The sequence below is a fragment of the Endozoicomonas sp. 4G genome, assembly GCF_023822025.1.
In the GTDB taxonomy this organism is placed as follows: Bacteria; Pseudomonadota; Gammaproteobacteria; order Pseudomonadales; family Endozoicomonadaceae; genus Endozoicomonas_A.
This window is the reverse complement of record NZ_CP082909.1, coordinates 3303321-3360991: the sequence shown is the minus strand read 5'-3', so window position 1 is coordinate 3360991 and position 57671 is coordinate 3303321. Positions and strand designations below refer to the sequence as shown.

Here is a 57671-nt window from a genome sequence, read left to right as displayed (position 1 = left end):
AGTGAGGTGAATCGATAAAATCACCCACTCAAACAGGGGATGCTCCACTTTCATACTCTGTGATAGAGTCCTCTCGTTGGCCCCAGGGCCAGTAAAACAAAAACAACAGGAGAGTCGTGAGGTAACCCTTTCATGAGTCAAGGCAAACGATTTGATCCGAACCGCACCATCCGTGCATCCCGTGGTACAGAACTGTCTACCTGCAACTGGCAGGTAGAGGCGCCGCTGCGAATGTTAATGAATAATCTGGATCCCGAGGTGGCAGAGCATCCCCAGAGTCTGGTGGTTTATGGCGGTATAGGCCGGGCTGCACGAAACTGGGACTGTTATGACCGCATAGTCGACACACTCAAGAGCCTGAAACCCGATGAAACCCTGCTGGTTCAGTCAGGAAAACCGGTGGGTGTTTTCAAAACCCACGAAGGCGCACCCAGAGTTCTGATTGCCAACTCTAACCTGGTACCTCACTGGGGCAACTGGGAACATTTCAATGAGCTCGACCGTCAGGGTCTGATGATGTATGGCCAGATGACCGCAGGCTCATGGATTTACATTGGTTCCCAGGGCATTGTCCAGGGGACTTATGAAACCTTTGCCGCCATGGCCCGCAAACATTTTGCTGGCGAGGCTTCAGGCAAATGGATTCTGACCGGCGGTCTGGGTGGGATGGGCGGTGCTCAGCCACTGGCCGCAACCATGTCGGGTTTCTCAATGCTGGCCTGTGAAGTGGATGAGTCCAGAATTGATTTCCGCCTGAAAACCCGTTATCTCGATGAAAAAGCCCGCACTTTGGATGAAGCCCTGAACATTATTCAGCAGGCCCATTCTGAAGGACGTTCGGTCTCAGTCGGATTGTTGGCCAATGCTGCCGATGTTTTCCCCGAGCTGGTATCCCGTGGTGTAACGCCTGATGTGGTGACGGATCAGACTTCTGCCCATGACCCCCTCAATGGTTATCTGCCCACAGGCTGGACGATGGCGCAGGCGGCTCAAAAGCGTAAGGAAAATCAGTCAGATGTTGTCAAAGCGGCAAAGCAGTCCATGGCCGTTCAGGTTCAGGCCATGCTGACCCTTCAGGAGCGTGGCGCAGCCACCGTAGACTATGGCAACAACATACGACAGATGGCCAAGGATGAAGGGGTGGAGAATGCTTTCGATTTCCCGGGGTTTGTGCCTGCCTACATTCGCCCGCTGTTTTGCCAGGGAATCGGTCCGTTCCGCTGGGCGGCATTATCCGGTGACCCGGAAGATATCTATAAGACCGATCAAAAAGTGAAGGAGTTGATTCCTGATAATCCTTCGCTGCATAACTGGCTGGATATGGCCCGGGAACGTATTGAGTTTCAAGGGTTGCCCGCCCGTATCTGCTGGGTCGGCCTGAAAGACAGGGCCCGTCTGGGCATGGCGTTCAATGATATGGTGGCCAGTGGTGAACTGAAGGCACCTGTCGTTATTGGTCGGGACCATCTGGATTCCGGTTCAGTAGCCAGCCCTAACCGTGAAACCGAAAGTATGAAAGACGGCAGTGACGCAGTATCCGACTGGCCATTGCTGAACGCATTATTGAATACGGCTTCCGGTGCGACATGGGTCAGCCTGCATCACGGAGGTGGTGTCGGTATGGGGTACAGCCAGCATGCAGGTGTCGTGATTGTCGCTGATGGTACCGATCAGGCCAGGGAAAAGTTGTCTCGTGTGCTCTGGAATGATCCGGCAACAGGCGTAATGAGGCATGCCGATGCCGGCTATGACATCGCCAGAGACTGCGCCCGGGAGAATGATCTCCATTTGCCGATGGAGGAAGTCTGATGCAGCTTGTACCGGGTAAAATAACGCTAAGGCAGTTGCGGGAACTAAGCCGGTCGCAGATCCCGATAAAACTGGATCACAGCTGCTACCCAAAGATTCAGAAAAGCCTTGACTGTGTGCAAAAGGTAATCCGCGAAAACCGGGTGGTGTATGGCATTAATACCGGTTTTGGTATGTTGGCCAGCACCCGTATCGCTGAGGAAGATCTTGAGCAACTCCAGAGCAGTATTGTGCTTTCTCATTCCACCGGTGTCGGGGAGTGGATGAAAGACGACACTGTACGTCTGATGATGGTATTAAAGATCAATAGCCTTGCCAGGGGCTATTCCGGTGTCAGACCTGAATTGATTGATGCTTTGGTCACTCTGGTCAATCACAACGTTTTACCCTGCGTGCCTGAAAAAGGCTCTGTGGGTGCCAGTGGTGACCTGGCCCCCCTGGCGCATATGAGTTGCCTGTTATTAGGTGAAGGTCTGGCCAGGGTGAAGGGTGAAACCGTATCGGCTGAAGCCGCTCTGGCAGCAGCGGGACTGGAACCCCTGAGTCTTGCCCCGAAAGAAGGATTGGCACTTTTGAATGGTACTCAGGCGTCTACCGCTTTTGCATTGGAAGGACTCTTTGCTGCGGAAGATCTGCTGGCTTCTGCCGTGGTCACCGGCAGTCTTTCTGTGGAAGCAGCGATGGGCAGCAGGAAACCTTTTGATGAGCGGATTCACATAGCCAGAGGGCTGCCTGGGCAAATAGACGTCGCTGCCGCTTATCGGGCTCTGCTGGATCACAGTGCAATAGGGCATTCCCATGAGCACTGCGACAAAGTTCAGGATCCTTATTCACTGCGTTGTCAGCCTCAGGTGATGGGAGCTTGTCTGGAACAGTTACGTCATGCCGCAAGGTTGCTGGAAATTGAAGCCAATGCGGTTTCTGATAATCCGCTGGTGTTTGCTGAAGAGGATGAAGTCCTGTCGGGCGGTAACTTCCATGCTGAGCCTGTGGGCATGGCAGCAGAAGCGATCGCCCTGGCCAGCTGTGAAATCGGGGCGATCAGTGAAAGAAGAGTCGCCTTGCTGGTGGATCATCACCTGAGTGGATTGCCACCTTTCCTGGTTGAGAACAGTGGCGTTAACTCTGGCTTTATGATTGCCCATAACACTACGGCGGCATTGGCCAGTGAGAATCGTTGCCTGTCTCACCCTTCGGTCACGGATAGTCTGCCAACGTCTGCTAATCAGGAAGATCATGTGTCCATGGCCACTTATGGGGCTCGCAGGCTGAGGGAAATCAATGGCAATACCGGGGCCATTCTGGGCATCGAATTACTGGCAGCAGGGCAGGGTGTCGACCTGCGAAAACCCTATGCCACTTCTGAGCCTTTGCAAAAAGTGATGGCCTTACTGAGGAGCGAAGTGCCTTTTTATGATCAGGACCGTTACTTCTCACCGGATATTGAAAAGGCGGGGCAATTGATTACCAGTGGTTGTCTGAATGCTTTTGTTGGCAATGGCTTATTGCCCAGTGTCTGAAAAACTGCCGTAACACTTTGGTTCCCATGTTTTCAGGTTCGGTGGATCCTGGCATGGGAGCCTGTGGGTTATTGTTCTTCTTTTAACACCGTAATGGCCTGCCCTTCATTACCGGCATAAACGACAACGATTTCTGCGGGCTCATCGGATTTGTTGATTCCGTAGTGCCACTCATCCACCATCTCAACCAGGGCGTCACCGGCTTTCAGTTCCAGCTCCTTGCCATCAGACAAACGGACAACCGTTAATTCCCCCTTAATCAGATAGCCGGCATTGATAACAGGGTGCTTATGAATAGGCAGTCTTGAATGGGGGGCGATGCCAATACGCAGCACCCGAACTTCAGGGTTTTCAAGGTTGACAGCTTTCAGAGGAGTACCGTCCCAACTGGTTGTGCTGTGTGCCAGTACTTTAGTAGAAGAGTCAGTAGAAGAGTCCGCAGAAAAGGCGGAAGGGCTGACAAGAACCAGAAACAGGGCGGCACGTCTTAGAACGGTTTTCATGATAATTTTCTCTCGGCAAATTTAAGCCTGACACTGTGTTTCATAACAGAATCGGATCGTGAGGTTGCGACAAGTACTCTTTGGACTGCATTTCTTGCAGTCGACTGATGGTGCGCTGGAATTCAAAGTTCAGCTTGCCGTGGGTGTAAAGATCCGGCAAGGGGGTTTCTGCGGTGAGAATGAGTTTAACGTTGCGGTCATAGAACTCGTCCACCAGACTGATGAAGCGTCTGGCCTGATCGTCTTTCTTCTCACCCATCTGCGGTACATTTTCCAGAATGACGGTCTGGTAAAGGCGGGCCAGTTCTATGTAGTCGTTCTGGCTTCTTGGACCATCACAGAGTGCTTCAAAGCTGAACCAGCCTATGTCTTCACAGGTGCGTTCGCTATTGATGGGTCGGCCTGCTATCTCAATGGTGTCGGCTTCCCGACATTGATTGATATCCGGTGCCAGGTCATTGAATGTTTTCAGCAGATGTCGATCGGCTCCAATCCCAAGGGGACTGAAGTAGGTTTCTGCTTTTTCCAGAAGGCGCAGGCGATAGTCGGTGCCGCCATCAACGTTGACCACCAGGGTATGCTTTTTCAGCTGAGCAATAGCTGGCAGGAAACGGGCTCTTTGCAGGCCGTCTTTGTAGAGTTCATCGGGAATCACGTTGGATGTGGCCACCAATGTGATGCCTCTTTGAAAGAGCTGTTCAAAGAGTCCACCCAAGAGCATGGCATCGGTGATGTCAGAGACGAAAAATTCATCAAAGCAGATCACCCGGGTTTGGGCGGCGAGTGCCTCTGCCACCTTATCCAGAGGGTTTTTTTCTCCCGACAGTTTTTTCAGTTCAACATGAACCCAGCGCATAAAGTGGTGAAAATGCATGCGCTTTTTCTCGGGGAACGGCAGGCAGTCGTAAAAGGTGTCCATCAGATAGGTTTTGCCCCGGCCCACGCCGCCCCAGAAGTAGAGCCCGCGAATACTGCTGGTTTCTTTTCTGGTAAAAGGGTTGATGCGCTTGAGCAGAGAAGGGCGGGGAGCTTCAGCTATCAGCAGATCAAAAAGACGCTGGAGGTGTTGAACCGCTGCTTCCTGATGGGGGTCGTAGCTGAAATGGTCTTTGTTTAAGTCCTGCTGGTAACGAGATTTCGGGGTCATCGTTTTTCCTCAACTGGATACCCCGTACTTCTAGTGCGGGGAGGAATGTTGACTTGCCCGATTAGGGCCAAGCTATACCCGTACCCATCCACAAACTGAATTTTCTGACAGTTTCTCCATGAAATTCCTTGGATGGTGTCGCTTTCAGTCTTGATGTTGAATGAGCCTGTCGTTCTCACTGCAACTCGACCTGTATACGTTCCTTGCCGTTTACCAGCTGGAACGATAGCTTTGACGATATCTCCAGTCTGAAACCCCTGAACCTGCTTGGAGCTTTTAGCTTTTGTACGGGGAAACCCGTACTTGTCAACTCTACACATTTGTCGTGAGCCTCTACCCATAGCCTTAATAATTAAGGGAACTGGCGATCAAAATCATACCGGAGTATGGTAGGCAGCAAGCTTAAACTCCTATGTCATTGATTGCTATGTCTACCTCTGTTGCTATTCCTCAAGAAGCCAAAGACGTCATTAAGTTTGCAGCCAAACAACTCACTGGCATGAAAAAAAGAATCTTCATGGCTGAGGTGTCGAAAAAGCTCTGCTACGAGAGTCCCCGCTTAACGGAGTCAGAGTTTGGTTGGAGCAGAAAGTCCGTAGAACTCGGTATCAATGAGCTACGGACAGGGTTCGAGTGCTTTGGCCATTATGAAGTATGTGGCAAGCGCCGTTCAGAAATTAACCTACCACAATTAGAACAAGACATCCGTAGTCTGGTTGAACCGGAAAGCCAGGCAGACCCACAGATGAAGAACACATTAGCCTATACTCGCATTACAGCTAAAGCGGTTCATCGAAAGCTCATTGAAGAAAAAGGCTGGGCGGAAGATCAGGTTCCCAAAGTGCGAACCATTAATGATATTCTCAATCGCCTGGGCTATAAACTGCGTCGGGTACAAAAAACCAAACCCCAAAAAAAGTCCCGGAAACCGATGCCATTTTTGAAAACGTCCACCGAATAAACGAAGAAGCTAAAAACAACAAAAAAGCGTTGCGAGTCAGCATAGACTGCAAAGCAACAGTTAATCTTGGCGACTTTTCCAGAGGGGGTAAATCTCGTGGGAAGGCTCCTGTTAAAGCACTTGATCATGACATGGCTACGAAGAGTAAACTGATTCCTTTTGGCATTCTCAATCTTGAAAACGACCAACTCCATATTTTCTACGGCAATTCGAACAAAACCAGTGATTTTGTCTGCGATGCGTTCGAGTGGTGGTGGGATCTGGTGAAAGAAGAAAATCCGGAGGTAGAGGAGATTGTTATTTTTGCCGATAATGGTCCGGAAAATAATAGTCACCGCACTCAGTACCTCTCAAGGCTGGTGCGTTTCAGTCAAAGCAAAGGCCTGAAAATTCATGGGGTGTACTATCCTCCCTATCACAGCAAATACAACCCCATCGAACGTAGGTGGTCTTCGCTGGAAAATCATTGGAGTGGGACGTTATTGAATACAGTGAGCACTGTATTGAAATGGACGGAAACTATGACATGGAAAGCGATGAGTCCTGTGGTTAATCTGCTGGACAAGTTTTATCCCAAGGGAGTGAGACTTGGAAAATCAGAAATGACTGATATAAATCCATACATTATCAGGAATCCGAAACTACCAAAGTGGGATATGACTGTCGTTCCTGAATCGGTAGTTTCTTAACCGCCACTTCCCTAAGGGTTTTGTGCTCTCTGCTATGTATACACTGGCTCCAGACTCTCCTACACAAGCCGCATCTATCCAGTGCTCTTTCTTGTATCCTTGCTGAGTGCGGTTGAACTTCGTTCTACCGCCAGTAGCAAAGGTGGTAGGAAGACCTATGGCCTGAACACGTCTAGCGGTTTCGTTTCTTGTGGCATTGACGGCAGCAGCATCTTTCAGACAATTGACCTTCTTTCCTTTCAGGATGTTGGTTACATTTCTGACTCTTGCTGTATCCAGCTTGTTCTTGTTCTTTTTCTTTGAAATAGATTCAAGCCACTGCTTAGGGTGGATAGCTCCTTTTTCTTCATTGCATGTACGACATGCAATGTACAAGTTACCGATCCGGTTTGAGCCTCCCAGAGCTCTGGATATGAAATGTTCGATGTTGAGGATTGGGTCGTTACTCACTCCCTTACAGTATGAACATTTGTGTCCATCCCTATAGAGTAAGTACTGTCTCAACTCTGTACCAAACAACGTACCTCGTTGGTACTCAACCCCCGAGATATCAGGGTTCTCCATCAACTGCATATCGAACTTAACACGCTCAACAGCTAAATCACTGATGGGTGCTTTGAGACAGAATCTCTTTGCCCAAGTCTCGGTATTGAAGACTCGACTCATAAGGCTGGGCGGTAGCCAGCCTTCAGGTCTTGTTCGATTCATGAAGCGGGCTTTTCTATAGCGGGTTTTCCGGTTTCTTCTGGCTCGACGTGTTGTACGCCGAGACTCAAGAGAATCCTTAACCCTCTGACCTCTATGTTGGAGTTCAGCAGCAAAGACAACTTTCTTTCCACGATCACAGTCAGCCACAGCGGCTATGCCTGTTGTTTTGCTTCCAACGTCGAATTTGAGTTCCAGTGGCTGAACATCTCCACCTTCTCTTTCCTTCAGGATGATCGTGAAAGGATAGTGTCTGAAGACAGCAGCTTTACCCTTGTCTAACAGCTTTCTTGCTCTTGCCGGATGGCAAGGCATAAGAGGCTTTTTGTTTTTGTCTAACACGAACACTCGGTTCATACATCGTTGTCCTTAGATTTGGTGCTTACGCACCGTTCTAGCCTTGCGGCAGTAAAGTTCACCTCGACAATGTTAATAGGCGGTTTCTTGATAGCAGCACTGTGATTAACCCTCAATACACTGTTTAACCACTATCCTTAGAGCGTGGGACTGGTGAAGCATCCCACGGTAACTATGCATTCGCCTTTAACGTAGCCACTCGAAGTGGCTTAGTCTGGTCACTTACATCCGTGAATTAGAGGCTTTTACAGGCCCCGTCCTTCAGGGCGGGGTTCAGTGACGTCAGTCGTTCAATGGTTGTTTCACTATGGCTGATTAACGATCGGCTCATCCTGATGTTACACAACCTCTCTATACTTTGCGCACAAAAGATTATAACTTTGGCACAAGTGTAGGGCTGTTTGAGGCGATGCTGTGGAAAATGTAAATGTACTTTGGTTTGTAGGCAGTTTGGCGTTTCTGGTGGGTATGACGGGTGGTGCACTCTTGTACCATCTGCTGGCAGGTCCCCGTTCAGATCGAGGCAAGATGGAAACTCAGCTGAAAGATCTGGAAGCGGATTTCAAACAGTATCAGGACAATGTAGCCGATCATTTCAACACAACGGCTCACCTGGTTAACAAACTGACAGACAGCTATAAAGATGTTTACGAGCACATGGCTAACGGAGCCAACTCATTGTGCAATGACGACAGTGTCAAGAATAAGCTCAGTGATTCTCTGATCAGCAGCAGTGCCCTGTTGTCGGGCCAGATTCCCAAGCGTCGTACCGAGCGTACCAAACCACTGGAACAGCCGTTGGATTATGCACCCAAGGCAGACCAGAATGAGAAGGGGACGTTATCTGAAGACTTCAGGGTAACCTCTGAAACACCAGAGGCAGCAAATAGCCAGCAAGCTTCCTGACCTTGATGACTTTGGAAAACCTGCAAGCCCCGCATCAGCGGGGCTGCCTGATCAGGACAGCGAGTCCAGGTACTTTTCGGCATCCAGGGCCGCCATGCAGCCAGTGCCAGCAGAGGTAATCGCCTGACGGTAAATGTGATCCATCACATCACCCGCAGCAAATACGCCTTCTTTGGAAGTCAGGGTAGCGTTGCCTTCGGAGCCACCGCTGACTTTTATGTAGCCGTCTTTCATGTCCAGCTGGCCTTCAAAGATGCCCGTGTTTGGTGTGTGGCCAATGGCAATAAAGCAGCCCTCGGCGTTAATTTCACGGGTCTCGCCAGTATTCACATCCTTGATGCGAACGCCAGTCACACCCATGTTATCACCCAGTACTTCATCAAGGGTGGCGTCAAGAGCCAGTTTCATGTTGCCGTTTTCGACACGGTCGATCATCTTGTCCTGCAGGATTTTTTCTGCACGGAAACCCTGGCGACGGTGAATCAAGGTGACGGTTTTGGCAATGTTGGAAAGATAGAGAGCCTCCTCAACCGCGGTGTTGCCGCCTCCCACGACCACGACATCCTTGTTTTTGTAGAAAAAACCATCACAGGTGGCACAGGCAGAAACGCCCTTGCCCTTGAAGGCTTCTTCACTGTCCAGACCCAGGTAGCGAGCGCTGGCACCGGTGCTGATAATCAGGGAGTCGCAGGTGTAGGTATCGTTGCCTTTGAGGGTGTAAGGCTTTTTGCTCAGATCGACTGCTTCGATATGGTCAAAGATAATGTCGGTACCAAAGCGTTCTGCATGAACGCGCATGTCTTCCATCAGGCCCGGGCCTTGAAGACCTTCGGGGCCGCCAGGCCAGTTGTCCACGTCGGTTGTGGTCGTCAACTGCCCACCCTGTTGCATGCCAGTGATCATCACTGGCTTCAGGTTTGCCCGGGCAGCGTATACCGCAGCTGTGTATCCGGCAGGGCCGGAACCCAGGATCAGCAGCTGGACGTGCTTGGCTTCACTCACATTTTACTCCTTGCTCAGGAATGTCTGTCAGAGGCAGAGAAAGTCTCTGACGATAAGGGATTCATAATTCGTTAAACTGTGTGAATAATAACGGCTTGTGTTGATGAGAACCAGAATCTCTTCAGCGATCGGCTTATATTTGCAACCCACCTGAAACAATCTGTAAAAGGAACTCTGTTATGCCAACGCCTGCACCGGCAAGTGGACCCGGTTATTTTCTCAAGGGACTATCCTATCTTCCGGATCCGGCTATCCGCTGGTATGTGATGATCCCTCTGACCGTTAATATTCTGGTGTTCGGTTTTCTGATCTACCTTGGTCTTCAGCAAATGAGTGGGTTGATGGCCTCGTTGGTTCAATGGCTGCCCAGCTGGCTATCTTTTCTTGAATTCCTGCTCTGGCCGCTGTTGTTCCTGGCCATGCTGGGGGTTGTGTTTTTTACCTTTACGATCGTCGGGAATTTTATTGCGGCCCCTTTCAACGGCCTTCTTGCCGAAAAAGTTCAGAACCTTCATGGTAAGTCAGATTTACCCGAATACGAGCTGAAAGACTGGCTGACCCTGTTGCCCAAAACCATAGGCCGGGAGGGCCGAAAACTGGTCTATTACCTGCCTAAGGCGGTGGTTTTGTTGGTGTTGTCTTTTATCCCCGTGGTGAATCTGATTACCCCTGTGCTCTGGTTTCTGTTCAACAGCTGGATGATGTCGATCCAGTACTGTGACTATGCCGCAGACAACAGAGGGGTGTCGTTTAATGACATGCTGGATCGTCTGAAGCAGGATCGAAATTACGTCTGGGGATTTGGTGCAACCGTGACACTGGTGATGCTGATTCCCTTTATCAATTTACTGATCATGCCAGCGGCTGTGGTCGGGTCGACGCTGCTGTGGGAAGACAGGATTGAGGATTAGAAGCCTTTCGGGCTAAAGAATCAGCTGTTAGGCTTAGCTTGGTTTTTCGAATCAGAGGATTGGAGGTCAATCAATGAACTGTCTTTTCTGCAAGATGGTGGCGGGGGAGATCCCCGTCGATAAGGTTTATGAAGACGACGATGTGCTTGCATTCAGGGATATCAACCCTCAGGCCCCTGTCCACGTCCAGATCATTCCCAGGAAGCATATCGCAACACTGAACGATGCAACTCCGGAAGATCAGGCAGTACTGGGAAAAATGATGCTGGTGGCCAGTCAGATCGCCAAAGATGAGGGCTTTTCCGAAGACGGTTACCGCACGGTAATGAACTGCAACAGCCACGGCGGCCAGTCAGTTTATCACATCCATCTCCACCTGATCGGTAAACGCCAGATGAGCTGGCCGCCAGGCTGACAAGCCCCGCAGGACAATAAAAAAAACTGCTCTTTGAAGCCCGGAACCCCCCCCGCCAAAGCGGGAATCCAGGCTTCCAGCTTCAAGCTTCAACTATTTCATAACTATGAGTGATTTCCACCCCCCCCTTACCCAGCATCATGGCGACCGAGCAGTATTTATCAGCAGACAGTTGCACCGCACGCTTAACATGGGATTCTTTTACAGCGATGCCTTTAACGACAAAGTTCAGATGAATTTTGGTGAAGACAGCGGGCACGGCGTCGGCACGTTCAGCCTGAATATCAACCTGGCAGTCAACAACCTTCTGGCGAGCCTTTTCCAGAATGCCGATCATATCAATGGATGAACAACCGCCCAGACCCATCAGAATCATTTCCATTGGGCTGGGTGCGGACTTAACGTCTTTATCTGCGTCCATAACAACAGAGTTATTGCTGTTAGTCAGTCCCAGAAAACGTTTCTGATCGACCCATGTGACTTGAGCTTTCATTACAGCTTGTTTCCTTTCTTAAAGAGGGCTTTCTGTGCCCTCCAGATTCGATGGATATTGGGGTCGCTATCTTACCTCAGCAGCACAAGGTCAAGCTAACCGGAATTCCCCTATGAATGGATCGGAAACATTATAACGCTCGCGAATGTTAATCAGGCTTTTTGGAATAAAACCGAAAAAGCCTGCTTTTTCAGGCCGTGTATCGAGTAAACCCCACTAAGGGTAGCTATATTCCTCTGTACATACTTACTGCTCGTGGAGTTGGCAATTATGTTCAATAAAGTCTGTGGGCTGTCTGCCATAGTGGTCGTGGTGGCAATACTTTCTGCCTGTACCTCCGGTGATAAACAGATGGATAGCTTCAAGGTCAGCATGAATCAGGTTTCTCCCTCCGGTGTTGGTGCTGATTTGGGAACCGTCACTATTTCATCGGCCTCTGGAGGCGGGGTGGAGTTTGTGCCCGATCTCCATGATCTGATGCCTGGAGAACATGGTTTCAGTGTTCATGAAGTTCCCAGTTGTGATGCTGGCTCCAAAGATGGCGTGAAGGTAGCGGCTTTGGCAGCCGGAGGTTCGCTTGATGATTTGCCGGGACTGACGGTAGACGACAAAGGTTTTGCTACAGTCCCAGTGGTAGCCAAACAACTGAAACTGGCTGATCTGAAAGGGCGTTCGCTGGTTATCAATTCTCAAAGTGACGATGCTCAAAGTGGCAACGCTGCTAAGGGCGGTGGGTCAAGAGTTGCCTGCGGGATTATTGAGTAACGACGCTGTTTTCCGGACTGAAGGGGCGTTCCTGCTCAAAATAAGGAAGGCCCCATCTTGTGTTCTTGCCTGAACGTGCACCGTTATAAGTATTTGTTGAACAGTTTTTTCAGTTCGGCACCCGGGTCTTTCTGACGCATAAAGGCTTCACCGACCAGGAAACTGTTTACTCCTTTTGAAAACATGCTATCCACGTCTTTCAGGGTATGGATACCACTTTCTGTAATGACTTTTCTACCTTCCGGAATGTCACTGAGTAACGAATACGTATTGTCCAATGTCACTTCAAAAGTATGCAGGTTGCGGTTATTGATGCCCAACAAGGTGCCTTCCAGTGGCAGTGCCCGCTGCAGTTCATCAGCGCCGTGGACTTCCACCAGAACGTCCATTCCCAGATCCAGGGCGGTGCTGCTGAACTCTTGAAGTTCGCCATCGGTGAGGCAGGCTGCGATCAGCAGGATACAATCTGCGCCAATCATACGGGATTCATAAATCTGCCAGGGGTCGACTATGAAGTCCTTGCGCAAAACAGGCAGGGCACAGGCTGAGCGCGCTTCCAGCAAATAGCGTTCGGAACCCTGAAAAAAGTCCCTGTCAGTCAGTACGGAAAGGCAGCTGGCTCCCGCCTTTTCGTAGCTCCGGGCAATGCTGGCTGGATCAAAGTGTTTGCGAATCACCCCCTTGCTGGGAGAGGCTTTTTTGATCTCGGCAATAATGGCTGCCTGGTGAGCTTCTGTTCGGGCTTCCAGGTGTTTGGCGAAGCCCCGGGTTTTTTCTGTGTGGCGTGCTTTGGTAATGACTTCCTGCATAGACATTGCCGCCTGCCGTTCTGTGACTTCTTCACGCTTTCTCTCAACAATTGTGTTGAGGATAGTTGGCATAGACATTCGTTATCCCTCTGCAATCGTTTGTGTGAAGCTGGCCAGTTCACGCATTTTTTCCAGACCCAGTCCGCTGGCAATAGCATCCTGTGCCATGGTGATTCCTTGTTGCAGGCTGTTGGCGACACCGGCAACATAAATGGCCGCACCGGCATTCAGTGAGATCATGTCGGCCGCTTTGTCGGCGTATTCGCCTTCCCGCTTGCCCAGGGCATCCCTGATCAACGCCAGAGAGTCCCCGGAGCCTTCCACGCTCAAGCCGGTCAGGTCCCGGGATTTGATGCCAAAATCTTCTGGCTTGATCATGTACTCGCGAATTGCGCCGTCTTTCAGCTCAGCTACAAAAGTTTCGCTGGCGATACTGATTTCGTCCAGACCATCCATAGAATGTACGACCATGATGTGCTGATTACCCAGCTCACGCAGAACCTCGGCCATAGAGCGGCAGAGCTCTCGGGTAAACACGCCAATAACCAGATTTTTTACACCGGCAGGATTGGACATGGGGCCCAGAATATTGAAGAAGGTTCTGATACCGAGTTCTCTGCGTACGCCAACCACGTTTTTCATGGCTGAGTGGTGAGTTGGAGCAAACATGAAACCCACGCCTACTTTCTCAACACAGCGTGCCACCTGTTCAGGTGTGATGCCCAGCTGAATGTCGGCCTTTTCCAACAGGTCTGCACTGCCGCTGGCGCTGGATACCCCGCGATTACCGTGTTTGGCTACATGGGCACCGGCAGCGGCGGCGACAAAAGAGGAAGCCGTAGATACATTGAACAGGTGGGCGCCATCACCTCCGGTGCCGACAATATCCACCAGATGCTCAGCGTTCACTTCAACACCGGTCACCATTTCTCTGAGCACCAGGGTAGCCCCGGTAATTTCTTCAATGCTCTCATTCTTCATACGCATGGCCGTCAGGAATGAGCTGATCTGGGCACTGGTACACTGACCTGTCATGATGTCACGCATGATGCTGATCATCTCGTCACGGCTCAGGTCAAGATGGCTGACAGCACGGGCAATGCCTTCTTTAATGTTCATGTGTCGTCTGGCTCCTGTCACCATTGGCTTTTATTGTTTAAGAAAGTTGTCCAGCATGTCATGGCCACGGTCGGTCATGATGGATTCCGGGTGAAACTGGACGCCTTCCAGGGGCAGGGTTTTGTGGCGAATCCCCATGATTTCATCCATGCTTCCGTCTTCGTGCTGGGTCCAGGCGGTGATTTCAAAACAGTCTGGCAAGCTTTCTTTTTCAATGACAAGAGAGTGATAGCGAGTGGTTGTGACCGGGTTGGGCAGGTCTGTGAAAACCCCCCGGCTGTTATGATAGACGGGTGAAACTTTTCCGTGCATGACGTGCCGGGCCCGAACCACTTTACCACCAAAGACCTGACCCATGCTCTGGTGTCCCAGACAGACGCCCAGTATGGGTTTTTTGTCACTGAAGTGTGCAATGGTTGCCATCGAAATACCGGCCTCATTGGGTGTGCAGGGGCCTGGTGAGATGATGATGCTTTCCGGATTAAGGGCTTCGATCTGTTCCAACGTTATCTGGTCGTTACGATGGACGGCCACTTCCTGGCCCAGTTCGCCAAAGTATTGCACCAGATTCCAGGTGAATGAATCATAGTTGTCGATCATTAAGAGCATATTGATACCTGTTGACAGCCCGAAGCCCAAGGCGAAGGATTCTAACACACCCTACCGGGATGGGCTTTCAATTCGTATCAGGCCACATGGTGCAATATTGGTAAGCTTTTGTGCGCCAACTAAGCCATCGAGGTCTATATCCACAAAAGCCCATTCATTAAAGTCTGTGTACTCAGGATCTTTGCTGTAGTCTTGTTGGTTTGCTTCGGCAATGGCGACTATGTCAAGATCACCAGACAGTGCCATTTCCTGCATCATTGAAAAGGCGGCTTCTCTGGTCATGGGTACAATTTCTTCAAACGTGTCTGCCGCTGACACGGTTGTATAATGTTCGTTGCACAGTGCCGGAATGATGATGCTGTAAGCAGTGTCATCATCTTTCGGTGTCTCGATGCCTACTCTGAATAACATACGTATGTCCTCTTTTTTATCAAATACGGGGCAGAATTTACTCTGCGTAGTTCAGGATTTTTTTACCACTCGTTCCCACGCAGGAGCATGGGAACCAGAGTTTTGCGACTTGTACATTGTGGGAAAGGCACTAAGCCCCCGGAGTTAAGATTATGAGAATAGAATACCCTGCTACTGTTAGCCGCGATGAAGGCGGGCGCTATATGGTAAAATTTCATGACTTCGGCTGGGGTGCGACTGATGGGGAAACGCTTGAAGAGGCCCTGGCTGAAGCTTCGGGCTGTCTGGATGTTCTGATTATGTCAACGATGGATAAGAATGAAATGTTGCCTGTCCCCGGCGATATGATGGCACCAGGGGTTTACCCGGTAGCGCCTTCAGCAGTCATTGCTGCAAAGGCTGCCAAGTACCCCGGTAAGTACCCCGGAACAAACTCACTCCCCTGATTGCTTCTGTTTACTGGCGGCAGCAGTCAGGCCTGTCTGGGCCATGGCGACGGCTTTGAAAAGAGCCCGTCCCTTATTCATGGTTTCTTTCCATTCCATTTCGGGAACCGAGTCGGCAACAATGCCTGCACCGGCCTGTACATGGAGTTTGCGATCTTTGATCACGGCAGTGCGAATGGCAATGGCTGTATCCATGTTGCCGTTCCATGCCAGATAACCCACTGCGCCACCGTAAACACCGCGCTTGACGGGCTCCAGTTCATCAATAATTTCCATGGCACGTACTTTCGGTGCACCACTGAGCGTGCCTGCTGGCAGAGTTGCCTTGAGAACGTCCATGGCATCCATGCCGTCTTTTAATTGACCGGTGACATTCGACACGATGTGCATAACATGAGAGTAACGCTCAATGATCATTTTGTCGGTCAGGCTGACGCTGCCTGTTTTTGATACCCGACCAATGTCGTTTCTACCCAGGTCGATCAGCATCAGGTGTTCTGCCAATTCTTTGGGATCATTCAGCAGCTCTTTTTCCAGCGCCTTATCCCGCTCTTCGGTATCGCCACGTTTACGGGTTCCGGCAATCGGTCTGACGGTGACTTCACCGTCTTCAAGGCGGGCCAGAATCTCCGGTGATGAACCTACGACATGAAAGTCACCCAGATCCATGTAATACATATACGGAGATGGGTTGGTGCTGCGTAGAGCCCGGTACAGGTTGAGGGGGGAGCTGTCAAAAGGAATGGTCATGCGTTGGGATGGCACTACCTGCATAGCGTCACCCGCCAGAATGTATTCCCTGATAGTGGCCACTGCATCTTTGAAAGCTTCCTGACCGAAACCGGATTTGAAGTCATTTTCCCGGGCAGGGTTCAGGGAAGCCTGTGTTGGTGGTAGCACGTTGGTTGTTTGCAGTCTTCGTACCAGATCGTCGAGACGAAACTCTGCTTTTTCCAGGGCAGCAGGTTCTGCCGGGTCGGCATGAGTGACCAGAATCAGCTTGCCGCTGAGGTTGTCAAACACTACCAGCTCGTCAGAAACCATCAGCATGATGTCCGGGTTGTCCAGTTCATCCTTTGGTGCTGTGCGTGCCAGTCGTTCCTCAATATAACGGACTGTGTCGTAGGCAAAGTAGCCCACCAGACCACCAGTAAAGCGGGGCAGGTGAGGCAACTCAGCTACTTTGTAACCCTGTTGAAACTGTTTAATAAAGGTCAGTGGATCTTCAGGGTTATGTTCTTCAACAACCTGGCCGTCAGTTTCCAGAGTCACCTTGCAGTCGGTACCATAACCCGACACCCGCAGTATGGTTCTGCAGGGTAATCCAATCATTGAGTAGCGTCCCCACTTTTCTCCGCCCTCTACGGATTCAAGCAGGTAAGAGTAACGACCATTGGCCAGCTTCAGGTAAGTGGTCAATGGCGTGTCCAGGTCCGCCAGGATTTCCCGGATTACAGGAATACGGTTATATCCTTCGCGGGCCAGGCGAGAAAATACTTCAGGCGTCATACTGGTCCTTTTATTATATGGCTTAGGTTAATGCAAGCGCTGAGGGAGCTTTCAGAATAAGTCCGTCAGGCTCTCGACAATACAGTCAGGGTGAGCAGACTCAATAGGTTTTCCATGGTTGTAGCCGTAGGGAACACCGACTATTTTTACATCTGCTGCCTTGGCAGCTTTAACATCATTGCTAGAGTCTCCAATCATCAGACTGTTTTGCATGTTGCAGTCAAAGTGCTTCATGGTGTATTGGAGGGGTAAGGGATGAGGTTTTTTCTCTTTCAGGCTGTCACCACCCAGACTGAGTTCAAAAAATACGTCGATGTCCATATGCTTCAACAATGAATCGGTGAAGGTTTTCGATTTATTGGTCACCACAGCTTGTTTGATGCCCGCCTTGTGCACCTGACTGAGAAAGGTAAATACACCAGGGTACAGGGTACTATGCTGGCCTACTTCAATCGTGTAGTGGTGCTGAAACCGTTCCAGGGCGCTGGCAAAGAATTCTTTTTCGACGACGCCGGGTTGGTCCCCCGTTATGTCATCGGCCAGAGCCCTTTTGACCAGGGATGAAAGACCATTACCTACCCAGAGTCTGGTTTTTTCGTTACCAGCAGCAGGCAGGTTGAGATCTGCCAGCATTTTATCCAGGGCTATCGTCAGGTCCGGAACACTGTCAACCAGCGTACCATCCAGATCGTACATGATTAATTGAACGGGGTTGTCAAGCAATTCAAACAACTTCATTGTTTTCAGATATCCATACGAGGGAGTAAAAGACAGTGAGAGTATAGGAGGGTTTCTGTTGTAATTGACTGATTCAAGTCAGTGTGATCAACAACAACACAACCCATGCTTCCGCTGTGCATAGGAACCAGAAATGGAGTAAGCTGCTGACTCTACTCCGGGTATTCAGCTTCAGAGGGATTCCGCTTTAGCAAGCTCTGCTCGCATTTGGCTAATAACAGCCTGATAGTTATCGGCATTAAAGATGGCTGAGCCGGCAACAAAAGCGTCGGCACCGGCTTCGGCAATCTGGCGGATGTTTTGTACACCAACGCCGCCGTCTACTTCCAGACGAATATCCAGACCACTGTCGTCAATCATTTTGCGAACATGACGCAGTTTGCGCAGAGTGGCAGGAATGAATTTCTGGCCACCAAAGCCAGGGTTTACTGACATCAGCAGAATCATGTCCAGTTTGTCGATCACGTATTCAATGACATCTGGAGAGGTGGCGGGGTTCAATACCAGCCCGGCTTTGCAGCCGCCTTCACGAATCATCTGCAGGCTGCGGTCAATATGATCAGAAGCTTCGGGGTGGAAGGTGATCATGCTGGCACCGGCTTCAATGAAGTCGCCGATGATGCGATCCACCGGGCTGACCATCAGGTGGACATCAATGGGCGCGGTAACACCGTGCTTTCTCAGGGCCTTGCAAACCATCGGGCCGATGGTCAGGTTGGGTACGTAATGGTTATCCATGACATCAAAGTGGACCCAGTCAGCTCCGGCAGCCATCACGTTGTCCACCTCTTCTCCCAGTCGGGCAAAGTTGGCCGACAGGATGCTGGGGGCAATAATAAAGTCACGCATGTTTTGTTTTCCGGTGAATTCTGATCAGAAATGAGGGGGGATTCTAGACTTTTGGCAGGGTGTCAGCAAGGCTGACACCCGGTGATCAGGACAGTGAAAGTCAGGGGGCCGGGTTGGGTTGCAGGGCGTGAATGGTTTCAATTTCTTTCAGTAGCGATTCTGACAACTGCAATTCACTGGAAGCCAGATTGCTCTCCAGTTGATTCAGGTTAGTCGCGCCAATAATGTTGCTGGTCACAAAAGGGCGGGATGTGACAAATGCCAGTGCCATCTGGGCAGGATCCAGGCCTGAATCCTTTGCCAGCTGAACATAAGCTTCGATAGCCTTGCGGGACTGAGGTGAATCATAACGCTGGTAGTGCGGAAATAATGTCAATCGAGCGTTTTCAGGTCGCGCACCGCCGATGTATTTACCTGAAAGACAGCCAAATCCCAGCGGTGAGTAGGCCAGCAGACCTACCTGCTCCCGGTGGGCTATTTCAGCAAGACCCACCTCAAAAGAACGGTTTAGCAGGTTGTAGGGATTTTGAATGCTGACGGTTCTTGGCAACTGCTTTTCACCGCTGATACGGAGGTGCTCCATCACTCCCCAGGGGGTTTCATTGGAAAGGCCGTACTGTCTTATCTTGCCGGCCTTAACCAGTTCATCCAGGGCTGAAAGCGTTTCTGCAATGGGCGTTCCGTCTAATCCGTCCTGGTGGGCGTAGCCGAGCTTGCCAAAGAAGTTGGTGTTACGGTCAGGCCAATGCAGCTGATAAAGATCAATGGCTTCAACGCCCAGTCGTTTCAGGCTGCCATCGATGGCCTTGTGGATATGTTCCGGTGTCATCATCCGGCCACCGTCTACATACTTCAGGCCGGGGCCACAGACTTTGCTGGCGATGACCAGATCATGGTGTTTACCACGCTGTTTCAGCCAGTTCCCGATCATGGATTCTGTGTGGGAGTAAGTTTCTTCCCTGGCCGGTACCGGGTACATTTCAGCGGTATCAATGAAATTGACACCATAGTCCACAGCTTGGTCCAGTTGCGCGAAGGCTTCCTGCTCCGTGTTTTGTTCGCCCCAGGTCATGGTGCCGAGACAAAGGGCACTGACATTAATATCGGTGCGCCCCAGTTTTCTGTATTCCATTGAAATTAAGCTCCACAGGTTTCAACCCAGTGCCAGAATAGCCCCGTATTTACCGTGTTCACAAGGGGTTTTGCAGATTATTTGTATTAGAAAGGGGTTTCATTCCTGTAAACAGGCGATATAATACCGCTCCCGTTTCCCAATTGAGCGCCCATGTTTGAACAGGTCGTTGCCGGAGCTTTTAGCCTTGCTTCGATCCCTGATCAGTTCCCTGTGAAGGGCGGCCAAGTAAGAACAGGTATTGCGTGAGCAATACTACTGAGGCGAATTTAATGAAAACTTTTAGTGCAAAACCAGAAACCGTAAAACGTGACTGGTTCGTGGTCGACGCTGAAGGCAAGACCCTGGGCCGTCTGGCTACCGAAATTGCAACCCGTCTGCGCGGCAAGCATAAGCCAGAATACACTCCTCACGTTGACACTGGCGATTACATCGTTGTTGTTAATGCCGAGAAAGTGCACGTTACTGGCCGTAAAGCGTCTGACAAGATGTATTACCGTCACACTGGCTTCCCTGGTGGCCTGCGTTCTGCCAGCTTTGAAAAGCTGATTGCGCACAAGCCAGAAATGGTCATCGAAAAAGCTGTTAAAGGCATGCTGCCAAAAGGCCCTCTGGGTCGCGACATGTACCGTAAACTGAAAGTTTACGCCGGTACTGAGCATCCGCATGCCGCTCAACAGCCACAGAAACTGGACATTTAATCGGGGGCAGCCATGTCAGTGACTCAATACTACGGTACCGGACGTCGTAAGTCTTCTACCGCTCGCGTTTTCCTGAAATCTGGTTCTGGCAGCATTTCTGTCAATGGCCGCAGTCTGGACGAATACTTCGGTCGTGAGACCGCTCGTATGGTGGTTCGCCAGCCTCTGGAATTGACCGAACTGCTGGAAAAATTCGACATCAAAATTACCGTTAACGGTGGTGGTGGTTCCGGCCAGGCCGGTGCTATCCGTCACGGTATCACCCGTGCACTGATCCAGTATGATGAGAGCCTGCGTTCTCCTCTGCGTAAAGCTGGCTACGTGACTCGTGATGCTCGTGAAGTTGAGCGTAAGAAAGTGGGTCTGCGCAAAGCGCGTAAGCGTCCACAGTTCTCCAAGCGTTGATGTCGCTGGCGTCTGTTATCAGGCGCTACAAGAAAACGCCCGCTTTATGCGGGCGTTTTTTTTGGACGAAAAAAGTGCAAAAACTATACGACCACTAATGTCTTTTGTTGCCGGAGAGGCGGGTTGTGTAAATAATGAACTTGCTAATGAATGACGGTAGCCGGATTTGATTCTGATGTTCGGGAAAACTTCATGTAAGGCTTTTGTATAGAAAGCAAAACCAGTATCATTACGCATTGCTGCCTAGGTGGGAAATATAATCAGACGTAGCTTTGACAGGGGGTTAGGAGAAAGATGCAACTCTTGTGCTCCCTGCTAAAATCCCACTCGTGAATTAAAAGAAGTTTTTGGGCATATGCCTGGATGGGGAGAGTAGGTTAAATGAGTGACAACGGCGTAAATAACAGCCGGCGCCGCTTTCTCGTGGCTGCGACTTCGGTGGTGGGGGCCGCCGGGGCCGTTGGGGTCGCCACACCTTTTATCAAGTCATGGAATCCCAGTGCCAAAGCAAAGGCAGCTGGTGCTCCGGTAAAGGTGAACCTCAGCAAGTTGGAGCCGGGACAGCAGATTGTAGTTGAATGGCGCGGTAAACCTGTGTTTGTGGTAAGACGAACTCAGGCCATGCTGGATAATATCCGGTCTCTGGACGACCAGTTGAGAGACCCCAAATCCGAGAAATCAGAACAGCCCGCGTACGCAGCCAATGAGTACCGTTCTGTAAAGGACGAGTATCTGATTCTGGTAGGTCTGTGTACCCACCTTGGGTGTTCGCCCAAATACATGCCTGAAGTCAAGCCGATGGAATTTGATCCTGAGTGGAAGGGGGGTTATCACTGCCCATGCCACGGTTCCAAGTTTGATCTGGCCGGTCGTGTATACAAGGGGGTGCCTGCGCCCACCAACCTGGAAGTGCCTCCTTATACCTTTGAGAGCGACACGTTGATTATTGTCGGCCAAGATGAGGAGAATGCGTAATGGGTAACTTCATGGATTGGCTCAACTCCAGGCTACCTGTCACCCAGGTTTGGGAAGATCATCTCAGTAAATACTACGCACCAAAGAACTTTAACTTCTGGTACTTCTTCGGCTCCCTGGCGCTGCTGGTTCTGGTTAACCAGTTGCTGACCGGTATCTGGCTGACCATGAGTTACGTGCCCAGTGCCGAGCAGGCGTTTGCTTCCGTTGAATACATCATGCGTGATGTGGAATACGGCTGGCTGATTCGCTATATGCACTCTACGGGGGCATCTTTCTTCTTTATCGTTGTCTACCTTCACATGTTCCGAGGCCTGATTTACGGTTCTTACCGTGCGCCAAGGGAGCTGGTGTGGATCTTCGGTATGGCCATTTACCTGGCACTGATGGCTGAAGCTTTCATGGGCTATCTGCTGCCATGGGGTCAGATGTCTTACTGGGGTGCTCAGGTTATTATCTCGCTGTTTGGTGCTATTCCTGTTATTGGCCCGGACCTGCAGCAGTGGATCCGGGGTGACTTCCTGATCTCTGGCATCACCCTGAACCGTTTCTTTGCCTTGCATGTTGTTGCTCTGCCCATCGTTATCCTGGGCTTGGTGGTTCTGCATATTATTGCTCTGCACGAAGTGGGCTCTAACAACCCTGACGGCGTCGAGATCAAGAAGCTGAAAGACAAGGACGGCGTGCCTCTGGACGGTATTCCTTTCCATCCGTATTACACCGTGAAAGATCTGGTAGGGGTGGCTGTCTTCCTGTTTGTATTCTGTAGTGTCATGTTCTTCTTCCCGGAAATGGGTGGCTACTTCCTGGAGCATGCCAACTTTGAACAGGCTGATGCTTTGAAGACTCCGGCGCATATTGCACCGGTATGGTACTTCGGTGCGTTCTACTCCATCCTGCGTGCGATTACCTTTGATATTGGTCCGATCGACTCCAAGCTCGGCGGGGTCATCATGATGGGCGCAGCGATTGCTATCCTTTTTGTCCTGCCATGGCTGGATCGCAGTCCGGTCAGGTCCTGGCGCTACAAGGGTGTTATCAGCAAGGTCGGCATCTTCCTGTTTGCCATGGTCTTTGCGTTACTGACCTGGCTGGGCACTCAGCCGGCAACGGTGACCTACACGCTGATTGCACAGCTTTGCACCCTGTTTTACTTCGCATTCTTCCTGTTAATGCCGTTTTATACACGATGGGAAAAAACCAAACCTGTACCGGAGAGGGTGACCGGATAATGAAAAAAACAATAATTACCCTGTTGTTTTCGCTGATCCCTGTGCTTGGATTTGCGGCTGGTGATTCAGGTTATCCTCTGGACCCGATCGAGACGGATCATTCTGACAAGGCATCATTACAACGTGGTGCCATGTATTACCAGAACTTCTGTGCAGGTTGTCACGCAACCCAGTTTCAGCGTTATGAACGTGTTGCTGATGACATCGGAATTCCACACGATCTGATGATGGCTAGCCTGATGCCAGCCTCTGCCAAAATCGGTGATCTGATGATCAACGGCATGCGCAAGGATGAAGCCAAGGTATGGTTTGGTGCTGCACCACCAGATCTGACCATGGTGACCCGTGTCCGTGGTGAAGATTGGATATACACTTACCTGCGTACTTTCTACGAAGATCCAAAGCGTCCATGGGGTGTGAATAACAAGGTGTTCCCTGATGTGGGTATGCCTCATGTTCTGATGCAGCTTCAGGGTGTTCAGATTGACAGCTGTCAGGGGGCCAGTCCCACTGAGCGTGATCCTCTGACCGGTGAAATGATCTGCGGCCTGGTGGTGGATCCTGAGCGTAAAGGCTCCATGACTCCGGCGCAGTTTGATCAGGCCATGTATGACCTGACCAACTTCCTGTCATACTCTGCTGATCCGGTGAAGCAAAAGCGTGAGGGGCTGGGAATCTATGTCCTGCTGTTCCTGATTTTACTCTTCATCGTTGCTCTGCTGCTCAAGCGTGAATACTGGAAAGATATTCACTGATTGACGGTCTGCCAGCATAAAAAAGCCCATGCCAGTGTAACTGTCATGGGCTTTTTGCTGTCTTCCCTGTAGAGATTTGCGGTGGCTCAGTCGACTTGAAGAAACGCTTTAACCTGGTCAACAATTTCCAGTGCCAGTGAATCCTGACACAGGGTTCGGCAATCAATGGTCACATCAGCGTATTTCTTGTACAGCATCACCCGTTCTTCAAACAGATCCTCAATGGTTTGATCTTCAGCGCGAGCGATACCTCGTGTATCAAAGTTATGAATGCGCTCACGAATCTGCTCAAGATCCAGATCCAGGAAAACAATGATGGATTCTTCAGCAAGATGTTTCATAGCGGTTTCGCTGTAGACAGCGGAGCCCCCTGTGGCAATTATATGCCGTTTGAGATTAACCTTGAGCAGCTCTGCTTCTTCAATGTCTCGAAGTGACATGTAACCTGACTCGTTAACAATTTCCTGCAGGGTTTTCTGTTGGCTGATCTGTATCAGTACATCAGTGTCCAGAAAGCCAAAGGCCAGGTCTTTGGCCAGAATAATGCCGATGGTGCTTTTCCCCGCACCTGGCATGCCGATCAGTGTGATATTAGTTTTCATTTTTAGTCGCCCTTGACTGCTTTCCAGATTTTGACAGTCTATTTTCAAACGTGCTGGCGTTCAACTTCAAGTCTTTGGCTGCTAATATGCTACCCTTCAAACTCCTTCGATCTTTGATCCATCTATTTTGAGCAATCCATGAGTAAATCATTAAGAGACCAGCTGATGGGCGCTGGCCTGGCGACTAAACAACAGGCGCTGAAAGCTAAAACCAGTAACAAGAAAAAGAAAAAACAGGCTGCCAGAAGCGGTGAGCTGACCGACCAGGAAAAGCGTCGCATTGAGCTAGAAAAACAGAAAGCTGAGCAGGTAGAGCGAGATCGTCAGCTCAATCGAAAACTGGAAGAAGAGCGTCAACAAAAGGCGCTTGCCGCACAAGTGTGTCAGCTGATTGAGATGAACAGCATTCCCCGGGAAGCAGGTGATGTGGGTTATAACTTTGTTGTGGGTGACAAAGTTAAAAAGATCTATGTTTCTGAAGATATGCAAAACAGACTGAGCCGGGGGCTTTTTGCCATCGGTATTCTGAGTCAGGGAGATGAGGAAGAGTACCGGGTGATTCCCGCCACAGTGGCCAGAAAGATCGAAGAGCGTGAACCTGCTGCCGTGGTTGTTCAGTCTGAAAGCCAGAGTGAGTTAACCGAGGAAGAGCAGGAGTGGTATGCGGATTATGAAATCCCGGACGATTTAATGTGGTAAGGCATCAGGGGGTTTTCAGGCCCCCTTGCTGACGAAACTGCTCACTCAGTAGCAGCGATAACTTCAATTTCTACCTTCACATCTTTAGGCAGGCGAGCCACTTCTACCAGGCTGCGAGCAGGGAAAGGGAAAGTAAAGTACTGCTTGTACACTTCATTAATGTCAGTGAAGTCGTTCATATCTTTTACGAACACGGTCGCCTTCTTGACATTGCTTAGGCTGCTGCCTGCTGCTTCCAGAACGGACCTAAGGTTTTTCAGGCATTGGTGAGCCTGTTTCTTGGTATCTTCAGGCATTTCCCCAGACTCAGGATCAATGGGGAGTTGGCCGGAGGTGAAAATCAGATTGCCAAATTGAATCCCCTGAGAGTACGGGCCAATGGCAGGTGGTGCATCCGGGGTCTCGATGACTTTATGCATAATGGTTCAGTTACCTGGGGAGATTTATTGCTTGTAGTCATGGATTCTAATCACCTGATGAGGCTTTGTCATCGTGGAAGGAGGGAGTAACGGGCCTATTTCGGTACAATTACTTAAAAGGAATACCCAGACCGCACCCATTCAGGTACTGGAATACCTCTTGGTAGCGCCTTTCGACCGAAGTATTTTTCAGGCTTCCAAACCAGAATCGCCAGACGGTGCTGCCAGCTGCGTCCGCCGCCTGAGTGCCATTGGTGCCGAAGTAGAGGGTGTTTCCGCGTTTGGTGGTCAGCACATAGGAGGCTCCTACTATATCATCTGGCATCTCGGTGCAGGCCATCTCTGCGTCATGAAGGCTGGTATCAGCAGGATTATTGATCTCTTTTTTATAAATCTGCTGTTCTTCGGGAGAGCGTTTATTCAGGCCACCTTTTATATAAGCCACATACAGATCAATAAGGGGGCCGCCCTGTGCCATCCTGCGCAAAGTGATGGTTCTGTCTTCAATGGTTTTAACCCGGTTCGGGTCATCCTGCATGGAGACAGACATAGTCTGCCTCAATGCTTTGCCAGCAGGATTGCACAGGGGGGTGGTCGGTTTACGGGTATGGATAATGGCTACGGCATGGCTGAGCTGGCCCTTGTCGACCGCATTCATCAGGCTTTGTTCAAAGGCCTTCTGAAAGTCGACCGCTACCGGGCGTGTTATTGCATCATCGCCGACAACCTGGACTTCTGACGAGTCCAACAGGGGCGTGGTGATCTGATGGGCAATATCGGCCTTGATACTGCTGTCCAGCCCTTCGTCACTGAGGATTGTGCTGGAGATATCGGCCAGTATGGTCATTTTCAGTTCATTGGTATCCAGCTTTGCCAGTGCTGCATCGCTGCTTTTCGGTGCTGGTCCGGACGTGCAACCTGTCAGCAGACCAACCGCCAGAAGCAGCACGGCAACAGCCTGAATCGTCTTGCGGGAAACGTTTCGTGGTAAACGGGAATGCTTTGGCGTGGGCTGCAAGGTATTTTCCTTGTGTTCTGTTCATCGGTAGCCCACTAAAAGTAGTCAATATTCCGGTTTCTGTCAGGCTCCCAGGGCTTTCAGCATCAGCTGAATGATGTGGCTTTGATACTTTTTCTTGTGCAGCAGTAGAGAAAGTCCTCTCTTTAATGTGATTCCGGATACTTTGACAGAAACCAGCTCACCCAACTCCAGCTCATGGCTGACGCAGAGTTGGGACACGCAGCTAATGCCCTGGCCGTACCGTACCAGCTTTTTGATGGCTTCTGACTGGTTCAGTTCCATCTTGATGCTCAGGTTAGTTAGCTTTTGACCCAGATGCTGATCAAAAATATTACGGGTTCCGGAGCCGGGTTCCCTGAGAATCCAGCTCTGTTGATTCAGTTCCTCTATCGAAGCTTCGCCCTGTTTGGCCAGAGGGTGATCGGGGTCACAGATGATCAGCAGTTCGTCTTCTTTCCAGGGAATGACGTCAATATCTTCATGTTGGCAGGGGCCTTCAACGCAGCCAATATCCAGATCAAAACTGGTGACGCGGTTGATGATGCTCTCGGTATTGCGGATATCCATGTTAAAGCTGATTTTGGGAAAGTCAGCGCTGACCCGGGCCAGGATATCGGGTAAAAGATAGTTGCCGATCGTGGTGCTGGCTCCGATTCGAAGGTGGCCCGATTCGGTGTTTTGCACATCTCTGAACAGGGTTTCTATTTCAGAGGTACGATCCAGCAACTCAGAGGCCAGGGGCATCAGCAGCTCGCCCTGATGATTGATCAGCAGTTTGTTGCCGGTTCGGTCAAACAGCTGGCAGCCCAGCTGGTTTTCCAGCTCGGCAATGGCCATGCTGGTAGCCGGTTGGGAAAGGCTGAGCTGTTGCGCCGCCAGGCGAACCTGTCCGAGACTTGCGACAGCCCGGAAGGTCTTGAGCTGTTTTAGAGTGATGTGCATGTTGAGGTTCTGGTTAGGGTGACGGTTGGTATTTTATACTGGTTGGGCGTAAGACTGAATCTGTAGATGATGTGTTCGGAGAACTATAACCACTTCACTATAAATAATCTGGAATTACCCGAGCTTGAGTTCACTGCCGCACAGGCAGCTTAGAAAAAAGGGTTTTCAGACTACGAACTCTGAAACACTATCCAAACCTGAACTCCTTTAAAAGCTTTTCAAGGTTGGTTTAATGTGTCTGCCAAGATTAAGGTAAGAGATAAGGTTCCCTTATAGCCTTTAACAGAAATCCTTATAACCCATCGTGTTAAAGGCTAGGGTAGACTCTGCACCATTCTCCCGGTCGAGCTGTCTATTCTTCTGTGGGCTGCTATCTTTCTGTCTGTACCCCGGACGCAATTGTTCTTCCTGGTTCACCCAAACCGACATAATCCTGGTATGTCTTACTGAATCGTTTCCAGAGGTTTTGAAATGCACGAAACCGGCCTCGCTACACCGGTCCTGATACTGGCTGGTCTGCTGCTGCTGGCTACCAGCTCATCCATATTATTAAAAAAACTGCGGTTTCCTTATACCATTGGCCTGGTGGTGATCGGTATGGGGCTGGGCATTCTGGCGCAGTATACCGATGCATTAGAGCCGGTATTGAAGATCGATCTGTCCCATGACCTGATCATGTATATTCTGCTTCCGGTGCTGATATTTGATGCGGCCATCAATATAAAGCCTCCACATCTGTTTCGAGAGATGACGTCGGTGCTTAATCTGGCCATCTTTGGTGTCATTCTTTCCATGCTGGTGATTGGGGTCATTATGAATGTACTGACTCCCCTCAGTTTGGCGGGAGCCATGCTGTTTGGTGCATTGATTTCAGCAACGGACCCCGTGGCGGTTATTGCGCTGTTTAAGGAAGTGGGAGCACCGGCGCGTATGTCCATGCTGATGGATGCCGAGAGTCTGTTTAATGATGCCACCGCCATCGTTATTTTCGGGATTGTGCTTGCCGTCATTCAGGCCGGTGGCGGTGTTGGTGGTGGTGTGCTGTTGAGTGGCGTCTGGTCATTTATAGAGGTTTTCTTTGGTGGGATACTGGTCGGTGGCGTCATGGGTATCGGTATGCACTGGCTGTTGAGACTGGGCAGAGACGAGCCTTTTGTGCAGATTGCCCATACCACTATTCTGGCCTATGGCAGCTTTATTATTGCTGATCATGTGCTGGGAGTGTCCGGTGTTATGTCGACCATTGCTGCGGGCATTGTCACTCGCTCAAAGTCAGGGGCTGTGTTGTCTGAACAGGTGCGCAGTTTTATTACACCGTATTGGGAGTTTATGGCTTTTATCGCCAACAGCTTGATTTTCCTGTTGCTGGGGATGAAAGAAAACCTGCTGTTCAGAAATCTGGAGCATTTGAAGATCTACTATCCCTACCTGTTGATCGCCATTGCTGCCGTTCTGATTGGGCGTCTGGTGGTCGTCTATCTGCTCCTGCCGATCTCTAACCGCCTGCCGGTGGGTCGTCCTGTGGACAATAAAACCAAGGCTATTATGTTTTGGGGTGGCTTGAGAGGGGTTGTGCCTGTCGCACTGATGCTGTCGATTCCTGACAGTATTCCTGAGAAAAAGCTGATTATTGATATGACGCTGGCCGTCATTCTGTTCTCTCTTCTGGTTCAGGGCACCACAGTCAACTGGCTGATGAGTAAGCTGGGAGTCAATCAGCAGTACAATATTGTCAGGGCAGCCATGAAAAAGCTGGGGGGATAGCCCGGCAGCTATTAGTGCTCAGTCGTCGATTCATTGTCGATAAGGTCCTGCTGGGTGTAGACTAGCGCCCACTTAAACTGTACTCGTTAATAAATCATGACTGTTCGTACTCGCGTAGCTCCTTCACCGACCGGCGACCCCCATGTGGGAACGGCCTATATTGCCCTGTTTAATATGGCGTTTGCCAAGAGTCAGGGGGGGCAGTTTCTGCTTCGTATTGAAGACACCGATCAGGCGCGAAGCACACCAGAATCTGAACAGCAGATTCTGGACTCCCTGCGCTGGCTGGGTCTGAACTGGGATGAAGGTCCTGATGTGGGTGGTCCTCACGGTCCTTATCGCCAGAGTGAAAGACGTGAAATTTACGATGAACATGCACAAACGCTGCTGGATAAGGGTCATGCTTTCCGTTGCTTCTGCACCGCTGAGCGGCTGGATGCCCTGAGAGCCGAGCAGGCCGAAACCAAGCAGGGTTCGGGTTATGACGGCCATTGCTTGCATCTGTCTGAAGAAGAAGTGCAGAGCAAAATGGCTGCAGGCGAGCCCCATGTTATTCGCATGAAGGTGCCTTCCGAAGGCAGCAGCAAAGTAGAAGATATGTTGCGTGGCACTATTGAGATTGAATGGTCTCAGGTGGATATGCAGGTTCTGGTCAAAGCGGACGGTATGCCGACTTACCACCTGGCTAATGTGGTTGATGATCACCTGATGGGCATTACCCATGTCATCAGGGGTGAAGAATGGATCAGTTCTGCACCCAAACATCAGCTGCTTTACCAATACTTTGAGTGGGATATGCCAACGCTCTGCCACATGCCGCTACTGCGAAACCCGGACAAGAGCAAACTATCCAAGCGCAAGAACCCAACCAGCATTACCTACTACCGGGATGCCGGTTACCTGCCAGAAGCACTCCTGAACTACCTGGCTCGAATGGGCTGGTCGATGCCGGATGAGCGTGAGAAGTTTAACCTGAATGAGATGGTTGCAAACTTCGATATCCAGCGCGTTTCTTTGGGTGGGCCGATTTTCGACCAGGAAAAACTGTCCTGGCTGAACGCCAGCTGGATTCGTGAGGATCTCAGCACAGAGCAGTTTGCTGACCGCCTCCACCAATGGTTGCTCAACAGCGACTACATTATGAAATTTCTGCCATTCGCCCAAGGGCGTGTAGAAACCCTGGCTGACTTCGCTCCCATGGCCAGCTTTATGTTCTCCGGAATGTTGGAACTGTCAGAAGAAGACTTTGCCCATAAAAAGCTTGAGCCGACTGAGGTGAAGAAAGTGTTGCAGTTCACCCTTTGGAGACTGGAACAACTCAGGCAATGGAACAAAGAAAACATTTTTGCGCAAGTGAAAACCCTTGCCGGGGAAATGGGATTAAAGCTGGGAGATTTTAACCCACCTATCTTTATTGCCATTGCCGGTACACCCAACTCCTGGTCGGTCATGGATTCCATGGCCATTCTGGGCGCTGATATGACCCGTGCCCGTCTGCGTCACGGGGTCAATGTTCTGGGCGGATTGTCCAAAAAAGAAACCAAGCGTTTCGAAAAAGAGTTCAGAGCCTTGGGGACCGAGTCTGAGTAAATCGGACTTATTCTTTTCAGAAAAGGCCGGTTTTTTCCGGCTTTTTCTTTTTCAGGGCGGGAAGTTTTCTGTGAAGCCTGAGCGGTAAAGCATCCAGCGAGAAAAACTGTATAACCATCTGCTTCCATTAAACATTTTTTCATAAGTGAGCTTGACAGGTTGGGGGGGTATCCATATTATTCGCCCTGCGTTTCGGGGCAGCCAAACAACTTCTCGGAAAGAGAAGGGCAAGCCGGAGCGATTAAAGGTTTTGGGGCTATAGCTCAGCTGGGAGAGCGCAACACTGGCAGTGTTGAGGTCAGCGGTTCGATCCCGCTTAGCTCCACCAATATTACACCTTCTTGGTTTTATTAAGATGGTGTTATCAAGATAGTGTGTCCCGTTCGTCTAGTGGCCTAGGACACTGCCCTTTCACGGCAGTAACAGGGGTTCGAGTCCCCTACGGGATGCCATCTTCAAAGTCAGTGAGTAGTATTTTTACTGATTTTCATGACCGGATAAGTCATTAAACTGCGTCGCTCAGTTCATCGTTGAATGGATTGATTAAATGGGAGGTGGGTCTCGTTTCCCGCTCCGGACTTTGAAGAAGTCCTAAATTATCTTCACTGCGGGAATAGCTCAGTTGGTAGAGCACAACCTTGCCAAGGTTGGGGTCGCGAGTTCGAGTCTCGTTTCCCGCTCCAGATTAAAGGCTGTATGCAAAAGCATACTGACACAAAAGATTGTGTCCCGTTCGTCTAGTGGCCTAGGACACTGCCCTTTCACGGCAGTAACAGGGGTTCGAGTCCCCTACGGGATGCCAATTTTGGGGCTATAGCTCAGCTGGGAGAGCGCAACACTGGCAGTGTTGAGGTCAGCGGTTCGATCCCGCTTAGCTCCACCAATATTACACTTTCTTGGTTTTATTAAGATCGTGTTATCAAGATAATGTGTCCCGTTCGTCTAGTGGCCTAGGACACTGCCCTTTCACGGCAGTAACAGGGGTTCGAGTCCCCTACGGGATGCCATTTTAAGACCTTGAAGAAGTCACTAAATATCTTCACTGCGGGAATAGCTCAGTTGGTAGAGCACAACCTTGCCAAGGTTGGGGTCGCGAGTTCGAGTCTCGTTTCCCGCTCCAGATCAAAGGCTGTATGCAAACGTATACAGACACAAAAGATTGTGTCCCGTTCGTCTAGTGGCCTAGGACACTGCCCTTTCACGGCAGTAACAGGGGTTCGAGTCCCCTACGGGATGCCATTTTAAGACTTTGAAGAAGTCCCAAATTATCTTCATTGCGGGAATAGCTCATTTGGTAGAGCACAACCTTGCCAAGGTTGGGGTCGCCTCAGAGTTAGAGAGTGAGTCTCGTTTCCCGCTCCGGACTTCGAAGAAGTCCCAAATCATCTTCATTGCGGGAATAGCTCAGTTGGTAGAGCACAACCTTGCCAAGGTTGGGGTCGCGAGTTCGAGTCTCGTTTCCCGCTCCAGATCAAAGGCTGTATGCAAACGCATACAGACACAAAAGATTGTGTCCCGTTCGTCTAGTGGCCTAGGACACTGCCCTTTCACGGCAGTAACAGGGGTTCGAGTCCCCTACGGGATGCCATATTTCCTTCCGAAATCAGAACATATAAAGACCAATCACAAAAACAATGCCCGGCAGGAAGAAGCCCAGTAGGGCACCGGATTCCCTGTCGCCCCAGCGCCTATCGGAGATTTCTCCCATTATGTAGGTAGCGGCAATCCAGACCAGCAAGCCCACAGCCAGAACAATCCAGCCAGTGATCGACATTTCTTCAAGAATTTGATGCAGATTGAACATTACAGCCTCTTAGATATTGAATTTTATAATCCATGTCTTTTAACACTAGTGCAGCATAGACCGGCTTAAGGAAAGCGCACGGTCATCACACTGATTAATTAGAGTGGCTGCAGAGGCGTGAGTTCCCTTTGAGACATAGCCGCGACCTATTTCCCTGTAATTCCGTTTAATGCGGAGGGTAGACATAATGTCCCTGGATACCCAGTGGCAGGCCCAGAGCCCAGTAAATCAGCAGAAAAACAGACCAAAGCACCAGCAAGCTCAGAGAGTAAGGCATCATCAACGAGGCCAGACTGCCAATGCCGGTATCTTTAACATAACGCTGGCAATAGACAACAATCAGGGGGAAGAAGACCATCAGGGGGGAGATAATATTGGAGACTGAGTCTCCTACACGATAAGCCGCCTGGGTCAGCTCAGGGGCAATACCGACCGCCATCAGTATGGGAATCAGGATCGGGCCAATCAGAGCCCATTTGGCGGAAGCCGAGCCGATCAGAAGATTGATGATAGCGGTCAAAAGAATCATAAAAATAATGGTGACCTGTCCTGACAGGTTCATGGCCTCAAGCACCTCTGCACCGCTCAGCGCCAGCAGAGTTCCCAGGTTGGAGTCATCAAAAGAAGCCAGAAACTGGGCACAGAAAAAGGACATCACCATATAAGACCCCATGTCTGACATGGTTTCCCCCATGGCATTAATAACATCTTTAGCATTTTCGTAGGTGCCGGCCACTAATCCGTAAACAATGCCCGGCAACACAAAGATCAGGAAAATCAGGGGGACAATAGACTTCATCAGGGGGGCAGCCAGACTGGTCAGTTCTCCATCCGGCGAACGCATGGGTGAATCCTCCGGGAAAATATAGAGAGCCAGTAATAACAGACCCACAAACATGGCAAGGCTGGCCAGTTTGAAAGCCTTGCTCTCCAGCTTGGTGTAGCTGCCCATATCGGTCGCTTCATCAGCGTCGTGATCAACAGGTACATGCCAGTCCAGACGGGGCTCTACTATTTTGTCGGTAATAAACCAGACCACCAGAACCACCAACAGGCTCGATGCTGCTGTGAAGAAGTAGTTGCACAGTGGATTCACCTGATAATCAGGGTCAAAAATCTGAGCGGCCGATTGGGTAAAACCCTGCAAAAGTGGGTCGGTTCCTGTAGGTACAAAACAAGCCGAAAAACCTCCCGACACACCCGCAAAGGCAGTGACAATGCCGGCCAGAGGGTGTCGGCCAGCGGCATGAAAAATAATCCCTCCCAGGGGAATAACCAACACGTAGCCTGCATCGGCAGCCAGATGGCTCAGTATGGCAACGACGACCAGTATCGGGGTCAGCAGCTTTGTGTGTGTGACTCTGAGTAGTTTTTTCAGACCGGTGTTAATAAAGCCTGACTTTTCCGACACACCCACGCCCAACATGGCGACAAGAACAATGCCAAGGGGAGCAAAATGGGTAAAGTTATTCACCATCGTGGACAGGGCGTTGGCCATCGCATTGCCGGTCAATAAATTGTTGACGGCAATGGTCTGGCCCGTAGTGGGATGAATCATTTCAATGTGGAATTGCGCCAGAACAGCGGAACAGATCCACACAATGATCATGCCATAGAAGAACATCAATGCAGGATCGGGAAGTTTGTTACCAACTCGCTCAACAGTGTTAAGGAACCGGTCCATCCAGCTGTTATGGTCTGGATCATTTGGCAGGGGGGGTGTCTGGCTCATGGTATTTCAACAGCTTGAGTGAAAGGGGCTCAACCAGACAGGAAGATCAATGATAGACAAAAATGAGCGGGGTGCAGGCTGAGATTGATCCACCTGATGGCTGTTGAGTATTCATTCTAGCAGCCTGTTCAAGCGCCACAGATCTTATCTTTCGCCTATGCTGAGAGTCTCATTAATAAACGATAACTCTCAGATAGGGTAATGCGTCATGAAAAAATATGGGTACAGCCTGTTGGTTCTTTCACCGTTGGTTTTTGCAATTGGCTTTGAGGTTCCACCTTATCCGAGCTACGACACAGCTTTTTATGGGCGTGGGATTACTCCGTGTGCCATTCCAGCAGGTACCTACAGGCTGGATGCTCAATATATGGCCAGATTACATAACATCAGTATCAACAAACTGATCCTGAAACTGCATGTAAATCCTGGTGGCCTTATGGTTCTGACCCTGCAATTAAAACCGAATGGCAGAGAAGAGAATTTTTTGGTGAATCCCTATGGCAACTCAGCGGATTTAAGCAACCTGTGCACTGGCAATTCTTTCAGCTTTTGGTTTCAAAACATCAACCTACATGGGAAAAAGCTAAGCGGGGAGATTAATGGGGAATTCATTGCAGCGGGTTATAAGGACTATCTGAAAGTGCGAGGCAGGGTGGAGCGATACGACCCTTCATGGCAATCCAGAGTCACTATAACGCTTGCTAACCACCAAATGAAACTGGCCTACCCTTACGTTGAATAAGATTTAATGCCCAGTGCCTGTCCCCTGTAGTTCCTTTTAATGCGGAGGGTATCCGTAATGTCCCTGGATACCCAGCGGCAGGTCCAGAACCCAGTAAATCAGCAGGTAAACAGACCAGAAAAGCAGCATATAGATACAGTAAGGAACCATCAATGAAGCCAGGCTGCCAATGCCGGTATCTTTAACATAACGTTGGCAATAAACGACCATTAACGGAAAGAAATTCATCAGGGGTGAGATAGTGTCGGTGGCTGAGTCGCCCACACGATAGGCCGCCTGAGCTAGCTCAGGCGCAATACCAACAGCCATCAGCATAGGGACCAGAATGGGGGCAATCATAGCCCATTTGGCAGAAGCCGAGCTGATCAGAACATTGATAGTAGCGGTGAGAAGAATCATGAGAACGATGGTGAACTGCCCTGACAAGTTCAGGGCTTTAAGCGCCCCTGCACTGCTTAGTGCCAGTAGAGTTCCCAGGTTAGAGTCATCAAAAGAGGCCAGGAACTGGGAGCAGAAAAAGGCCATTATCATGTAACTTGATATTTTCGATATCGTCTCACCCATGGCGCTAATAACATCTTTGGCTTTTTCAAAAGTACCTGCCACTAATCCATAAACAATACCCGGTACCACAAAGATCAGGAAAATCAGGGGTACGATGGATTCCATCAGGGGGGCGTCCAGAGTAGTCAGGTCTCCATCAGGCGAACGCATAGGTGAATCTTTCGGAAATATAAAAAAGGCCAGCAACAACAGGCCTGCGAACAAGGCGAGGCAGGCTATTTTAAAAGCTTTGCTTTCCAGAGAGGTATAGCTCCTCATATCTGTGGCTTTTTCAATATCGTGATCGATAGGAGCATGCCATTTGAGTCGGGGCTCCACGATCTTGTCGGTAACAAACCAAATCACCAGCACCAGCAATACGCACGATGACGCTGTAAAGAAATAATTACAGAGCGGATTCACCTTATAGTCAGGATCAAAAGTCTGGGCGGCAGATTGGGTGAAAGCCTGTAAAAGCGGGTCGGTACTGGTGGGCACAAAGCAAGCCGAATAGGTTCCGGAAACGCCGGCAAAAGCAGTGACAATGCCGGCCAGAGGGTGACGGCCTGCGGCATGAAAAATAATGCCTCCCAGGGGAATAACCAATACATAGCCAGCATTAGAAGCCACGTGACTCAGTATGGCAACAACAACCAGCACCGGAGTCAGTAACTTGTCGGGTGTTTGCCTAAGCAGCTTTTTCAGGCCGGTATTAATAAAGCCTGATTTTTCCGCTACACCCACGCCCAGCATGGCGACCAGAATAATGCCTAGAGGAGCAAAATCGGTAAAGTTTTTCACCATGGTGGACAAAAATTTGGCCATGGCTTCGCCGGTCAGTAAATTGTTGATACCAATGGGATGGCCTTTAATGGGATGAATGACATCAAAGTGAAATTGCGACAGAACCGCTGAACAGAGCCAGACAATGATCATTCCGTAAAGAAATATCAACGCAGGCTCGGGAAGTTTGTCACCAATTCGCTCAACGGTATTAAGGAATCGGTCCATCCGACTGTTATGATCTGGATCATTCGGCAGAGGAGGTGTCTGGCTCATGGTATTTTTTCCGATGGGGCAGTGCAGACTGCGTTTTTCGCTTGCGGCGATTTGGTAGTATCATCCTTTCCTATTTACAGATGAGGGTAAGAGGATTTGATGCAGTTAAAAGACTTTCTGGCTCAGATGACGCCGGAAATCTATCAGAACATGAAGCAGTCACTGGAGCTGAGCCGCTGGCCTAACGGTGACAGGCTGACACCGGATCAGAGAGAAGGCATTCTGGAAGCCCTGATTGCCTGGGAGCACGACAACCTGCCGGAAGAAGAGCGTACTGGTTATATGCCTGTGAGCTGCAAGAGTGCACCTGATAAGAGCGCACCCGCACAGTATAAGCCTGAAACCACCATTTTGCGCTTTAAAGACTGAGGTAGAGAACGTGACACAAAGCCTGAATGGCGCATTGCGCAAGATGGAATCCGTACTGAAAGACGGTCAGCCGGTGGAGTACCAGTTGCCTGTGGGCGATGAACTGTTGCCCCTGAACGAACTGATGGGACAAAAGCTGACCCTGGAATACCAGGGTGAAATTAACTGCTGTCACTGTGGCCGCAAGACCAAAAAAAGCTTCAGCCAGGGTTTTTGTTATCCCTGTTTCAAAAAGCTGCCCCAGTGTGACAGCTGTATTATGAGTCCTGAAAAGTGTCATTATCACGAAGGCACCTGTCGGGATGCCGCCTGGGGTGAACAGTTCTGTATGACCGATCATGTCGTCTATCTGGCCAACTCTTCGGGACTAAAGGTAGGCATCACCCGCGCGACCCAGGTACCAACCCGCTGGGTGGATCAGGGGGCGACACAGGCCCTGCCTTTTATCAGGGTTTCTACACGACAACAGTCCGGTTTAATCGAAACCCTGTTCAAAGAGTTTGTGAATGATCGAACCAACTGGCGTGCCATGTTGAAAGGAACGGCAGATCCCCTGGATCTCAAAACCCAGGCCAGCGATCTGCTGGAGATGAACCGTTCACGGCTGGAAGCCCTGCAGGAACAGTTTGGATTGCAGGCCATAACACCGGTGACTGATCCGGAAGTCGTTGATATTCGTTATCCGGTAGAGCAATATCCTGTGAAAGTGACGTCTATGTCCTTTGATAAAAAACCGGTTATTGAAGGTGTACTCATGGGTATCAAGGGGCAATACCTGATCCTTGATACCGGCGTGATCAATATTCGCAAACACACTGCTTATCAAGTCAATGTATCAATCGCTGCCTGATCTGCACGGAGAGGAAAATAGAATATGAAAGATGCCCAACCCAGAGCCATTTACCTGAAAGATTATCAGGCTCCCAATTATTGGATTGATACCACTGACCTGACTTTCGACCTGTTCGAAGATCATGCACTGGTGACCTCGGTACTCGGCGTGCGTCGTAATGAAGAACATGGGCAGGATACCCCTGATCTGACTCTGGTGGGCATCGACCTGGAGCTGATCAGTGTCTTTATCGACGGCGCTGAGCTGACATCAGAGCAGTATATCCAGGGTTCTGAAAGCCTGACTGTCCCGGTTACCCGCAAGGCGTTCACCCTGACGGTGGTGACCCGTATTCGTCCCCAGGAAAACACGTCTCTGGAAGGACTGTATAAATCCAACGGCATGTTCTGCACCCAGTGTGAAGCAGAAGGTTTCCGTAAAATCACCTATTACCTGGATCGCCCGGATGTCATGTCCAAATTCACCACTAAGGTGATTGCTGATAAGGGCCGTTACCCGGTGCTGCTGTCCAACGGTAATGATATTGCCCGTGGTGAGTTTGAAGGTGGACGACACTGGGTCACCTGGGAAGACCCATTTAAAAAGCCCAGCTACCTGTTTGCCCTGGTTGGCGGTGATCTGGAAGTGGTAGAAGACACCTTCACGACCATGAGTGGCAGGGAAGTGGCGCTGCGTATTTTCACCGAGTCTCACAATATCGACAAGTGTGACCACGCCATGCTTTCCCTGAAAAAGTCCATGAAATGGGACGAGGAAGTGTATGGCCGTGAGTACGATCTGGATATTTTCATGATCGTCGCGGTGGATCATTTCAATATGGGGGCGATGGAAAACAAGGGTTTGAACATCTTCAACTCTTCCTGCGTACTGGCCAGCCCCGATACCGCTACTGACGCCAGCTATCAGCGTGTAGAAGCGATCGTTGCCCATGAGTATTTCCATAACTGGTCTGGTAACAGGGTCACCTGTCGTGACTGGTTCCAGCTGAGCCTGAAAGAAGGTTTCACCGTATTCCGTGATGCTGAATTTTCGGCCGATATGAATTCACGGGGCGTCAAGCGGATTGAAGACGCTTCGATAATGAAGACGGCACAGTTTGCTGAAGATGCAGGCCCCATGGCCCATCCGATCCGTCCGCAGTCGTTTATTGAGATTTCCAACTTTTACACCCTGACCGTTTACGAAAAGGGTTGTGAAGTGGTTCGCATGATTCAGACCATTGTCGGTAAAGATAATTTCCGCAAAGGTTCAGACCTGTACTTTGACCGTTTTGACGGCCAGGCAGCGACCTGTGAAGACTTTGTAAAAGCCATGGAGGATGCTTCCGGTGTCGATCTTGGTCAGTTCCGTCACTGGTATAATCAGGCGGGAACGCCGGTTGTTACCGTGACCGATCATTTTGACAAGGACTCAGGTCAATACGTTCTGACAATCGCCCAGAGTTGTCCGGCTACTCCGGGTCAGGACAGCAAGCTGTCTTTCCATATTCCTGTAGCGGTTGCCCTGCTGGACAAGGAAGGCAGGGCTCTGCCTTTGAACGAAGCCGGAGACACTGAGCAGGTTCTGCATCTGACAGCGGCTGAAGAAACCTGGACTTTTGAAGGGCTGACTGAAAAGCCATTGCCTTCTATTCTCAGAAACTTTTCTGCGCCCGTTCGTGTTAACTACGACTACCGTCGTGAAGACCTGGTATTCCTGATGATGTACGACAGCGACGGTTACAATCGCTGGGATGCAGGCCAGCGTCTGGCCACTGCGGTGATCGAAGATCTGGTTAAAGGCCAGTTGAATGAAGAAGACTCTGCAATTGATTCAAGACTGATTGAAGCTTTTGGTGTCGTTCTGGCCGACGAAGAGCTGGATAAAGCCGTTAAAGCAGAAATGTTGAAACTGCCCTCCGAAGCGAGCCTGGCAGAGCAGGCTGAAGAAATTCACCCTCTGCAAATCTGTGAATCCAGAAGTCGTGTTCGCAAAGCCATTGCTGAGGCTCATAAAGACAAACTGCTTGAGCTCTATCGAACTCTGGAGCTCAAAGGCGATTACCGCCCGCAAGCCGGGGATATTGCCAGACGTACCCTGAGAAATATCTGCCTCGGCTACCTGGTTGAACTGGAAGACGACAGTCTGCAACAACTGGCTGAAGACCAGTACAGAAAGGCCAGCAATATGACCGACCTGCGTGCTGCCCTGGGAGCCGTGGTTAATTCCAGCTATCAGAACCGGGAAACCATTGATTCGCTGCTGAATGACTATCTGAGTCGTTACCAGGAGGATGCCGTGGTCATGGACAGTTGGTTTATGCTGCAAAGCAGCAGCCCGTCTCTGGGTACACTGGAGCATGTAAAAGCACTTCAGGCCCATAAATCTTTCGACAGCACCAGCCCGAACAAGCTGAGAGCGTTGATTGCCGGGTTTACCAGCGGAAATATGAAGCAGTTCCATTCTGGCACCGGTGAAGGCTATGAGTTCCTGGCAGACTGGATCATCACCCTGGACAAACAGAACCCACAAACCGCTTCACGTCTGATGACCCCACTGACACGCTGGAAGAAATTCGAGCCGGTGGTGCGGGAACGCATGAGAAAAGCACTGGAGCGGATCAAGGCGGTGCCTGATTTGTCTACTGATATTTATGAAGTAGTGACCAAGAGCTTGTAACTCTTGCCTCTCTAACGTAAGGACGGAGCTTATAGCTCCGCCTTATCCAATACAGATGTGTGGCAATAACCGAATCAAGTCAACTGAATCCCGGGGTTATGAGCCAGACTCTCTGCACACTGACGTCTTTCTTCCAACTCTTTGTAGTCCGTTGAACCAATGGTATCGACAAAATTCCATATTGAAGAAACCTTTTCTGGCGTAAAGGTCACCGTCATAAATCCACGGTTATTGGCATTGGCGTATTTCAGGTCATCAACGGTATTTACGATCCACTCCTCTGTAGGAACAACATCCTCGGGAGCAATGCTCAGGTAACTCTCTAATCCGGGTGAAGTGACGGAGGCGGACGCAAACTCAACGCCTACCAGATCGCCGTGACTGTCTTTCAGGTCATTGGCCCAGGCATTGTGTGTGTCACCGGCAAGAACAACAAAGTTTTTACTAAGTTTTTTAGCCATGCTGAGCACCACTTCTCTTTCGTAAGCGTAACCGTCCCAGGCATCCAGGTTGTAGGGCACGTGTGGCGCTTGTAACAGTGTTAATACTCTGTCGGTTAATCGGTGTTCATTTTCGTCTAAATGAGCCTGCTCCTCGTCAGTGAGGGGTGGGTATCCGATTTCTGCCCTTTTCTTTAAAACGGTAAGGGCGACGAACTCGGCATACATATCAATCGTCATTTGTCGTGTTGCTATAGCGGCTGGTATGCTCATTCTTCCCATCAGAATTTGCTGGCCTAATACCTGCCAGGTTGCTGTGGCGACAGACATTTCATCGTGCAACCAGGATAATTGGTCTGACCCCAGCAAAGCCCGGTCTTCTCTGTAAAGATCAGCATTGAGTTGATCAATATCAATTTCCCCGGTCGTTTCATTAAGATAAGTGCCGTAGTTCAACTGTTGGGCACGTGCCACCACCCGGGTATCCAGCATGTACAAGTCGACTAACTGACCGAAGCGAAACTTACGATGGATAATTTCGTTATCACCTTCAACAACAGGACGAATGGGCAGCCATTCAAAATACGCTTGCAGTGCTGCCAGCTTGCGTTGTTCGAATGAACCTTCCTCTTCCTGATGATTTCCGGCGCCCTCCAGCCAGGTATCGTTGGCTACTTCATGGTCATCCCAGACAACAATAAAGGGTACCGTGGCGTGTAATGTTTGTAGTGATTCGTCCGTTCGATATTGTGCGTAGCGGGTACGATAATCTGTCAGCGTTATGATCTCGTGGGCAGGATTAGCGACACGTCCCAGTTTTTCGGCATCGCCGGCTGCGGAGTCTTCAGGCCCATATTCATAGATGTAGTCCCCCAGGTGCAGTACTGCGTCCAGGTTTGGTTTTTTCGCAGCCATGTCATAAACGTTAAAATGGCCGGCAGGGTAATTTGAACAGGACATCACCGCAAGCGTGACTGACTCAACATCGACCTCGGGCAGTGTTCTGGTAGTACCGACGCTGGACGTAACACCTTCGGCAATAAAGCGGTAGTAATAGGTTGTGCCAGATGTCAGGTTTATCGCGTCGACCTTGAGGGTGTAATCCGTTGCGCCACTGACTCTGGCGGCGCCGTTTGTGACCAGGTCTGTGAATGCTTTATCAGTGGCTACTTCCCATCTTACCAGTACTTCACCGGTGTACCCTTCTTCCGTCGGTGTTACCCGTGTCCAAAGAATAACGGCCTCTTGTGTGGGGTCACCACTGGCCACGCCGTGTTGAAATTCCACCGAAATGGGGGTGGGTGCGAGAGACTCAGTATTCGTATCCGTGCAAGCAATCAAACCGTTTGAAACAACCGCTAATCCGATACCGCGAGAGGTCAGCTTCAAAAAATGCCGACGGGATATGCTTTTTGTTTTCATTGTTACTTCTGACTCAGTCCAACAGAAAAGCACATGTTGTATTTGTTTTGTTACGTGCTTATTAAGGATTGATAGAATTTTTAAGACAGTTCTGAATTCAGGTCATACGTGCTGCCTTGCAACTCTAGTCACATAGCCAGCCATGCTCCCGCCATTGCGCCTGCAGGGCAGCTGCCCAATAAGCCAGAAATATTCGATTCGTATGGCTGAGTACTTAAAGGAGGCTCCTGAAAGCCTCCAGCGAGGTTTAACCGGGATAGAGATTATTCAGTCCATTTTGACGGTTTGATTGGCTCTTTTTTTGTTCTTTACGCAGCTGTGTACACAGCGTTATCAGAGCCTTGGTATCAAGATTTTGCTTGTGACCGGAATAGAGGCTGGCTTCAAGCTGTTTGAAGGAAGCCACTAATGGCTCACTGTTGAGTTTTTTCAAACATCTATCCATGGTCGTCAATGTAGCGTTACCAGAAAGAGCCTGTACCCAGTCAATAAAGCATTGGCGGATCTGATGGAGGTCACCGGTGTTGCAGGTGTTTTCAAACCTCTGCCAGGTTGCTTTCTCACTGAATCCCCGAGGCTCGGTGGCAGCAGGAGACTCAGTCGCTGGCTTTTGAGAGGATCGGCATCGCCACAAAGCCAATAAAGTGATTAGCCAGAGTAATCCAAACAGGGCCGATAAAGCAGGCCAAAGCCAGCCCGGTCCCTGCGTTGTGATATGAGCGGGAGGACAAACGGCTTGTTCAGTTTTTCCGGTGGCCTGTGCTGGAATTTCAGGCGTCGTTGACAGTACTTCGGCGTTTTCGGATGGAAGCACGGTGATGGTTTTGGCTGGAATGGTAGCGACTTTCGCGGTCTGAGTTTTAGTGTCAAACCATTGGTACTGTACCGGAGGAAGTTCAATTTTTCCGGGACGGGTTGGAATCAGGGCGATGGCTTCTATTCGACTGCCAATAATACCTGAATCAGTCGCTTTGTCATCGGTAGTAGACTTGTCCGGGTAGGCACTGACGCCATCGAGTTGAGGCATAGTGACAGCGGGCAGCTGGACACCGGTCAGTCCTTCGGCTTTTACGACAATGGTTCGAGTGATAGCTTCGCCAACTTTGACCTTGTCCAGCGGGGCACTCCAGCCATCGGTCAGGGTCAGGTTTCGGGCAGGCAGCCAGACCGGGCCTTTAAAACTGTCTGGCTGTGGCTTGACGTTGAGGGTGATTTCAGCCGACCGGGCGGCAACGGGTTTGCCACTCATTGAAAAAATACTGCCAAAGGTGTCCCGGCGGTCTGGCATGGTGGCTGAAAAGGTCAGGCCCGGGATGTCCATCGGACCCGGCTTTTGCGGATGAATCGAGAAATTCAGCTCAAAGACACCGTATCGGGTTCCGTCCAGAACTGTTTCATAGTTTCGGGTTTCACCCAGTTGCTGAACAATGGCACCGTCGATATTCAGGGGTGAAAGTCGACGGTCGTCGTAAAGCTGGACCCGGTAGTAAATTTTCAGGGTCAGGGTCACTTCTTCCTGTATATAGGGTGTTTCATTACTGATTTCACTACGGATGAAAACCGGGCCGATACCCTCTGATCCGGTTTGTTGTTCAGTGGGGGTATTGGATACTTCCAACCGGATAGCTTTGGACGTCATGCCGTCCAAATGCAGGCTAGGGATCAGCAGGCGGCCGGATTTTTTAGGGGCAAGGGTGATAACCCAGTCTCGCCAGGATTCGTTTTGACCGTTAATAATACGAATCTGGCGACTTTGGCGAGTCCCCAGTACGTCAAAGTCATTTTCCAGGGGAGATAAATCGGGAGCGGCGCTGGTATTACTGTCGGTTCTGAGAGTGAGTTCCAGGGTTTCGTACTCTGCCAGATGAGTCCGGTCAACAGAGGCGGTCAGGGCAGCCATTGCCTGTATAGAGAGAAACAATCCTGTCAGCAGGACCATTATTTTACTGAGTTTGGAAAAGATCGGGTTCACCATGACTGCTCCTGTTGTCTTTTTTGCTCTCTCTGTTGTTGCTGTTGAAGGAATTTGCGCCTGAGCAAACCACCGGGGTCGTCCGGTATGGTTTTTAACCAGTTTTCAATGGCCTGTTGGTCCGGGCTGGTGGTTTGCTGTTGTTCAAGGGAACGCAGTGTCTGTTGTTCCTGATCACCTTGCTTTTCAGGTTTTTCAGCCTGAGCCTGTTGTTGCTGTGTGTTTTCAGCAGGATTCTGTTGTTCAGACGCTTGATGTCGTTGATCAGGGTTAGAGGGCTGTTCCTGATTTTCCTGCTGCTGGCCCGAGCGGGATTGAGAAGAGGATTCTGGCTCCTGATTCTGCTGGGCAGAGTTTTGCCGGTTCTCAGAGTTCTGCTGTTGGTTCTCAGAATTCTGCTGTTGGTTCTCAGAATTCTGCTGTTGGTTCTCAGAATTCTGCTGTTGGTTCGCAGAATTCTGCTGTTGGTTCTCAGAATTCTGCTGTTGGTTTTCAGAGTTCTGCTGTTGGTTCTCAGAGTTCTGCTGTTGGTTCTCAGAGTTCTGCTGTCTATTCTCGGAGTTCTGCTGTTGGTTCTGCTGTTGATTCTGTTGATTTTGTTGCTGTTGCTGTTGCTTTTTCAGCTCTTCAATCAGCTTTTTATTGGCGATGGCATCTTTCATATCGGGGTTTAGCTTGAGGGCTTTGTCGTAGGCGGCTTGCGCTTGATCCAGCTTACCGGCCTTAGCCAGAGCATTACCCTGGTTGTAAAAGCCGTCAGCGGTGTTGGATTGGGCAAACTCAGTGGCTGCTTCCTCGTACTTACCCGCCTGATAGAGAGCTTCAGCTTTCCAGTCCGGACGGGTGAACTTTTCAACAGCCTGTTCAGGCTTTTTGTTATTAAGTGCTTCCATGGCCTGTTGGTTGCTGTTTTGCCAGAGGTCGTTCCATTCCACAGCTTGCGCTGGAGGAGAGGGGAGTACGGCTGCCACCAGGAAGACGGTTAACCAGCCTTTTCTGAAGCCGGCCAGTGCCAGAGGCAATAACAGCAGTACCAGCCAGAAGCCAGCGTCTTGCCATTGGTCAAATTGCCTCTCAACCTTGACTGAATGGTCATCGATTGCCGTTTTTGGCAGAACAGCCTTCAAATCACTGTCGTCTAAAGTCATGTCGGCATAGACACCGCTTGTCGATTGTGCGAGCTGGCGGAGCTGCTGAGGTTCCTTTTTCGGAACAATAATGGTGCCCTGCTGGTCTTTGAGGAAGCCGCCTCCGGGCAGGCCGATGGGAGCACCTTTGTCGCTGCCAATGCCAAGAATTGAAAGGGTATTGCCGCTCTTCTGGAGCAGTGAGCGTATCTCGCTGACCTGGCTGTCAGGAATCTGGTCGGTAATCAGGAGGATATCACCGGCCTCTCCGGCTCCCTGCTTCAGCAATTGAATGGCTTGTTCAATGCCCTTGAGGGGATTATCTCCCTGTTCCGGCATGATCTGGGGGCTCATTGCCGGGACCAGATTGGCCAGAGTATTGTTGTCATCTGTTAAGGGAGCAACCGTGTGTGCTGAGCCTGCATAGGCAACCAGGGCTGAAAGTCCGTCGCTGCGCATTTTAAACAGATCCAGCAACTTATAACGAACTCTGGAAAGTCGATTGGGTTTAACGTCTTCAGCATACATTTTGTACGACATATCCACGACCACGACCAGTGGTTGAAGACTCTTGTTAACAGGGGTGGGAATCTTTTGCCAGGTGGGGCCAGCCAGTGCCAGAACGGCCAGTGTCCAGCCTGCCAGAAGCAGGTAGACGGGGAGTCGGCTCTGTTTTTCACTACGACCCTGTAACAGGTGTTGCAGTAATTCAGGGGCGATCACCCGTTGCCAGTCTCCGGTCCGCTGCTGTTGTCGCCAGAAAGCACTGAGCAGAAGCAGACAGGGTATGAAGGCCAGCAACCACAGAGGGCGTAGAAAATGGAATTGGCTGATAAACTCACTCACTGGCGATTCCTCCTCTGGCTAATGGATGTTTCAGGGAAGGCTCTCAGTATTGCCATCAGCAGGCTCAGCATCAGGGCCACAGCCAGAGGCCAGAAAAACAGCGCTATGCTGGGCCTGAAGCGTTCTTTGTTCTGTTTAACAGGCTCCAGTTGGTCGAGTTCGTCGTAGATTTTTTCAAGCCCCTGGGTGTTTTTTGCCCGGAAATACTGACCACCTGTGAGTTCTGCAATCTCTTTCAGGGTTTTTTCGTCCAGGTCTTCAGAAGGGTTGATCCGCCGTGCGCCAATGGATGAACCAAAGAGACCCGGCTGAATCATTTCATCCGCTCCCAGGCCAATGGTATAAATGCGAATATTTTCCAGAGCGGCCAGCTTTGCTGCCTGAATAGGGGTAATCTCTCCGCCGGTGTTGGCTCCATCGGTCATTAATATCAGTATCCGGCTGTCCTGGGGTCGTTTACGAAGGTGCTTTACTGCCAGACCCAGGGCATCACCGATGGCGGTTTTATTGCCTGCCATGCCAATTGCGGCCTCGTTCATCAGGGTGTCAATGGTTTTCAGGTCGAAGGTGAGAGGAGCTTGCAGGTAGGCCTGAGTGCCAAACAGAATCAGTCCAAGTCGGTCACCCTTGCGTCTATCAATAAAGTCGTTCAATACATGTTTGGTCACCACCAGACGATCCACTGGATGGCCATTCAGTTCCATGTCGGCGATTTCCATACTGCCGGACAGGTCGACGGCGATCATCAAGTCTCTTCCTGATCGCTCTATCTGAACGGGTTCTCCCAGCCAGACCGGTTTTGAAGCGGCAACCACCAGTAGCAGCCAGATTAACCAAAGCATCAGGGTTTGCCAGCGCTTAAGTGTTTCCCGGTGTTCTGAGTGCTCACCGGCAATATCGGCCAGACCCCGATAAAACGGGATTCTTAAAGCAGCACCAGAGGAGCGGGCAACGGGGCTGGCAAAACGGTAAACCAGCCAGGGGAGGGGGGCGGCCAGTAACATCCAGGGCCATTGCAACTCAAGCATGGTGTTTCCTGATCCAGCGGACGGTCAGTTTATGGAGCTGGTTCACATCAACCTCTGGTGATTTTTTCTCTGTGGGCATTTCTTGCGCTATGGGCATTTCTTTTGCCATAGGCATTTTTTGCGCCATAGGCATTTCTTTCGCCGTAGGCACTTTTTGAAAACGGGTGTCTCCCAGGGCCTCTCCGGGCTGCTCATTGAATGCACGGATGCCACTTTTCCGAGAGAGAAAGTCCAGCCAGCGATCGCCATGAAGAGGAGCGACCTGTTCGGCGGGATAGGCGTGCAGTGCTGTCTGTTTTAATAAACGATTGCAGTCGTTGGCAAACTGTAATGAATTCTGATGGTTCCGGTAGGCACTGAAAATAATATGGGCCTGTTTACGTGCCTGTCTGCGATAGCGATTGCGACGAATAGAGCGGGTTACCAACCAGGTCGTCAGAGTGATCACCACTATAACCAGAACGGCAGACAGCCACCAGCCAGGAGCGGGTGGCCAGAAGCTGACCGGATCGGGCAGATGATTGGGCCGGAGTTGGTCCAGAGGATTTGGGGTCATAACGGCCTCCGGGGATTTATCCGGGAGCCGAACCAGACTTGAAGTTGAGGGCCTGTATCCTGATCAGCGCCAAGCTCCAGAAGCGGTACTCTGATACTGGCCAGCTGGTCTTTCAGAGAGGTCTGAAAGCGATGATGCCGGGATCGGTATTTCTGGCGCAGGTCTCTGGATCGGGTATTGATGGTCTGCCGATGTATACCGTTGGTAATGTCATAGCGACCAGGTCTGGGCAGCTCGGATTCCAAAGGGTCTGTTACCTGTATGGCCATCAATTGACAGTGTCTTGAAAGTTGGGACAGGTGGCGAAAGCCCTCTTCATCCAGCTGTTGGAAATCACTGATCATGAAAATATGAGTGCCCGGATGGGCCACCCTGCGAGCGTGCCGTAAGGCCTTGCTCAGGTAGTTGTCCTGTTTTTGGTGGGGAATGGTTTCAGCCTTGAGGTTTTTATTATGGTGTTCAAGCTTGTTGAGTAAATGCATCAGGTTTTTTTTGGAACGTTTGGGGCGAATTTCGCTAAATTCCTGCTCATCAAAAACCAGACCGCCAATACGGTCACTGTGCTGCAGGGTGGCCCAGGCCAGCAGGGCTCCAGCTTCTGCTGCTGTGACGGACTTGAAGTTCAACTGACTGCCAAAAAACATGGAATGGCTTTGGTCAACCATAACCAGAACCGGACGCTCTCGTTCTTCCCGGAACAGTTTGGTATGAGGCTTCATCCTGCGTGCGGTGACACGCCAGTCAATGGACCGGATATCGTCACCCGGTTGATAAGCCCGCACTTCCTCAAAGTCGATCCCTCTGCCCTTGAAAGGCGAATAGCCTGTGCCTGCCAGCAGGCTGCGGGAGTGATTTTGACGAAAAATAACCAGTTCCCTGGCCTGTAAACGGAGGCTGACCAGTTCTTTCAGTTGTGAGTACGCTCCACTCATTTTTTGCTCCTGGCTCAGGCAACGGGAACCAGATTCAGCAACTGATCAATAACCTGATCAGCATCTTTTCCTTCGGCTTCGGCTTCAAAAGTCAGCAACAGCCGATGACGAAGGACGTCGTGAGCAACCGCCTGAACGTCATCGGGGCTGACAAAGTCTTTGCCGCTGAGCCAGGCTCTGGCGCGAGCGCATCGATCCAGGGCAATCGTACCCCGGGGGCTGGCACCGTAATCCAGATATTCACTCAGACGATCATTGTAGAGGGCCGGGTGGCGGGTGCCATTGATCAGTTGAACGATGTATTCCTCAACCACAGGTTCCATATGAACCGCCAGTGCTTCCTGTCTTGCAGCCAAAACGTTTGCCTGGGTCAGGGGCGTCACCGGTTTTACCGGAGGCTGTTTCATGGCTTCGCCACGGGCGAGTGTGAGAATCTGGCGCTCGGCTTCTACATCAGGGTAACTGACCCGAACGTGCATCAGGAAACGGTCCAGCTGAGCTTCCGGCAGAGGGTAAGTGCCTTCCTGCTCAATAGGGTTCTGGGTGGCCATAACCATAAACACTTTCGGGAGTGGGTAGGTTTTTCGACCCACGCTGACCTGTCGTTCAGCCATGGCTTCCAGCAAAGCGGACTGAACTTTGGCAGGCGAGCGGTTGATCTCATCGGCCAACACCAGGTTCTGGAAGATAGGTCCAGGCTGGAAACGGAAACTGCCGTCTTCGGGGCTATAAATATCGGTACCGGTGACGTCTGCGGGCAGCAGGTCCGGCGTGAATTGAATACGGTGGAAACCAGCCTCCAGACCATCGGCCAGAGCTTTAACAGCCCGGGTTTTTGCCAGACCGGGAGCTCCTTCAACCAACAGATGTCCATCAGCCAGCAGGGTAATTAATAAACGGTCAACCAGGTGCTCCTGCCCGATAATACAGCTACAGAGGTATTGTCTGAGTTCATTCAGTACTGAATTGTTAGACATAAAATCTTGAATCCCGGATAGCTTCTGACAGCTGAACCACCAATAGGTCTGACAGCTGCCTGTGGTTATGTGAGTTCGTTATTGTAGTCGAACAGCGCAAATAGGTACCTTAATCATTTATTTTTATGATGGAAGTCCCGTTGGGCAAAGCCCAAGGCCTTTACCTATAGTTCAATTAGAGACCTTGTAATATAGGTTCAGTGTGCGCTCAGGTCTAGTAATTTGAGGGAAGCTATTCAGCTTCTTTTCAATTTCTAGACAGACAGGCTGCAAGTGCTTTTATAAGAACAAAAAGGTCGATAAGTTGTTAATCAGGTCGACAAATCACAGGATTAACTTTTAATCAGACGCTGTTGACAGGGTCAATTCAAGGCTGACAAGGATGTCAACGGTTCCTGGCAATACATTTATTATCCGGAGATGCCAGCATGGGCCATCAAGAGATTTTGGAACGAAAGCAGTATTTAGACAAAATTGTTGAGGAGTTAAGTAACCAGATACCCGAGCAGCAGAAAGAAGCTTTTCGTGAGTTTGCTTACCAGTATTACTCCATGGACACCCGTCGTGAGTTAAGCAAGTGCAAGCGTCGGGACCTGATAGGCTCTACCCTCTCGTTTTGGAAGTTTATTCAGTATCACGATCCTGAGCGTCCGGAAATAGAGGTATTGAATCCGGATTACCCTCACCATGGCTGGCATTCGACCCATACCATACTTCGCTTGATTCACCGGGATATGCCTTTCCTGGTGGACTCCCTGAGAATCAAATTGAATGAGCGTGGGCTGACCGTCCACAACCTGCGCAATACCGTTATTCATAACCGCAGGGACAGCCAGTTTAACCTGGTGTTCGATAAGGACGCTGAGGCAACGGTTCACAGGGAAGCGGTCATCTACGTAGAGATTGATCGTCAGGACAATGAAGAGGAGCTGGATATCATTACCGATCAGGTGGCTGCGGTGATGGCCGATGTGGCCAGGGTAGTCGAAGACTACCGACTTATGTACAGCCGTGTCGAGCACTTGGCCAGTACCATGGTAGGAGGGCAGGCTGAGCAGGTTAAGGAGTTTCTGAGCTGGCTGCTGGACAACAACTTTACGTTTCTTGGCTATGAAGAGCTCAAAGTGGTGGAAAATGAAGGTCGGCGACAGATTATTCGTCCCTCCGATTCACTGCTGGGACTGTTGAGAACCACTCACAAAGGCGAAATTGGCCAGCACGAACTGGAGCCTTTTATAGAAAAAGACTTTTTTGAGCAGAAAGACTGGCTTTCCTTCTCCAAGGCGGCTGTTCGATCCAGTGTTCATCGTCCTGCTTATCCTGACTTCATCACCGTAAGACAATTTGCCAAGGACGGCTCGGTGGTGGGTGAGACCAGAATTGTGGGTCTGTATACCTCTCCGGTTTATCGTCAGAGCCCTTTCTCAATACCTTATATCAATCATAAGGCCCGGGAAGTGATTGAGCGTTCCGAGCTGGATCCCAAAAGTCATCATGGCAAGGATCTGGAACAGGTTCTGGAAGTTTTTCCCCGTGATGAACTGTTTCAGACACCCAGAGAGCAGCTGTTCACCACGGCAATGTCCATCCTCAGGATTCAGGAGCGCAAGAAGATCCGGATTTATATCCGTCAGGATCCTTATGGCACTTTTTGTTCAGCACTGGTGTTTGTCCCCCGAGATGTCTACAGCACCAGCCTGCGTCTCAAGATGGAAGAGATTCTCTGCCAGCGGCTCTGTGCGGTTGACTCGGAGTTCACTACGTATTTTTCCGAGTCTGTTCTGGCCAGGGTGCATTTTATATTCAAGCTGCGTGGGCGAATTGAGTATGACCTGGAGGCGATCAATGATGAGCTGACCCTGGCCACCCGCTCCTGGATTGATGAGTTTCGTTCAGCGCTTCTGGAATCCAATGGCGAAGCCAAGGGCAATCACTTGGTTGCCAGATATGCCTCAGGATTTTCTGCCGGTTACAAGGAGGCATTTTCGCCAGAGTCAGCGGTTGTTGATGTTGAACACTTTGAGCGCATCAATGAAAAGTCATCACTGTCCATGGGATTCTACCGTTCCCTGGATGATGAGCCTGGCCGTATTCACTTCAAGCTGTATCACTATATCGAACCATTGCCACTGGCTGACCAGATCCCGATTATTGAGAACCTGGGGCTGAGGGTGCTGGCTGAGTATCCCTACCTGATTCGCAAGAGCGATGGTCAGCTCATCTGGATTCATGACTTTCTGCTGTGCTATGACCCACAAAAGTCGATGGATATCCAGAAAGTTGACAAGACCTTCAAGGAGGCATTTGAAAAGGTCTGGTTCGGGGAAGCTGAGAATGACCGGTTTAATCTGCTGGTGCTGGCCTGTGGTATGAGCTGGCGTCAGGTAGCCATGCTGCGATCCTACTCCCGGTATATCAAACAGATTCGGATGGGGTTCAGTCAAACTTATATTGCCGAAACCTTATGCAACAATATAGAAATTACCCGCATGCTGGTGGCGTTGTTCGAAACCCGCTTTAACCCTGAGTTGTCTCTGTCCAACTCCCAAAGGCTTGGACGACAGCAGCAGATTCAGCAAGCGATCCTTGAGGCTCTGGATCAGGTGACGGTGCTTACTGAAGACCAGATTGTTCGCCGTTTTCAGAGTGTGATCATGGCCACCCTGAGAACCAATTTCTACCAGCTTGATTCTGATGGTAATACAAAGCCGTATATTTCTTATAAGTTGTCACCACGAGAAATTCCTGACATTCCAAAACCGGTGCCACTTTACGAAATTTTTGTTTACTCGCCCAGGGTAGAAGGTATCCATCTCCGGGGCGGCAAAGTGGCACGGGGAGGACTGCGCTGGTCTGACCGGGTGGAAGATTACCGGACTGAGGTTCTGGGTCTGGTCAAGGCTCAGCAGGTCAAGAATGCCCTGATTGTTCCGGTGGGTGCCAAAGGAGGTTTTGTTGCCAAGCAGCTGCCGGTGGATGGTCATCGGGAAGCCATCATGGAAGAAGGGGTGGCCTGTTATCAGACATTTATTCGTGCGTTGTTGGATATCACTGATAATCTTTCTGAATCCGATGTTATCCATCCGAAGTCTGTCGTATTTTATGACGATGATGATACTTACCTGGTAGTGGCAGCTGATAAGGGAACCGCTACTTTCTCAGACGTTGCCAATGAGATTGCTCACGAATACGACTTCTGGTTGGGCGATGCTTTTGCCTCCGGTGGCAGTGTCGGTTACGACCATAAGAAAATGGGTATCACCGCCAAAGGGGCTTGGGTTTCGGTACAGCGTCATTTCCGTGAGCGGGGAGTGAATGTTCAGGAAGATCCCATCTCGGTCATTGGCGTCGGAGATATGTCCGGGGATGTTTTTGGCAATGGTATGCTCTCTTCTGAAACGTTGGAAATGGTTGCTGCCTTTAACCATCAACATATATTCGTGGATCCAAACCCTGATGTAAAACGCAGTTATCTTGAACGACTGAGGTTATTTAATCTTCCCCGTTCCAGCTGGCAGGATTATGACAAGTCGCTGATTTCCAAGGGCGGTGGGATCTTCTCTCGCAACGCCAAGTCGGTAACGATATCAAACGAAATGAAGGAGCGCTTTGATATCAAAGCAGGCCGAATGACGCCTAATGAATTGATTCGTTCGCTGTTAAGGGCTCCCGTCGATTTGATCTGGAATGGTGGTATTGGCACCTATGTGAAAGCCATTAATGAAACTCATGCCGATGTCGGTGACAAGGCCAATGACCCACTGCGTATTAACGGCTGTGAACTCAGGGCCAAAGTGGTGGGTGAAGGTGGTAACCTGGGGCTCAGTCAGTTGGGACGGGTTGAGTATTCCCTGCAGGGTGGCGCACTGAATACCGACTTTATTGATAATTCTGGCGGGGTTGACTGCTCTGACCATGAAGTCAATATCAAGATTCTTCTCAACGATATTGTCGCCAGTGGTGATATGACCGTGAAACAGCGCAATGCCTTACTGGAACGCATGACCGACGATGTTTCCAGGCTGGTTCTTTCCAATAACTATCGCCAGACTCAGGCGCTTTCCCTGGCAGAACTGGAAGTCCGTAATCGCATGGATGAATACCGGCGTTTCATGGAGTACCTGGAAGGGGAAGGCAAACTCGACCGGTCTATTGAGTTCCTGCCCGATAATGAAGGCCTTGCAGAACGGTTGGCAGCGGGTCAGGGGTTAACCCGTCCGGAATTGTCGTTGCTGATCTCATACAGTAAAGCAGACCTCAAGGAAGCATTGATCAGCTCGGATGTTATTGATGAGCCTTATATGACCCGTGAATTGCATACCTCTTTCCCTGATACTCTGGTAGAAAAGTTTTCAGAGCAAATTGATCAACACCGTCTGAGAAGGGAAATTGTAGCCACCCAGACAGCCAATCATATGATTGACATGATGGGGATCACTCATGTGCTCAGGCTTCATCAGACCACCGGTGCCAGTGCGGCGGAGATTGCCCGGGCCTTTATGGTCAGTCGGGAGGTCTTCGGTATTTCTGATTACTGGCAGGCCATCGAAAGTATGGATAACCAGATTCCCAGCAGTGTGCAGCAACAAATGATGGTGTCGTTGATCAAACTGACCCGTCGTGCCAGCCGCTGGTTTATCCGGCTCAAACGTCAGGACCTGGTAGCAGCAGAGTGTATTGAACATTTTGGCCCACTGGTCAGTAGCTTTGTCGAGTCGTTCACTGAATACCTCAGTGAGTCCGAGCGAGAAGAGCTGGATAGCAAAATGGCTGAGATGATCAGTCATCAGGTGCCAAAAAATCTGGCCAAAGTCGTTTGTGGCCTGAGACACCTGTTGAGTGCCCTGTCAATTATTCAGGCCGCCGACCAGACCGGGCAACCCATAGAAAAGGTCGCCCGGACTTACTTTGCAGTGGGTGAGCGGCTGGAGCTGAACTGGTACAGCGCACAGTTGGGCAACATAGAGATTACCAATCATTGGCAGTCATTAGCCCGTAACAGTATTCGTGACGAATTGACCTGGCAGCAGATTGCTTTGACAGTTGCATTGCTCAATACCGGCAGTGAAGAGGAAGACCTTACTCTGAAGCTGGATGAGTGGATGGTGCAGCACCAGGGGCTGGTAGCTCGCTGGCAGACAATGTTATCTGAAATTCGTAATGCCAGTGTGCACGAAATGGTGATGTTTACTGTCGCCAACCGGGAGCTGATGGGGCTGGCCCAGGCTACCAGCCGCTAACAGCCTGAGCGAGAATGTTTTTCCATTGTCGTATAGGGTGAATGGTTCAGGCAGGGAGGCCTGTAGCTATGAGTATTGGAAACGAAGATAAGCCAACAGGGACGAGTCTTCAGTTCGCTGATTTAATGGAGAATATTTCAAAGCTCGAGACGTTTCGCAAAAAAGGAAAAGCCTGTCGGCTTGAAGTGATTAATGATTCTGGGACAGCAGGGCAGGATGCTTCGGCTACTTTCAGGGGCAGGAAGGTGATCCGTGTCGAACCCCGTGGGAACTTCCTCAGAAGGCTGATTGCCTTTCTTTCTCCCACCCGCAGTGCAAGAGAACAAAGGGCCCGGGAGCGTGAAGCAGAGGTTTTGTTGCATGACCAGGTGTTACAGGCTCTTAGCGACAGAAAGCTGGATAAACAGGTCGTAAGACGATTGGTAGGTGATGTGGCTAGCGGGATTATTCCCGGTTTCAGCCGTTCGGAAAGGCAAGGGATAAGAGGTAAAGTGCTTAATCCTGTTCCCGATTCTGAGTCCATGCAAACGATGCTCAGTGAGGCGGAACAGGGTATGAAAGCCTTTCCGAGGCTGACTAAAAGCATTCCAGCGGTATCTCTATACGACACCCGTGAGGCGATTAAAGGCTACTACACAACGTTGCTGCTCGCTCCTGAACGAATACCGGAAAGTAGCAGATTGCATCGGGATATTTGGCAGCTGGAAAAGCATTTTAACGACACTCGTCAACCAGGTGGTTATGAGGATCTGGTCAATGACGTGATTCAGGAAATTGTTCATTCTTTCCCAGAACGCTTGTCGCAGGATGAATACAGCGAGCTAATATCAAGCTGGCATGACTTTCCCAGTAGATACCGTTACAGCCCCCTTAGCAAACTATTGGCTCAGATATCGTTTAATGTCACCCGCCCAGAGCCTTCCTTCACCGGCCATCCAAGAGATTTGGTACAAGCAAAAAGCTACCGTTTTCTTCAAGCCATTAGCGGCAATCCGACACTGGCAGCACTATACGATCTTGCCAGAGCAGATGGTCGGCTGAAGAGGCAGTTAGATCAGGATATGGCTCAGGTGAGAGTTGAACTGGATCGACTGAGTGCTGAAGTCACTCAGTTAGATGTAGATACCATCAGAGAACGCCTGAAAGCCGGCGAAGAGTTGACCAAAGAAGAAGGGCAGCTGATAGCAGAGTCACGACGTGTATTGCTTGATATCCAATTGACGGCAGGTAGACGCTGGGATCTCAACATGCTCTCGCTGCCTGAACATTGGCGTGGTGAACAGGGTTATCTCAACAAGCTGTTAAAGATTCAGGAAGTCGGGACTTTAAGAGGGCAGGAGATTGATCTGGCCCAGCTCGACTGGCTGATTAAGCAGCACGATGATGCCAAAAATCACCCCCGGGTAGCTATCGAAGGGGCAGGTCCCACGGGGCTGACCCTGGCCTTGTCACAGTTCGAGGTCGGTGCCAATGTTTCCGTCTTTGAGAAGAGAAGCACTGAATACGACAGGGTTCAGGTGGTTCGGCTGGACCCCAAATGGATGGGTATGCTGAAGTTTTATCTCGGTGAGCACTACTACGAGCTTTTTGGAGAAGGCGAGGAAGGTAAGGGCGTTGTTCGTCCCGACGGCTTTGGCGAGATAGTGATACATCGTCTGGAAGAAGCATTACATGATCGACTGACCGAGTTGATGGCCAGGAATTATCATCAAACCAGTGATACTGACGAGCCACCGAGTCTGGAAAGAATGGCTGCTTTTGAGCTTGAAGAGATTGAGCCGGGAGTAGAGGGCTACAAGATCAGAGCTCGTTACAATCCTGCTTATGATGTTGCGGGACAGGGAAAAGCAGAGCATAAAACTCCTGAGGAGTCGGTAAAGCACCGGCCTGTGGATATGCTTATTTGTGCTGGCGGTAATAATAGCAGTTTGCGAAAAAAATATATGAGGACTTATACGGTCACCCCTGAGAAGCCCTATGGTGTCTGCAGCTGGGAAGGCAAGAAAGGTGAGGAGTTACCTAACCAGGGGCTGAACACCTTTCAGGATTTCAGGGAGATGGTGGTTTTCAATAAAGGTTTTCATCAGCATTTCAGGAAGCAGCTTCAGGAAGAGCTGTTGTTTTTACAAGAGCCTGATGACGCAATTGATGATGCAATTGATGACGCGATAAAGAGCGCTGTTATCTCCAGAGATCTGGCAAAGTTAGAGCGCCTGACGCGGGATAAAGGTGTGCAGACCCGCTGTTTTGAGAACAAGAATCTGGTTTATATTGGTATGGAGTTGCCAGAGCCCTTTGATCGTTATTGTAAAAAACTGGAAGCAAAAATCAGGCAGAAGGTATTGGCCAGCCTGATGTTTGGATCGGATGCCATCAACCTGGAAGAGGCTAATAAACGGGCTAAGAAAAAAGCCAAAGAGAGCCTCAAGCTGGTTCACAAAGCCTGGTTTCAGGCGGTCGC

Annotated in this window: 50 protein-coding genes and 11 tRNA genes (1 of these 61 only partly in view); 34 read left to right on the top strand and 27 right to left on the bottom strand. The window is 50.3% G+C overall.

Annotated features, from left to right (window positions below):
- Positions 1 to 132 precede the first annotated feature (132 nt).
- The gene (gene hutU, locus K7B67_RS13070; protein WP_252176301.1) at positions 133 to 1809 is read left to right on the top strand and encodes a urocanate hydratase; all 1677 of its coding nucleotides are present in this window, start codon (positions 133 to 135) and stop codon (positions 1807 to 1809) included.
- Positions 1809 to 3329, top strand: coding sequence for a histidine ammonia-lyase (gene hutH, locus K7B67_RS13065; RefSeq protein WP_252176300.1), 1521 nt, complete (start codon positions 1809 to 1811; stop codon positions 3327 to 3329). Before hutU ends, hutH begins: the two co-directional genes overlap by 1 nt.
- Before the next feature lie 68 nt (positions 3330 to 3397).
- On the opposite strand, the gene K7B67_RS13060 is transcribed toward hutH, so the two are convergent.
- Both K7B67_RS13060 and zapE read right to left on the bottom strand, forming a co-directional pair.
- Entirely contained in the window at positions 3398 to 3832 is a 435-nt protein-coding gene (locus tag K7B67_RS13060) for a cupin domain-containing protein (protein WP_252176299.1), read from the bottom strand.
- A 40-nt stretch (positions 3833 to 3872) separates the two neighbouring features.
- Complete coding sequence (gene zapE / locus K7B67_RS13055; protein WP_252176298.1) at positions 3873 to 4979, bottom strand: cell division protein ZapE; 1107 nt, start codon at positions 4977 to 4979, stop codon at positions 3873 to 3875.
- Positions 4980 to 5391: 412 nt separating this feature from the next.
- Here zapE and K7B67_RS13050 point away from each other — a divergent pair, with 412 nt between their 5' ends.
- Both K7B67_RS13050 and K7B67_RS13045 read left to right on the top strand, forming a co-directional pair.
- A complete protein-coding gene (locus K7B67_RS13050; RefSeq protein WP_252176297.1) occupies positions 5392 to 5940 on the top strand; it encodes a hypothetical protein in 549 nt (182 codons plus the stop codon).
- Positions 5916 to 6629, top strand: coding sequence for a transposase (locus K7B67_RS13045; RefSeq protein WP_252180576.1), 714 nt, complete (start codon positions 5916 to 5918; stop codon positions 6627 to 6629). Before K7B67_RS13050 ends, K7B67_RS13045 begins: the two co-directional genes overlap by 25 nt.
- On the opposite strand, the gene iscB is transcribed toward K7B67_RS13045, so the two are convergent.
- Positions 6582 to 7691 (bottom strand): RNA-guided endonuclease IscB, encoded by a 1110-nt coding sequence (gene iscB, locus K7B67_RS13040; RefSeq protein ID WP_252176296.1) that lies wholly within the window; start codon positions 7689 to 7691, stop codon positions 6582 to 6584. The genes K7B67_RS13045 and iscB overlap by 48 nt on opposite strands.
- A 414-nt stretch (positions 7692 to 8105) precedes the next feature.
- On the opposite strand from iscB, the gene K7B67_RS13035 reads away from it, so the two are divergent.
- A complete protein-coding gene (locus K7B67_RS13035; protein WP_252176295.1) occupies positions 8106 to 8597 on the top strand; it encodes a DUF1043 family protein in 492 nt (163 codons plus the stop codon).
- Between the two features lie 51 nt (positions 8598 to 8648).
- On the opposite strand, the gene trxB is transcribed toward K7B67_RS13035, so the two are convergent.
- Complete coding sequence (trxB, locus tag K7B67_RS13030) at positions 8649 to 9599, bottom strand: thioredoxin-disulfide reductase (RefSeq protein ID WP_252176294.1); 951 nt, start codon at positions 9597 to 9599, stop codon at positions 8649 to 8651.
- Positions 9600 to 9778: 179 nt separating this feature from the next.
- Between trxB and cysZ the strand changes: the two genes are divergently transcribed.
- Positions 9779 to 10510: a sulfate transporter CysZ gene (cysZ, locus tag K7B67_RS13025; RefSeq protein WP_252176293.1), complete on the top strand. Its 732-nt coding sequence runs from the start codon at positions 9779 to 9781 to the stop codon at positions 10508 to 10510.
- Positions 10511 to 10583: 73 nt separating this feature from the next.
- Positions 10584 to 10925 carry a histidine triad nucleotide-binding protein gene (locus K7B67_RS13020; protein WP_252176292.1) on the top strand — a complete coding sequence of 114 codons (342 nt, stop codon included), beginning with the start codon at positions 10584 to 10586 and terminating at the stop codon, positions 10923 to 10925.
- An 82-nt stretch (positions 10926 to 11007) separates the two neighbouring features.
- Here K7B67_RS13020 and K7B67_RS13015 read toward each other — a convergent pair whose 3' ends face one another.
- Complete coding sequence (locus K7B67_RS13015) at positions 11008 to 11418, bottom strand: OsmC family protein (protein WP_252176291.1); 411 nt, start codon at positions 11416 to 11418, stop codon at positions 11008 to 11010.
- Between the two features lie 270 nt (positions 11419 to 11688).
- Between K7B67_RS13015 and K7B67_RS13010 the strand changes: the two genes are divergently transcribed.
- Complete coding sequence (locus K7B67_RS13010) at positions 11689 to 12183, top strand: superoxide dismutase family protein (RefSeq protein ID WP_252176290.1); 495 nt, start codon at positions 11689 to 11691, stop codon at positions 12181 to 12183.
- An 83-nt stretch (positions 12184 to 12266) separates the two neighbouring features.
- Here the strand turns inward: K7B67_RS13010 and trpC are convergent, their stop codons facing one another.
- The 4 genes from trpC to K7B67_RS12990 are packed head-to-tail and all read right to left on the bottom strand — an operon-like array spanning position 12267 to position 15131.
- Complete coding sequence (gene trpC, locus K7B67_RS13005) at positions 12267 to 13070, bottom strand: indole-3-glycerol phosphate synthase TrpC (protein ID WP_252176289.1); 804 nt, start codon at positions 13068 to 13070, stop codon at positions 12267 to 12269.
- Between the two features lie 3 nt (positions 13071 to 13073).
- Complete coding sequence (gene trpD / locus K7B67_RS13000; protein WP_252176288.1) at positions 13074 to 14111, bottom strand: anthranilate phosphoribosyltransferase; 1038 nt, start codon at positions 14109 to 14111, stop codon at positions 13074 to 13076.
- A gap of 30 nt (positions 14112 to 14141) precedes the next feature.
- Positions 14142 to 14720 carry an aminodeoxychorismate/anthranilate synthase component II gene (locus K7B67_RS12995; RefSeq protein WP_252176287.1) on the bottom strand — a complete coding sequence of 193 codons (579 nt, stop codon included), beginning with the start codon at positions 14718 to 14720 and terminating at the stop codon, positions 14142 to 14144.
- A 51-nt stretch (positions 14721 to 14771) separates the two neighbouring features.
- On the bottom strand, positions 14772 to 15131 hold the full coding sequence (locus K7B67_RS12990; protein WP_252176286.1) for a type II toxin-antitoxin system HicB family antitoxin: 360 nt from the start codon (positions 15129 to 15131) through the stop codon (positions 14772 to 14774).
- A 152-nt stretch (positions 15132 to 15283) separates the two neighbouring features.
- Here K7B67_RS12990 and K7B67_RS12985 point away from each other — a divergent pair, with 152 nt between their 5' ends.
- On the top strand, positions 15284 to 15577 hold the full coding sequence (locus K7B67_RS12985) for a type II toxin-antitoxin system HicB family antitoxin (protein ID WP_252176285.1): 294 nt from the start codon (positions 15284 to 15286) through the stop codon (positions 15575 to 15577).
- Here the strand turns inward: K7B67_RS12985 and trpE are convergent.
- From trpE to K7B67_RS12965, 4 genes are all read right to left on the bottom strand, one after another.
- Entirely contained in the window at positions 15566 to 17086 is a 1521-nt protein-coding gene (trpE, locus tag K7B67_RS12980) for an anthranilate synthase component I (protein ID WP_252176284.1), read from the bottom strand. The two genes, K7B67_RS12985 and trpE, sit on opposite strands and share 12 nt — an antisense overlap.
- Before the next feature lie 51 nt (positions 17087 to 17137).
- The gene (locus tag K7B67_RS12975) at positions 17138 to 17824 is read right to left on the bottom strand and encodes a phosphoglycolate phosphatase (RefSeq protein WP_252176283.1); all 687 of its coding nucleotides are present in this window, start codon (positions 17822 to 17824) and stop codon (positions 17138 to 17140) included.
- Between the two features lie 171 nt (positions 17825 to 17995).
- The gene (gene rpe / locus K7B67_RS12970) at positions 17996 to 18673 is read right to left on the bottom strand and encodes a ribulose-phosphate 3-epimerase (RefSeq protein WP_252176282.1); all 678 of its coding nucleotides are present in this window, start codon (positions 18671 to 18673) and stop codon (positions 17996 to 17998) included.
- Positions 18674 to 18773: 100 nt separating this feature from the next.
- Positions 18774 to 19805, bottom strand: a complete 1032-nt coding sequence (locus K7B67_RS12965) for an NADP(H)-dependent aldo-keto reductase (protein ID WP_252176281.1) — start codon at positions 19803 to 19805, stop codon at positions 18774 to 18776.
- 272 nt (positions 19806 to 20077) lie between these two features.
- Between K7B67_RS12965 and rplM the strand changes: the two genes are divergently transcribed.
- The 5 genes from rplM (at position 20078) to K7B67_RS12940 (ending at position 23873) form a co-directional block, all read left to right on the top strand.
- Positions 20078 to 20506: a 50S ribosomal protein L13 gene (gene rplM / locus K7B67_RS12960; protein ID WP_252176280.1), complete on the top strand. Its 429-nt coding sequence runs from the start codon at positions 20078 to 20080 to the stop codon at positions 20504 to 20506.
- A 12-nt stretch (positions 20507 to 20518) separates the two neighbouring features.
- On the top strand, positions 20519 to 20911 hold the full coding sequence (gene rpsI / locus K7B67_RS12955; protein WP_252176279.1) for a 30S ribosomal protein S9: 393 nt from the start codon (positions 20519 to 20521) through the stop codon (positions 20909 to 20911).
- Positions 20912 to 21292: 381 nt separating this feature from the next.
- Complete coding sequence (petA, locus tag K7B67_RS12950; protein ID WP_252176278.1) at positions 21293 to 21886, top strand: ubiquinol-cytochrome c reductase iron-sulfur subunit; 594 nt, start codon at positions 21293 to 21295, stop codon at positions 21884 to 21886.
- On the top strand, positions 21886 to 23118 hold the full coding sequence (locus K7B67_RS12945; protein WP_252176277.1) for a cytochrome b N-terminal domain-containing protein: 1233 nt from the start codon (positions 21886 to 21888) through the stop codon (positions 23116 to 23118). Before petA ends, K7B67_RS12945 begins: the two co-directional genes overlap by 1 nt.
- Complete coding sequence (locus K7B67_RS12940) at positions 23118 to 23873, top strand: cytochrome c1 (RefSeq protein ID WP_252176276.1); 756 nt, start codon at positions 23118 to 23120, stop codon at positions 23871 to 23873. The genes K7B67_RS12945 and K7B67_RS12940 overlap by 1 nt, the downstream gene beginning before the upstream one ends.
- Positions 23874 to 23959: 86 nt before the next feature.
- On the opposite strand, the gene K7B67_RS12935 is transcribed toward K7B67_RS12940, so the two are convergent.
- Positions 23960 to 24475 carry a shikimate kinase gene (locus K7B67_RS12935; RefSeq protein ID WP_252176275.1) on the bottom strand — a complete coding sequence of 172 codons (516 nt, stop codon included), beginning with the start codon at positions 24473 to 24475 and terminating at the stop codon, positions 23960 to 23962.
- Between the two features lie 138 nt (positions 24476 to 24613).
- Between K7B67_RS12935 and K7B67_RS12930 the strand changes: the two genes are divergently transcribed.
- Entirely contained in the window at positions 24614 to 25174 is a 561-nt protein-coding gene (locus tag K7B67_RS12930; protein ID WP_252176274.1) for a DUF2058 domain-containing protein, read from the top strand.
- A 41-nt stretch (positions 25175 to 25215) separates the two neighbouring features.
- Here the strand turns inward: K7B67_RS12930 and K7B67_RS12925 are convergent, their stop codons facing one another.
- From K7B67_RS12925 to K7B67_RS12915, 3 genes are all read right to left on the bottom strand, one after another.
- Positions 25216 to 25593 carry a RidA family protein gene (locus tag K7B67_RS12925; protein ID WP_252176273.1) on the bottom strand — a complete coding sequence of 126 codons (378 nt, stop codon included), beginning with the start codon at positions 25591 to 25593 and terminating at the stop codon, positions 25216 to 25218.
- A gap of 109 nt (positions 25594 to 25702) precedes the next feature.
- Positions 25703 to 26611 carry a hypothetical protein gene (locus K7B67_RS12920; RefSeq protein ID WP_252176272.1) on the bottom strand — a complete coding sequence of 303 codons (909 nt, stop codon included), beginning with the start codon at positions 26609 to 26611 and terminating at the stop codon, positions 25703 to 25705.
- A 63-nt stretch (positions 26612 to 26674) separates the two neighbouring features.
- The gene (locus tag K7B67_RS12915) at positions 26675 to 27556 is read right to left on the bottom strand and encodes a LysR family transcriptional regulator (RefSeq protein WP_252176271.1); all 882 of its coding nucleotides are present in this window, start codon (positions 27554 to 27556) and stop codon (positions 26675 to 26677) included.
- A gap of 471 nt (positions 27557 to 28027) precedes the next feature.
- Here K7B67_RS12915 and K7B67_RS12910 point away from each other — a divergent pair, with 471 nt between their 5' ends.
- From K7B67_RS12910 to K7B67_RS12850, 13 genes are all read left to right on the top strand, one after another.
- On the top strand, positions 28028 to 29320 hold the full coding sequence (locus tag K7B67_RS12910; RefSeq protein ID WP_252176270.1) for a sodium:proton antiporter: 1293 nt from the start codon (positions 28028 to 28030) through the stop codon (positions 29318 to 29320).
- 96 nt (positions 29321 to 29416) lie between these two features.
- Complete coding sequence (gene gltX / locus K7B67_RS12905) at positions 29417 to 30910, top strand: glutamate--tRNA ligase (RefSeq protein WP_252176269.1); 1494 nt, start codon at positions 29417 to 29419, stop codon at positions 30908 to 30910.
- Positions 30911 to 31162: 252 nt separating this feature from the next.
- Positions 31163 to 31238 (top strand) — tRNA-Ala (locus K7B67_RS12900).
- 48 nt (positions 31239 to 31286) lie between these two features.
- Positions 31287 to 31362: transfer RNA gene (locus K7B67_RS12895), tRNA-Glu, on the top strand.
- Positions 31363 to 31517: 155 nt separating this feature from the next.
- A tRNA-Gly gene (locus K7B67_RS12890) sits at positions 31518 to 31593 on the top strand.
- A gap of 43 nt (positions 31594 to 31636) precedes the next feature.
- Positions 31637 to 31712 (top strand) — tRNA-Glu (locus tag K7B67_RS12885).
- Positions 31713 to 31717: 5 nt separating this feature from the next.
- Positions 31718 to 31793, top strand: a tRNA-Ala gene (locus tag K7B67_RS12880).
- A 48-nt stretch (positions 31794 to 31841) separates the two neighbouring features.
- Positions 31842 to 31917 (top strand) — tRNA-Glu (locus K7B67_RS12875).
- 37 nt (positions 31918 to 31954) lie between these two features.
- Positions 31955 to 32030 (top strand) — tRNA-Gly (locus K7B67_RS12870).
- A 43-nt stretch (positions 32031 to 32073) separates the two neighbouring features.
- A tRNA-Glu gene (locus K7B67_RS12865) sits at positions 32074 to 32149 on the top strand.
- A 37-nt stretch (positions 32150 to 32186) separates the two neighbouring features.
- Positions 32187 to 32269: transfer RNA gene (locus tag K7B67_RS12860), tRNA-Gly, on the top strand.
- Positions 32270 to 32303: 34 nt separating this feature from the next.
- Positions 32304 to 32379 (top strand) — tRNA-Gly (locus K7B67_RS12855).
- A 43-nt stretch (positions 32380 to 32422) separates the two neighbouring features.
- Positions 32423 to 32498, top strand: a tRNA-Glu gene (locus K7B67_RS12850).
- 15 nt (positions 32499 to 32513) lie between these two features.
- Here the strand turns inward: K7B67_RS12850 and K7B67_RS12845 are convergent.
- Together K7B67_RS12845 and K7B67_RS12840 are read right to left on the bottom strand one after the other, a co-directional pair.
- The gene (locus K7B67_RS12845) at positions 32514 to 32714 is read right to left on the bottom strand and encodes a hypothetical protein (RefSeq protein ID WP_252176268.1); all 201 of its coding nucleotides are present in this window, start codon (positions 32712 to 32714) and stop codon (positions 32514 to 32516) included.
- A 166-nt stretch (positions 32715 to 32880) separates the two neighbouring features.
- Positions 32881 to 34446 (bottom strand): AbgT family transporter, encoded by a 1566-nt coding sequence (locus K7B67_RS12840; protein ID WP_252176267.1) that lies wholly within the window; start codon positions 34444 to 34446, stop codon positions 32881 to 32883.
- A 367-nt stretch (positions 34447 to 34813) separates the two neighbouring features.
- Here K7B67_RS12840 and K7B67_RS12835 point away from each other — a divergent pair, with 367 nt between their 5' ends.
- Entirely contained in the window at positions 34814 to 35188 is a 375-nt protein-coding gene (locus tag K7B67_RS12835; protein WP_252176266.1) for a hypothetical protein, read from the top strand.
- A 36-nt stretch (positions 35189 to 35224) separates the two neighbouring features.
- On the opposite strand, the gene K7B67_RS12830 is transcribed toward K7B67_RS12835, so the two are convergent.
- Positions 35225 to 36790, bottom strand: coding sequence for an AbgT family transporter (locus K7B67_RS12830; protein WP_252176265.1), 1566 nt, complete (start codon positions 36788 to 36790; stop codon positions 35225 to 35227).
- Between the two features lie 99 nt (positions 36791 to 36889).
- Between K7B67_RS12830 and K7B67_RS12825 the strand changes: the two genes are divergently transcribed.
- From K7B67_RS12825 to pepN, 3 genes are read left to right on the top strand one after another with little or no spacing between them, the layout of a single operon-like run.
- Positions 36890 to 37159, top strand: coding sequence for a DUF1315 family protein (locus tag K7B67_RS12825; RefSeq protein WP_252176264.1), 270 nt, complete (start codon positions 36890 to 36892; stop codon positions 37157 to 37159).
- A gap of 43 nt (positions 37160 to 37202) precedes the next feature.
- Positions 37203 to 38009: a DUF2797 domain-containing protein gene (locus K7B67_RS12820; RefSeq protein WP_252180575.1), complete on the top strand. Its 807-nt coding sequence runs from the start codon at positions 37203 to 37205 to the stop codon at positions 38007 to 38009.
- Positions 38010 to 38033: 24 nt separating this feature from the next.
- A complete protein-coding gene (gene pepN, locus K7B67_RS12815) occupies positions 38034 to 40670 on the top strand; it encodes an aminopeptidase N (protein WP_252176263.1) in 2637 nt (878 codons plus the stop codon).
- A 74-nt stretch (positions 40671 to 40744) separates the two neighbouring features.
- On the opposite strand, the gene K7B67_RS12810 is transcribed toward pepN, so the two are convergent.
- The 7 genes from K7B67_RS12810 to K7B67_RS12780 form a co-directional block, all read right to left on the bottom strand.
- Positions 40745 to 42532 carry an alkaline phosphatase D family protein gene (locus K7B67_RS12810; RefSeq protein ID WP_252176262.1) on the bottom strand — a complete coding sequence of 596 codons (1788 nt, stop codon included), beginning with the start codon at positions 42530 to 42532 and terminating at the stop codon, positions 40745 to 40747.
- 247 nt (positions 42533 to 42779) lie between these two features.
- Positions 42780 to 44507 carry a BatD family protein gene (locus K7B67_RS12805; RefSeq protein ID WP_252176261.1) on the bottom strand — a complete coding sequence of 576 codons (1728 nt, stop codon included), beginning with the start codon at positions 44505 to 44507 and terminating at the stop codon, positions 42780 to 42782.
- On the bottom strand, positions 44501 to 46477 hold the full coding sequence (locus K7B67_RS12800) for a VWA domain-containing protein (RefSeq protein WP_252176260.1): 1977 nt from the start codon (positions 46475 to 46477) through the stop codon (positions 44501 to 44503). The genes K7B67_RS12805 and K7B67_RS12800 overlap by 7 nt, the downstream gene beginning before the upstream one ends.
- On the bottom strand, positions 46474 to 47505 hold the full coding sequence (locus K7B67_RS12795) for a VWA domain-containing protein (RefSeq protein WP_252176259.1): 1032 nt from the start codon (positions 47503 to 47505) through the stop codon (positions 46474 to 46476). Before K7B67_RS12795 ends, K7B67_RS12800 begins: the two co-directional genes overlap by 4 nt.
- Complete coding sequence (locus tag K7B67_RS12790) at positions 47498 to 48061, bottom strand: DUF4381 domain-containing protein (RefSeq protein WP_252176258.1); 564 nt, start codon at positions 48059 to 48061, stop codon at positions 47498 to 47500. Before K7B67_RS12790 ends, K7B67_RS12795 begins: the two co-directional genes overlap by 8 nt.
- On the bottom strand, positions 48058 to 48993 hold the full coding sequence (locus K7B67_RS12785) for a DUF58 domain-containing protein (protein ID WP_252176257.1): 936 nt from the start codon (positions 48991 to 48993) through the stop codon (positions 48058 to 48060). Before K7B67_RS12785 ends, K7B67_RS12790 begins: the two co-directional genes overlap by 4 nt.
- A gap of 14 nt (positions 48994 to 49007) precedes the next feature.
- Positions 49008 to 49970, bottom strand: coding sequence for a MoxR family ATPase (locus tag K7B67_RS12780; protein ID WP_252176256.1), 963 nt, complete (start codon positions 49968 to 49970; stop codon positions 49008 to 49010).
- A gap of 428 nt (positions 49971 to 50398) precedes the next feature.
- Here K7B67_RS12780 and K7B67_RS12775 point away from each other — a divergent pair, with 428 nt between their 5' ends.
- A complete protein-coding gene (locus K7B67_RS12775) occupies positions 50399 to 55210 on the top strand; it encodes an NAD-glutamate dehydrogenase (RefSeq protein WP_252176255.1) in 4812 nt (1603 codons plus the stop codon).
- A gap of 68 nt (positions 55211 to 55278) precedes the next feature.
- On the top strand, positions 55279 to 57671 hold the 5' portion of the coding sequence (locus K7B67_RS12770; RefSeq protein ID WP_252176254.1) for a hypothetical protein. It continues 367 nt past the right edge of the window; only the first 2393 of its 2760 coding nucleotides appear in the window; its start codon is at positions 55279 to 55281; its stop codon lies off the right edge, out of view.

Coding starts and splice junctions, on each gene's coding strand:
- hutU (WP_252176301.1), top strand. CDS start 133: ATGAGTCAAGGCAAACGATTTGATCCGAACCGCACCATCCGTGCATCC.
- hutH (WP_252176300.1), top strand. CDS start 1,809: ATGCAGCTTGTACCGGGTAAAATAACGCTAAGGCAGTTGCGGGAACTA.
- K7B67_RS13060 (WP_252176299.1), bottom strand. CDS start 3,832: ATGAAAACCGTTCTAAGACGTGCCGCCCTGTTTCTGGTTCTTGTCAGC.
- zapE (WP_252176298.1), bottom strand. CDS start 4,979: ATGACCCCGAAATCTCGTTACCAGCAGGACTTAAACAAAGACCATTTC.
- K7B67_RS13050 (WP_252176297.1), top strand. CDS start 5,392: ATGTCATTGATTGCTATGTCTACCTCTGTTGCTATTCCTCAAGAAGCC.
- iscB (WP_252176296.1), bottom strand. CDS start 7,691: ATGAACCGAGTGTTCGTGTTAGACAAAAACAAAAAGCCTCTTATGCCT.
- cysZ (WP_252176293.1), top strand. CDS start 9,779: ATGCCAACGCCTGCACCGGCAAGTGGACCCGGTTATTTTCTCAAGGGA.
- K7B67_RS13020 (WP_252176292.1), top strand. CDS start 10,584: ATGAACTGTCTTTTCTGCAAGATGGTGGCGGGGGAGATCCCCGTCGAT.
- K7B67_RS13015 (WP_252176291.1), bottom strand. CDS start 11,418: ATGAAAGCTCAAGTCACATGGGTCGATCAGAAACGTTTTCTGGGACTG.
- K7B67_RS13010 (WP_252176290.1), top strand. CDS start 11,689: ATGTTCAATAAAGTCTGTGGGCTGTCTGCCATAGTGGTCGTGGTGGCA.
- trpC (WP_252176289.1), bottom strand. CDS start 13,070: ATGTCTATGCCAACTATCCTCAACACAATTGTTGAGAGAAAGCGTGAA.
- trpD (WP_252176288.1), bottom strand. CDS start 14,111: ATGAACATTAAAGAAGGCATTGCCCGTGCTGTCAGCCATCTTGACCTG.
- K7B67_RS12995 (WP_252176287.1), bottom strand. CDS start 14,720: ATGCTCTTAATGATCGACAACTATGATTCATTCACCTGGAATCTGGTG.
- K7B67_RS12990 (WP_252176286.1), bottom strand. CDS start 15,131: ATGTTATTCAGAGTAGGCATCGAGACACCGAAAGATGATGACACTGCT.
- K7B67_RS12985 (WP_252176285.1), top strand. CDS start 15,284: ATGAGAATAGAATACCCTGCTACTGTTAGCCGCGATGAAGGCGGGCGC.
- trpE (WP_252176284.1), bottom strand. CDS start 17,086: ATGACGCCTGAAGTATTTTCTCGCCTGGCCCGCGAAGGATATAACCGT.
- K7B67_RS12975 (WP_252176283.1), bottom strand. CDS start 17,824: ATGAAGTTGTTTGAATTGCTTGACAACCCCGTTCAATTAATCATGTAC.
- rpe (WP_252176282.1), bottom strand. CDS start 18,673: ATGCGTGACTTTATTATTGCCCCCAGCATCCTGTCGGCCAACTTTGCC.
- K7B67_RS12965 (WP_252176281.1), bottom strand. CDS start 19,805: ATGGAATACAGAAAACTGGGGCGCACCGATATTAATGTCAGTGCCCTT.
- rplM (WP_252176280.1), top strand. CDS start 20,078: ATGAAAACTTTTAGTGCAAAACCAGAAACCGTAAAACGTGACTGGTTC.
- rpsI (WP_252176279.1), top strand. CDS start 20,519: ATGTCAGTGACTCAATACTACGGTACCGGACGTCGTAAGTCTTCTACC.
- petA (WP_252176278.1), top strand. CDS start 21,293: ATGAGTGACAACGGCGTAAATAACAGCCGGCGCCGCTTTCTCGTGGCT.
- K7B67_RS12945 (WP_252176277.1), top strand. CDS start 21,886: ATGGGTAACTTCATGGATTGGCTCAACTCCAGGCTACCTGTCACCCAG.
- K7B67_RS12940 (WP_252176276.1), top strand. CDS start 23,118: ATGAAAAAAACAATAATTACCCTGTTGTTTTCGCTGATCCCTGTGCTT.
- K7B67_RS12935 (WP_252176275.1), bottom strand. CDS start 24,475: ATGAAAACTAATATCACACTGATCGGCATGCCAGGTGCGGGGAAAAGC.
- K7B67_RS12930 (WP_252176274.1), top strand. CDS start 24,614: ATGAGTAAATCATTAAGAGACCAGCTGATGGGCGCTGGCCTGGCGACT.
- K7B67_RS12925 (WP_252176273.1), bottom strand. CDS start 25,593: ATGCATAAAGTCATCGAGACCCCGGATGCACCACCTGCCATTGGCCCG.
- K7B67_RS12915 (WP_252176271.1), bottom strand. CDS start 27,556: ATGCACATCACTCTAAAACAGCTCAAGACCTTCCGGGCTGTCGCAAGT.
- K7B67_RS12910 (WP_252176270.1), top strand. CDS start 28,028: ATGCACGAAACCGGCCTCGCTACACCGGTCCTGATACTGGCTGGTCTG.
- gltX (WP_252176269.1), top strand. CDS start 29,417: ATGACTGTTCGTACTCGCGTAGCTCCTTCACCGACCGGCGACCCCCAT.
- K7B67_RS12845 (WP_252176268.1), bottom strand. CDS start 32,714: ATGTTCAATCTGCATCAAATTCTTGAAGAAATGTCGATCACTGGCTGG.
- K7B67_RS12840 (WP_252176267.1), bottom strand. CDS start 34,446: ATGAGCCAGACACCCCCCCTGCCAAATGATCCAGACCATAACAGCTGG.
- K7B67_RS12835 (WP_252176266.1), top strand. CDS start 34,814: ATGGCCAGATTACATAACATCAGTATCAACAAACTGATCCTGAAACTG.
- K7B67_RS12830 (WP_252176265.1), bottom strand. CDS start 36,790: ATGAGCCAGACACCTCCTCTGCCGAATGATCCAGATCATAACAGTCGG.
- K7B67_RS12825 (WP_252176264.1), top strand. CDS start 36,890: ATGCAGTTAAAAGACTTTCTGGCTCAGATGACGCCGGAAATCTATCAG.
- K7B67_RS12820 (WP_252180575.1), top strand. CDS start 37,203: ATGGAATCCGTACTGAAAGACGGTCAGCCGGTGGAGTACCAGTTGCCT.
- pepN (WP_252176263.1), top strand. CDS start 38,034: ATGAAAGATGCCCAACCCAGAGCCATTTACCTGAAAGATTATCAGGCT.
- K7B67_RS12810 (WP_252176262.1), bottom strand. CDS start 42,532: ATGAAAACAAAAAGCATATCCCGTCGGCATTTTTTGAAGCTGACCTCT.
- K7B67_RS12805 (WP_252176261.1), bottom strand. CDS start 44,507: ATGGTGAACCCGATCTTTTCCAAACTCAGTAAAATAATGGTCCTGCTG.
- K7B67_RS12795 (WP_252176259.1), bottom strand. CDS start 47,505: ATGCTTGAGTTGCAATGGCCCTGGATGTTACTGGCCGCCCCCCTCCCC.
- K7B67_RS12790 (WP_252176258.1), bottom strand. CDS start 48,061: ATGACCCCAAATCCTCTGGACCAACTCCGGCCCAATCATCTGCCCGAT.
- K7B67_RS12785 (WP_252176257.1), bottom strand. CDS start 48,993: ATGAGTGGAGCGTACTCACAACTGAAAGAACTGGTCAGCCTCCGTTTA.
- K7B67_RS12780 (WP_252176256.1), bottom strand. CDS start 49,970: ATGTCTAACAATTCAGTACTGAATGAACTCAGACAATACCTCTGTAGC.
- K7B67_RS12775 (WP_252176255.1), top strand. CDS start 50,399: ATGGGCCATCAAGAGATTTTGGAACGAAAGCAGTATTTAGACAAAATT.